Origin of the sequence: Paeniroseomonas aquatica (assembly GCF_030409335.1) — a bacterium.
GTDB lineage: Bacteria > Pseudomonadota > Alphaproteobacteria > Acetobacterales > Acetobacteraceae > Belnapia > Belnapia aquatica.
The window spans coordinates 1-41,465 of record NZ_JAUFPN010000190.1 but is presented as its reverse complement, the minus strand read 5'-3'; the positions used below and the strand labels follow the sequence as shown (position 1 = coordinate 41,465).

General features: G+C 73.6%; 44 protein-coding genes. 18 read left to right on the top strand and 26 right to left on the bottom strand.

Annotated features, from left to right (window positions below):
* From QWZ14_RS23030 to QWZ14_RS23015, 4 genes are all read left to right on the top strand, one after another.
* The coding region (locus QWZ14_RS23030) for a hypothetical protein (protein ID WP_456307266.1) at nt 1-339 on the top strand (339 nt) is incomplete at its 5' end.
* Nucleotides 336-1,139 (top strand): enoyl-CoA hydratase/isomerase family protein, encoded by an 804-nt coding sequence (locus QWZ14_RS23025; protein ID WP_290319283.1) that lies wholly within the window; start codon nt 336-338, stop codon nt 1,137-1,139. The genes QWZ14_RS23030 and QWZ14_RS23025, both read left to right, overlap by 4 nt.
* Nucleotides 1,140-1,211: 72 nt before the next feature.
* Nucleotides 1,212-1,997, top strand: a complete 786-nt coding sequence (locus tag QWZ14_RS23020) for a class II aldolase/adducin family protein (protein WP_290319282.1) — start codon at nt 1,212-1,214, stop codon at nt 1,995-1,997.
* Nucleotides 1,997-2,983 carry a D-2-hydroxyacid dehydrogenase gene (locus QWZ14_RS23015; protein ID WP_290319281.1) on the top strand — a complete coding sequence of 329 codons (987 nt, stop codon included), beginning with the start codon at nt 1,997-1,999 and terminating at the stop codon, nt 2,981-2,983. Before QWZ14_RS23020 ends, QWZ14_RS23015 begins: the two co-directional genes overlap by 1 nt.
* Nucleotides 2,984-2,992: 9 nt before the next feature.
* Here the strand turns inward: QWZ14_RS23015 and QWZ14_RS23010 are convergent, their stop codons facing one another.
* From QWZ14_RS23010 to QWZ14_RS23000, 3 genes are all read right to left on the bottom strand, one after another.
* Nucleotides 2,993-3,988, bottom strand: coding sequence for a Bug family tripartite tricarboxylate transporter substrate binding protein (locus QWZ14_RS23010; protein ID WP_290319280.1), 996 nt, complete (start codon nt 3,986-3,988; stop codon nt 2,993-2,995).
* 64 nt (nt 3,989-4,052) lie between these two features.
* Nucleotides 4,053-6,056: a DUF4139 domain-containing protein gene (locus QWZ14_RS23005; protein WP_290319279.1), complete on the bottom strand. Its 2,004-nt coding sequence runs from the start codon at nt 6,054-6,056 to the stop codon at nt 4,053-4,055.
* A 53-nt stretch (nt 6,057-6,109) separates the two neighbouring features.
* A complete protein-coding gene (locus tag QWZ14_RS23000; RefSeq protein WP_290319278.1) occupies nt 6,110-7,303 on the bottom strand; it encodes a YbfB/YjiJ family MFS transporter in 1,194 nt (397 codons plus the stop codon).
* A gap of 118 nt (nt 7,304-7,421) precedes the next feature.
* On the opposite strand from QWZ14_RS23000, the gene QWZ14_RS22995 reads away from it, so the two are divergent.
* A complete protein-coding gene (locus tag QWZ14_RS22995) occupies nt 7,422-8,606 on the top strand; it encodes a sensor histidine kinase (RefSeq protein WP_290319277.1) in 1,185 nt (394 codons plus the stop codon).
* A 22-nt stretch (nt 8,607-8,628) separates the two neighbouring features.
* Here QWZ14_RS22995 and cobA read toward each other — a convergent pair whose 3' ends face one another.
* Entirely contained in the window at nt 8,629-9,447 is an 819-nt protein-coding gene (cobA, locus tag QWZ14_RS22990; RefSeq protein ID WP_290319276.1) for a uroporphyrinogen-III C-methyltransferase, read from the bottom strand.
* Between the two features lie 120 nt (nt 9,448-9,567).
* Between cobA and QWZ14_RS32035 the strand changes: the two genes are divergently transcribed.
* The 4 genes from QWZ14_RS32035 to QWZ14_RS22975 are packed head-to-tail and all read left to right on the top strand — an operon-like array spanning nt 9,568 to nt 12,980.
* The gene (locus QWZ14_RS32035; protein WP_353959333.1) at nt 9,568-9,867 is read left to right on the top strand and encodes a DUF2849 domain-containing protein; all 300 of its coding nucleotides are present in this window, start codon (nt 9,568-9,570) and stop codon (nt 9,865-9,867) included.
* Between the two features lie 2 nt (nt 9,868-9,869).
* Complete coding sequence (locus QWZ14_RS22985) at nt 9,870-11,537, top strand: nitrite/sulfite reductase (RefSeq protein ID WP_353959332.1); 1,668 nt, start codon at nt 9,870-9,872, stop codon at nt 11,535-11,537.
* On the top strand, nt 11,524-12,021 hold the full coding sequence (locus QWZ14_RS22980) for a DUF934 domain-containing protein (RefSeq protein WP_290319275.1): 498 nt from the start codon (nt 11,524-11,526) through the stop codon (nt 12,019-12,021). Before QWZ14_RS22985 ends, QWZ14_RS22980 begins: the two co-directional genes overlap by 14 nt.
* Nucleotides 12,021-12,980 (top strand): Bug family tripartite tricarboxylate transporter substrate binding protein, encoded by a 960-nt coding sequence (locus QWZ14_RS22975; RefSeq protein WP_290319274.1) that lies wholly within the window; start codon nt 12,021-12,023, stop codon nt 12,978-12,980. Before QWZ14_RS22980 ends, QWZ14_RS22975 begins: the two co-directional genes overlap by 1 nt.
* Nucleotides 12,981-12,986: 6 nt before the next feature.
* On the opposite strand, the gene QWZ14_RS22970 is transcribed toward QWZ14_RS22975, so the two are convergent.
* The 3 genes from QWZ14_RS22970 to QWZ14_RS22960 all read right to left on the bottom strand — a co-directional run bounded on the left by QWZ14_RS22970 (nt 12,987) and on the right by QWZ14_RS22960 (nt 14,515).
* Nucleotides 12,987-13,499, bottom strand: coding sequence for a hypothetical protein (locus tag QWZ14_RS22970; protein ID WP_290319273.1), 513 nt, complete (start codon nt 13,497-13,499; stop codon nt 12,987-12,989).
* Between the two features lie 227 nt (nt 13,500-13,726).
* On the bottom strand, nt 13,727-14,161 hold the full coding sequence (locus QWZ14_RS22965; RefSeq protein ID WP_290319272.1) for a phage holin family protein: 435 nt from the start codon (nt 14,159-14,161) through the stop codon (nt 13,727-13,729).
* Between the two features lie 6 nt (nt 14,162-14,167).
* Nucleotides 14,168-14,515: a DUF883 family protein gene (locus QWZ14_RS22960; RefSeq protein WP_290319271.1), complete on the bottom strand. Its 348-nt coding sequence runs from the start codon at nt 14,513-14,515 to the stop codon at nt 14,168-14,170.
* Nucleotides 14,516-14,634: 119 nt separating this feature from the next.
* Here QWZ14_RS22960 and QWZ14_RS22955 point away from each other — a divergent pair, with 119 nt between their 5' ends.
* A complete protein-coding gene (locus tag QWZ14_RS22955; protein WP_290319270.1) occupies nt 14,635-15,705 on the top strand; it encodes an ABC transporter ATP-binding protein in 1,071 nt (356 codons plus the stop codon).
* A gap of 120 nt (nt 15,706-15,825) precedes the next feature.
* The gene (locus tag QWZ14_RS22950) at nt 15,826-16,557 is read left to right on the top strand and encodes a superoxide dismutase (protein ID WP_290319269.1); all 732 of its coding nucleotides are present in this window, start codon (nt 15,826-15,828) and stop codon (nt 16,555-16,557) included.
* Between the two features lie 12 nt (nt 16,558-16,569).
* On the opposite strand, the gene QWZ14_RS22945 is transcribed toward QWZ14_RS22950, so the two are convergent.
* Nucleotides 16,570-17,400 carry a PCC domain-containing protein gene (locus tag QWZ14_RS22945; protein WP_290319268.1) on the bottom strand — a complete coding sequence of 277 codons (831 nt, stop codon included), beginning with the start codon at nt 17,398-17,400 and terminating at the stop codon, nt 16,570-16,572.
* Entirely contained in the window at nt 17,400-19,016 is a 1,617-nt protein-coding gene (locus QWZ14_RS22940; RefSeq protein WP_290319267.1) for an acyl-CoA synthetase, read from the bottom strand. The genes QWZ14_RS22945 and QWZ14_RS22940 overlap by 1 nt, the downstream gene beginning before the upstream one ends.
* 126 nt (nt 19,017-19,142) lie before the next feature.
* Here QWZ14_RS22940 and QWZ14_RS22935 point away from each other — a divergent pair, with 126 nt between their 5' ends.
* Entirely contained in the window at nt 19,143-20,234 is a 1,092-nt protein-coding gene (locus tag QWZ14_RS22935; RefSeq protein WP_290319266.1) for an SDR family oxidoreductase, read from the top strand.
* Here the strand turns inward: QWZ14_RS22935 and QWZ14_RS22930 are convergent, their stop codons facing one another.
* From QWZ14_RS22930 to corA, 6 genes are all read right to left on the bottom strand, one after another.
* Entirely contained in the window at nt 20,235-21,644 is a 1,410-nt protein-coding gene (locus tag QWZ14_RS22930; protein WP_290319265.1) for an alkaline phosphatase family protein, read from the bottom strand.
* Between the two features lie 17 nt (nt 21,645-21,661).
* The gene (locus QWZ14_RS22925; RefSeq protein ID WP_290319264.1) at nt 21,662-21,880 is read right to left on the bottom strand and encodes a hypothetical protein; all 219 of its coding nucleotides are present in this window, start codon (nt 21,878-21,880) and stop codon (nt 21,662-21,664) included.
* A 43-nt stretch (nt 21,881-21,923) separates the two neighbouring features.
* Complete coding sequence (locus QWZ14_RS22920) at nt 21,924-22,889, bottom strand: acetamidase/formamidase family protein (RefSeq protein WP_290319263.1); 966 nt, start codon at nt 22,887-22,889, stop codon at nt 21,924-21,926.
* A gap of 67 nt (nt 22,890-22,956) precedes the next feature.
* Nucleotides 22,957-24,054 (bottom strand): catalase family protein, encoded by a 1,098-nt coding sequence (locus tag QWZ14_RS22915; protein WP_290319262.1) that lies wholly within the window; start codon nt 24,052-24,054, stop codon nt 22,957-22,959.
* A 62-nt stretch (nt 24,055-24,116) separates the two neighbouring features.
* Nucleotides 24,117-24,794 (bottom strand): hypothetical protein, encoded by a 678-nt coding sequence (locus QWZ14_RS22910; protein WP_290319260.1) that lies wholly within the window; start codon nt 24,792-24,794, stop codon nt 24,117-24,119.
* A gap of 23 nt (nt 24,795-24,817) precedes the next feature.
* Nucleotides 24,818-25,804, bottom strand: coding sequence for a magnesium/cobalt transporter CorA (gene corA / locus QWZ14_RS22905; protein ID WP_290319259.1), 987 nt, complete (start codon nt 25,802-25,804; stop codon nt 24,818-24,820).
* A gap of 147 nt (nt 25,805-25,951) precedes the next feature.
* Here corA and QWZ14_RS22900 point away from each other — a divergent pair, with 147 nt between their 5' ends.
* Both QWZ14_RS22900 and QWZ14_RS22895 read left to right on the top strand, forming a co-directional pair.
* Complete coding sequence (locus QWZ14_RS22900) at nt 25,952-26,917, top strand: Bug family tripartite tricarboxylate transporter substrate binding protein (protein ID WP_290319258.1); 966 nt, start codon at nt 25,952-25,954, stop codon at nt 26,915-26,917.
* Nucleotides 26,910-27,398: a nucleoside deaminase gene (locus QWZ14_RS22895; RefSeq protein ID WP_290319257.1), complete on the top strand. Its 489-nt coding sequence runs from the start codon at nt 26,910-26,912 to the stop codon at nt 27,396-27,398. The genes QWZ14_RS22900 and QWZ14_RS22895 overlap by 8 nt, the downstream gene beginning before the upstream one ends.
* Nucleotides 27,399-27,416: 18 nt before the next feature.
* On the opposite strand, the gene mtnC is transcribed toward QWZ14_RS22895, so the two are convergent.
* Genes mtnC through QWZ14_RS22875 form a run of 4 tightly spaced genes read right to left on the bottom strand, consistent with a single transcriptional unit; the run spans nt 27,417 to nt 29,559 of the window.
* On the bottom strand, nt 27,417-28,103 hold the full coding sequence (mtnC, locus tag QWZ14_RS22890) for an acireductone synthase (protein ID WP_290319256.1): 687 nt from the start codon (nt 28,101-28,103) through the stop codon (nt 27,417-27,419).
* A 16-nt stretch (nt 28,104-28,119) separates the two neighbouring features.
* Nucleotides 28,120-28,656, bottom strand: coding sequence for a 1,2-dihydroxy-3-keto-5-methylthiopentene dioxygenase (locus tag QWZ14_RS22885; RefSeq protein WP_290319255.1), 537 nt, complete (start codon nt 28,654-28,656; stop codon nt 28,120-28,122).
* Nucleotides 28,653-29,270 carry a methylthioribulose 1-phosphate dehydratase gene (locus tag QWZ14_RS22880; RefSeq protein WP_290319254.1) on the bottom strand — a complete coding sequence of 206 codons (618 nt, stop codon included), beginning with the start codon at nt 29,268-29,270 and terminating at the stop codon, nt 28,653-28,655. Before QWZ14_RS22880 ends, QWZ14_RS22885 begins: the two co-directional genes overlap by 4 nt.
* A gap of 16 nt (nt 29,271-29,286) precedes the next feature.
* Entirely contained in the window at nt 29,287-29,559 is a 273-nt protein-coding gene (locus QWZ14_RS22875; RefSeq protein WP_290319253.1) for a twin-arginine translocase TatA/TatE family subunit, read from the bottom strand.
* Between the two features lie 341 nt (nt 29,560-29,900).
* Between QWZ14_RS22875 and QWZ14_RS22870 the strand changes: the two genes are divergently transcribed.
* Nucleotides 29,901-30,902 carry a TerC family protein gene (locus QWZ14_RS22870; RefSeq protein WP_290319252.1) on the top strand — a complete coding sequence of 334 codons (1,002 nt, stop codon included), beginning with the start codon at nt 29,901-29,903 and terminating at the stop codon, nt 30,900-30,902.
* A gap of 22 nt (nt 30,903-30,924) precedes the next feature.
* Here the strand turns inward: QWZ14_RS22870 and QWZ14_RS22865 are convergent, their stop codons facing one another.
* The gene (locus QWZ14_RS22865) at nt 30,925-31,959 is read right to left on the bottom strand and encodes a Bug family tripartite tricarboxylate transporter substrate binding protein (protein WP_290319251.1); all 1,035 of its coding nucleotides are present in this window, start codon (nt 31,957-31,959) and stop codon (nt 30,925-30,927) included.
* Nucleotides 31,960-32,224: 265 nt separating this feature from the next.
* Here QWZ14_RS22865 and QWZ14_RS22860 point away from each other — a divergent pair, with 265 nt between their 5' ends.
* Entirely contained in the window at nt 32,225-34,225 is a 2,001-nt protein-coding gene (locus tag QWZ14_RS22860) for an HWE histidine kinase domain-containing protein (RefSeq protein WP_290319250.1), read from the top strand.
* Nucleotides 34,226-34,255: 30 nt separating this feature from the next.
* On the opposite strand, the gene phnE (QWZ14_RS22855) is transcribed toward QWZ14_RS22860, so the two are convergent.
* Genes phnE (QWZ14_RS22855) through phnD (QWZ14_RS22835) form a run of 5 tightly spaced genes read right to left on the bottom strand, consistent with a single transcriptional unit; the run spans nt 34,256 to nt 38,832 of the window.
* Nucleotides 34,256-35,086, bottom strand: a complete 831-nt coding sequence (phnE, locus tag QWZ14_RS22855; protein ID WP_290319249.1) for a phosphonate ABC transporter, permease protein PhnE — start codon at nt 35,084-35,086, stop codon at nt 34,256-34,258.
* The gene (gene phnE / locus QWZ14_RS22850) at nt 35,083-35,943 is read right to left on the bottom strand and encodes a phosphonate ABC transporter, permease protein PhnE (protein WP_290319284.1); all 861 of its coding nucleotides are present in this window, start codon (nt 35,941-35,943) and stop codon (nt 35,083-35,085) included. The genes phnE (QWZ14_RS22855) and phnE (QWZ14_RS22850) overlap by 4 nt, the downstream gene beginning before the upstream one ends.
* An 8-nt stretch (nt 35,944-35,951) precedes the next feature.
* Nucleotides 35,952-36,929 (bottom strand): phosphate/phosphite/phosphonate ABC transporter substrate-binding protein, encoded by a 978-nt coding sequence (phnD, locus tag QWZ14_RS22845; RefSeq protein ID WP_290319248.1) that lies wholly within the window; start codon nt 36,927-36,929, stop codon nt 35,952-35,954.
* A 29-nt stretch (nt 36,930-36,958) separates the two neighbouring features.
* Entirely contained in the window at nt 36,959-37,834 is an 876-nt protein-coding gene (phnC, locus tag QWZ14_RS22840; protein WP_290319247.1) for a phosphonate ABC transporter ATP-binding protein, read from the bottom strand.
* 11 nt (nt 37,835-37,845) lie between these two features.
* Entirely contained in the window at nt 37,846-38,832 is a 987-nt protein-coding gene (phnD, locus tag QWZ14_RS22835; protein WP_290319246.1) for a phosphate/phosphite/phosphonate ABC transporter substrate-binding protein, read from the bottom strand.
* 205 nt (nt 38,833-39,037) lie between these two features.
* Between phnD (QWZ14_RS22835) and QWZ14_RS22830 the strand changes: the two genes are divergently transcribed.
* Both QWZ14_RS22830 and QWZ14_RS22825 read left to right on the top strand, forming a co-directional pair.
* The gene (locus QWZ14_RS22830; protein ID WP_290319245.1) at nt 39,038-39,736 is read left to right on the top strand and encodes an isochorismatase family protein; all 699 of its coding nucleotides are present in this window, start codon (nt 39,038-39,040) and stop codon (nt 39,734-39,736) included.
* The gene (locus QWZ14_RS22825; RefSeq protein WP_290319244.1) at nt 39,733-40,731 is read left to right on the top strand and encodes an asparaginase; all 999 of its coding nucleotides are present in this window, start codon (nt 39,733-39,735) and stop codon (nt 40,729-40,731) included. The genes QWZ14_RS22830 and QWZ14_RS22825 overlap by 4 nt, the downstream gene beginning before the upstream one ends.
* Before the next feature lie 4 nt (nt 40,732-40,735).
* Here the strand turns inward: QWZ14_RS22825 and QWZ14_RS22820 are convergent.
* Nucleotides 40,736-41,465: SbcC/MukB-like Walker B domain-containing protein (locus QWZ14_RS22820; RefSeq protein ID WP_290319243.1), on the bottom strand; the 730-nt coding region annotated here is incomplete at its 5' end.

Sequence of the window (41,465 nt, the reverse complement as noted above, 5' to 3'; positions counted from 1 at the left end):
GCCCGGGCGGCGGTCGCCGCCGCGACCAGGGCGGCCGAGAGCGCGTTGGCCGCCTTCGCCATCGCCTGCGCCAAGCAGCGGGCCTCGGCCGCGGCGCTCCGCGGCGCCGCGCTGGCGGAGCGGCTGTTCGGCGCCGCCGGGCTGGCGCCCGACCTGCCGCTCGGGCCGCTGGTCCGCCGGCTGCGGTCCTGGCAGGCGGAATTCGGCGGCGAGGCGGCCTGGGCCGGCTGGATCGGGGCCGCCGCCCGGGCGGCCGGGCCGGAGGGGCTGTGGCCGTTGCTCACGGATGGAGGCAAGATGCCGGCCAGAGGAAGCACCCCCAAAGGAAACGCCCCATGACCGAGCCCACCAGCGAACTGCTGTTCGAGACCACCGGCGGCATCGCCACCATCACCCTGAATCGGCCGGACAGCGGCAACGCCTTCACCACCGAGATGCTGGGCCAGTGGGAACGCGCGCTGCGCGAATGCATCCTCGACGACGCCATCCGCGCCGTGGTGCTGACCGGCGCCGGGCGGATCTTCTGCTCGGGCGGCGACGTGAAGCGCATGGCCGCCAATACCGCCGGCGGGCAGCAGCCCTGGGACCGCGCCAAGTACCTGACCGACCACGTCCACCGCATCCCGCTGACGCTGATGGAGCTGGACAAGCCCTATATCGTCGCGGTCAACGGCGCCGCCACCGGCGCGGGCATGGACATGGCGCTGATGGGCGACCTGCGCTTCGCGGCCGAGAGCGCCCGCTTCGCCGAGACCTACATCAAGGTCGGCTTCGTCGCCGGCGACGGCGGCGCCTGGATGCTGCCGCGGCTGGTCGGCCGGCCGAAGGCGCTCGAGATGCTCTGGCTCGGCGACTTCGTCGGCGCGCCGGAGGCCGAGCGGATCGGCCTGGTGAACAAATGCGTCCCCGACGACCAGCTCATGGCGCATACCTATTCGGTGGCGGAACGCCTGGCCAATGGCCCGACGGTCGGCATCCGGCTGATGAAGCGGCTGGTGCAGCAGGGCGAGACCAGCAATTTCCGCGACGCGCTCTCGATGGCCGCGAGCTGCGCCGCGGTGGTCGGCGCGACCGAGGACCACCGCGAGGCCACCGCCGCCTTCGCCGAGAAGCGCAAGCCGCAGTTCAAGGGTCGCTGAAGGCATCTGGACAATCGACCGTCCAGGGTGCCCGATAGGCCCCAAGCCGCGTCCACCGGAAAGGAAACCGCCATGCTCGACAGCACCGAATACCGAATCCCCTCGATGCGCCACAAGGTCAGCCCGGCCGAGTGGCAGGCCCGCGTCGACCTCGCCGCCTGCTACCGGCTGGTGGCCCACTACGAGATGAACGACCTCATCGCCAACCACGTCTCGGTCCGGGTGCCCGGCGAGGATTCCTTCCTCATCAATGCCTACGGCATGCTCTACGAGGAGATCACCGCCTCCTCGCTCATCAAGATCGACTACGACGGCAACATCCTGCTGAAGCCGGAATTCCCGGGCCAGGACTACGGCGTGAACCGCGCCGGCTTCGTGATCCACTCGGCGATCCACAAGGCCAAGCACGAGATCGCCTGCGTCGCCCATACCCATACCTGGGCCGGCATGGCGGTCTCGACCCTGGAATGCGGCCTGCTGCCGAACACGCAAACCAGCATGCGCTTCGCCCATATCAGCTACCACGACTTCGGCGGCGTGGTGCTCGACCTCGAGATGCAGGACAAGCTGGTCGCCGACCTCGGCGACAACAACGCGATGATCCTGCGCAACCACGGCCTGCTCACCGTCGGCAACACCATCGCCGAGGCCTTCAACGCGCTGCACCGGCTGGAGCTGTCCTGCAAGACGCAGATCGCCGCCATGTCCTGCAACAGCCCGATGATCAAGGTGCCGGAGGAGGTGGTCGAGAAGACCTACCAGAACTACCAGCCGAAGACCCGCCGCCCCTTCGGCGTGCTCGACTGGCCGGCGCTGCTGCGCAAGCTGGACCGGATCGACCCCAGCTACCGCGATTGATGAAGCTCCTGCTGTCCGACGTCGCGGCGGTGCGGCACGGCGAGCGCATCCGCGCCGCCGTGCCCGCCGTGCAGCTCGTCCCCGTGCCGCCGGACGGGCCGCTGCCGGAGACCGCCGGCGCCGAGGTCGCCTTCGTCACCCGCGACCTCTTCGTCGGCGGCACCCGCTTCAACCTGACCGCCCGCTTCCGGCGCTTCCTCGACCTGCTGGCCGCCAGCCCCGACCTCCGCTGGGTGCAGACCTTCTCCGCCGGCACCGACATGGCGCCCTACCAGGCCATGCTCGCCCGCGGCCTGACCCTGACCAATTCCGCCGGCGCCAGCGCCGGTGCGGTGGCGACCACCGCCGTCACCGGCCTGCTGGCGCTGGCCCGCGGCCTGCCGCGCATCGCCGAGGCGCAGCGGCGCCGCGCCTGGGAGCCGCTCTATGCCGGCGCCGAGCCGCGCGACATCGACGGCCAGTCGGCGCTGATCCTCGGCACCGGCCCGATCGGTCAGGAGATCGCCCGGCTCTGCGGCGCCTTCGGGCTGCGCACCACCGGTATCCGCCGCGATGCCGCCGCCACCCCGCCGCCAGGCTTCGCCGCCACCGCACCCTTCGCCGCCCTGCCGGCGCTGCTGCCGCGGACCGACTGGCTGATTCTCGCCTGCCCGCTGACCGAGACGACGCGCGGCCTGATCGATGCCCGCGCCCTGGCCCTGCTGCCGCCCGGGCGCCATTTGGTGAACGTCGCCCGCGGCGGCATCGTGGTGGAGGACGACCTGCTCGCCGCGCTGCGCGCCGGCCATCTCGCCGGCGCCTTCCTCGATGTCTTCGCGCTGGAGCCGCTGCCGGCCGAGAGTCCCTTCTGGGATCTCCCCAACGTCATCGTCTCCCCGCACAGCGCGGCGGCGAGCGACGGGCTGCCGGAACGGGTCGCCGCCCAGTTCTGCGGCAACCTCGGCCGCTGGGCGCGCGGCGAACCGCTGCTGAACCTGGCCCGGTAGCCGGGGGTCTCAGCCGTCCGAGCGGATGTTGTTCGCCTTCACCACCTCGCCCCAGCGGGCATGGTCACGGGTCATCTGCGCGCCGAGCTCCTGTGCCGTGCCGCCGCCGGGCTCGTCGCCCTGGCTGGTGATCCGCTCGCGCACCGTCGCGTCGCGCAGCGCGGTGTTCAGCCCCTGGTTCAGCCGCTCGACGATGTCGGGCGCCAGGCCCGGCGGGCCGAACAGGCCGATCCAGGCGGTGAAGGTGAAATCGGCCAGCCCCATCTCGGCCGAGGTCGGCATGTCCGGGAAGGCCGGGATGCGCGCCGCCCCGGTGCCCATCAGGCCGCGGATCTGCCCGGCCCGGATGAAGGGCGCCATGACCGAGGCGCCGTCGAACATCGCGCTGAAGCGCCCGGCGATGAAGTCCTGCAGCGCCGGGCCGCTGCCCCGGTAGGGCACGTGCTCCAGCGGCGGGTTGCCCAGCCGGTTGCGCAGCAGCTCCATCGCCACATGCGTCAGGCTGCCGGCGCTGCCCGAGCCGTAGTCCGCGCCCTTCGGCTGGGCCCGCACCCAGGCGGCGAATTCCTGCGGCGTCCTGGCCGGCACCGAGGGGTGCAGGCCGAGCACCAGCGCCGACTGCAGCATCATCCCGACCGGCGTGAGCTTCAGCGGGTCGATGGTCATGCCGGCGAAGGTGTGCGGGTTGATGGTCAGCGGATTGGCATTGCCCGCCAGCAGCGTGGTCCCGTCCGGCCGCGCCCGCAGCACGGCGTCGGTGCCGAGGTTGCCGCCGGCGCCGCCGCGGTTCTCGATCACCACCGTCTGGCCCAGCGCCGCCGAGAGCCCCGGCTGCAGGATGCGGGCGGCGAAATCGGTCTGCCCGCCCGGCGGGAAGCCGACCACGAGGGTGATCGGCCGGTTGGCCAGCTGGCCCCGGGCGATGGAGGGGGCGGCGAGGCCGGCCCCGATCAGCCCGCCGATCGCCAGGCGGCGCGTGGCGCCCCGGCCCTGGTCATGCGTCATTCACTGCTCCTGCGGCTTGTCTCGCGCCTTCTACGCGGCGCGTGGCGGTTCGTTGCGCGGCGGTTCAGCCGGTCCGCGCCAGCACGGCCACGACCGCCCGCTGCCAGGCCTCCCAGGCCGCATCCGCGGCACCGCCGGCCCGCTCCGCCGCCAGGCTGGCCTGGTTGAGCCGGCGGCGTGCCTCCTCCCGCTCCGCGCCGGTGCGGTCCTCGGCCGCCGCCCGGGCGCGGCCGAGCGCCGCCTCGGCCGCGGCGTAGGAGCGGATGGCGCCGTGCGCCGCCTCCAGCAGCCGCCGCGCCTCCGCCATCCCGCCGACGATCCCGGCCAGGGTCTCGCGGCCCGGGGCCGCGGCCGGCAGGCCTTCCAGCACGCCGCGCAGGGTCTCGAGGCTGTCGGGCCCGCCGGGCAGGCGCCGCAGGTTCTGCTCGAGGTCGAGCTCGCGCCAGCGCAGCAGGATCGGGTCGCCCAGCCCGGCGTCGAACAGCGGCGCCTCCCGCCGGCCCTCGCGCTCGAAGCCGAAGCGCAGGGTCTGCGGGCCGCCCTCCAGCATCGCCTCGTGCCGCAGGCCGAAGTCGCCCTCGGCCGCGACCGCGAAGCGCGGCGTGGCGCCGGGCCGCCGCGGCAGGTCCACCACCAGCCGGCCCTTGCCGCCGCGCGGGTCGACCGCCAGCGCCACCTCCTCCTGCCGGAGGGTGCCGACCACCACCACGCCGCGGCGGAACTCGGCCTTCACCGGCCGCTCGCTGCTCGAGGATGCGGCGGAGAGCTGCACGTCGCGGTCGCGGGCGAAGGCCAGCAGGCGCTGGTCGCCGGGCGCCACCGCGCGGATCTCGGCATCGCCGAGGTAGGCCCCGGCCTCGGCGCCCTCGGCGCCGAAGACCGCCGCCAGCCCGTCGGGCAGGGTCCGGTCGCCGGCGTTGCGCAGCCGCACCGCGTTCAGCGGGTTGCGCGCGGCGAGATCCTGCACCCACCAGAGCCGCTCGGCCGGCAGCCTGGCATCGAGGAAGGGCAGGTTCGCCGTCTCGCCGCCGCGGATGGTGACCGGGCCGGGCAGGGTGAAGGCGACCCGCCCGGCCGCGCTGGCGGCGGTGGCCGCGGGCAGGTCCGCCAGCGGCTCGGCGGCGGGCGGCGCCGCCTCGGCCATCCGGAAGGCGCGCGGCGCCGGGGCCATGGCGGCGGCCATGGGCGCCGGCGGCGGTGGCGCGGGGCGGGCCCCGGCATCGGCCTCGACGCGAGGCTGATCGGCGGCGCGCACCGGCTGCCCCGGCCGGGTCACCCGGATCGGGGTATAGAGCGCCTGGCGATAGGCCGCCGGATTGCCGGAGACGAGGGAGAGCCGCACCCCCTCCCAATCCGTGCCGGAGCGGTTCTCGACCACCGCCCAGCCCTGCAGCCGGGCCTCGCCCTCGCCCGCGGGGATGACCAGCCGCCAGGACGGCTTCCACAGCGGCGCCCCGGTCACGGTGGCGAAGCCGACCTCGCGCGGCGCCGTCGCCCCGCCGAGGCGGATCTCGACCTGGCGTTCGTCGGCGGTGCGGGCGGCGGCCAGGGCCGCCGCCGCGCGGGCGATCCGCGCCGCCAGGGCGGCATCCGCGAGCTGCACCTGATCGCCTTCCCGCAGCAGCACCAGCCGGAGGCCCTGCGGGGTGATCAGCGAGACCCGCAGCCCGGCCTCGGCCTCCTCGGCATCGGCCAGCCGGCCGGCGGCGCCGCCGGCCTCGACCGGGTGGCCGCGCAGCGCCCGCAGCAGGGCCACGCGGTTCTCGAAATCGGCCGGGCGCAGCGGCAGGCCGCGGAAGGCCTCGGTCTCCAGGTCCTGGGCCGGCAGGCGCAGCCCTTCCACGGTGCCGCCGGCATCGCGCAGCACCAGCGTCTTCAGCACGTCGTCGATATCCTCGACCGGGGCGCGGAAGGTGATGCTGGCCTCCGGCGCCAGGGTGCCGCCGCGCTCGATCTGGACCAGCCCGGCATTCGAGAGGGTGACGGCGCGCACCGGCAATTCCTCCGCCGCAGCGGGGGCAAGGGCGGGCCAGGTGAGGCAGGTGGCAAGCAGCAGTGCGCGGCGCATGGCGGGTCTCCGGCCGGTGGGCGGCCCCGGTCTAGGCCCGCAAGCGCGCGGAATTATGGCTTGCCCGGCCGGGCCATCAGCAGCGTGGTGCCCAGCCCGGCCAGGGAGAAGCCGAGCCCCGCGGCGAAGACCGCGAAGTGGCTCTCCCCGGTCGCGGCGAAGACCGCGGCCAGGGCGAAGCCCACCACCGTCTGGGTCACCGCGAAGGCGGCGGTGCAGTGGATCCAGAGCCCCGCCGCCTGCGGCCCGGCGATCTCCCGCCCCACCGCCAGCGTCACCGCGCTCACCCCGACCGCGGCGAAGCCGGCGGCGGCGGCCATCGGCAGCACCAGCCCGGCCCAGGGCGGCAGCGCCAGCGCCAGCGCCGCCACCTGGATCAGCAGCCAGAGCCGCAGGGTCGCCCGGCCGCCCAGGCGGTCCACCGCCCGGCCGGAGAGGATGCCGCCCAGGATCCCCGCCAGGCCGAAGACCAGCCAGGTCGCCGCCCCGGTGCCGACGCCGAGACCCCGGCCGCGGGCCGCCAGATCCGCCAGGTAGACCATCGGCGGGACCATCCCGGCGCCGTGCAGCCCGTAGGTGAGGATCAGCAGCCGGGCCGGGCCGCGGATCGCCGCCGGCCGGGGCTCGGCCGCCGCGCCGGTCAGCACCATGCGCGGCCAGTGCGCATGCGCCAGCGCCCAGAGCAGCGCGACCAGCCCGGCCAGCCCCAGCCAGGTGGCCGACAGGCCCAGCGGCAGCAGCCCGGGCACGGCCATCGCCCCGGCGGCGATGCCGCCGCCGACCCCGGCGATGACGATGCCCCCCGCCGCCCCGCGCCGCCAGGGCGCCACGCTCGCCTGGGTGGCCGGCCCGGCCATGGCCATCAGGAAGCCGCCCGCCACCCCGGCCAGGGTCCGCCAGCCGAGGAACCACCAGAAGCCGCCGTTCCAGGCGCAGGCCGCCAGCGCCACCACCACCAGCCCCATGCCGAGGTCCAGCAGCCCGGGGACGCCCAGCCGCAGCGCCACCGGCCGCCCGGCCAGGGTGCCGATGAGGTAGCCGAGCAGCGCCGCGGCCCCGAGCGTCCCGGCCTGGCCGCCATCGACCCAGCCGGCGGTGACCATGGCGGGAAACAGCGGCACATAGGCGAAGCGGGCGAGGCCGTTGCCGGAGGCGGTGGCCGCCGCCCCGGCCAGGGCGGGCTTCAGGAAGGCCACCGGCCGGGGGGCGGGATGCGGCGGCGATGCCGCGGTCGGGTAAGGGGACACCCGGCCAGCCTAGGCGGGATTCCGCCGGCCGCGCCATCCATGCCGGCCCGCCGCGGCCCTCTGCGACCTACGCAACCTGTGCGCGGAACCCCGGCCCGGGCCCCCGCTTAGGACCGGCATGGACGATGACACCACGGAGCAGAGCCGCGCCCGCCTCCTGGCGCAGCAGACCGCGCTGGCGCGCTTCGGCGAGCTGGCGCTGCATTCGGATGATCTCGAGGAGATCCTGCACGATGCCTGCCGGCTGGTGGCCGAGGGGCTCGGGACCGATCTCGCCAAGGTGCTGGAGCGGCAGGACGGCAATATCCTCGTCGTCCGGGCCGGCGTCGGCTGGAAGCCCGGCGTGGTGGGGGAGGTGACCCTCAAGGGCAACGAGGGATCGTCCGAGGGCCATGCCCTGGCCACCGGCGACGCGGTGGTCTGCAACGACGTCGGGTGCGAGGACCGCTTCGCCATCCCGGCCTTCGTGCTCGAGCATGACGTGCGCTCCCTGGTCAACGTGGTGGTGCAGGGGGTGGACGGCCGGCCGCCCTACGGCGTGCTGGAGGTGGACAGCCGCGAGCAGCGGCAGTTCTCCGAGGATGACGTCAGCTTCCTGCGGACCTACGCCAACATGCTCTCCGCCGCGGTGGAGCGGCTGCGGGCCGACGAGGAGGTCCGCAACCGCGCCACGGACAACGAGCGCCTGCTGCGGGAATTGCAGCACCGGGTGAAGAACAACCTGCAGGTCATCGTCGGCCTAGTGCAGCTGCAGCTGCGCCGGGCCAGCCAGTCCGAGACGCGGGAGGCGCTGCGCGCGGTCAGCCAGCGGGTGGACGCGCTGCGGCTGCTGCACGACAAGCTCTACGTCAGCGGCGAGGTCGACCGGGTGGACCTCGGCGCCTACCTGGCCGAGGTCGCCGGCACCCTGCTGCGCTTCCACGAGGAGGACCGCACCCGCGTCCGGCTGGTGCTGGAGATCAAGGACGTCACCGTCTCGCCGGAGCAGGCGGCGCCGCTTGGCCTGATGGTGAACGAGTTCATCACCAACAGCCTGAAATACGCCTTCGACGGCAATCCGGCGGACGGCGGCATCCAGGGCACCATCGGCCTGCGGCTCGAGCCCGGCCGCGGCGGTGCGGCGCGGATAACCCTGTGGGACGACGGCAAGGGCCTGCCGCTGGAACGCTCGGGCGGCACCGGGATGCGCATGATCGACGGGCTGGCGCGCCAGCTGGCCACCCGCACCGAATGGAGCACGGGCATCGGCCGCGGCGCCCGGCTGAGCGTGCTGGTGCGCCCGGCCAAGCGCGAGCCGTCCTGACCCTCCTCCGCGGGGCGCCCGCTCAGGCGCTCCGGGACAGGGATGCGGCCTGGCCGACCGCCGGCAGCAGGGCCGCGGCCAGGCCGGCGACCTCGCCGATCACCACCAGCGCCGGGGTCGGCAGGCCGGCGCGGCGGGCCTCCAGCGTGCATTGGCCGAGGGTGGTCCGCAGCACCGCCTGACCCGGCAGCGAGGCCTGGGCCACCACCGCGACCGGCGTCGCCGGCGACCGGCCGGCAGCCAGCAGCCGGAGCGCGATCTCGTCCAGCTTCGAGGCGGCCATGAAGGCGGCGATGGTGCCGCCGCCCCGGCCGAGCGCCTGCCAGTCGATGCTCTCCGGCAGACTGCCGGTCTCGTCGTGGCCGGTGACGAAGGTGACGGTGCTGGCCAGGCCGCGATGGGTCAGCGGGATGCCGGCCGCCGCGGGGGCGGCGGTGCCGGCGCTGACGCCCGGGACCACCCGCCAGGGAATGCCGGCGGCGGCGAGCGCCTGCGCCTCCTCGCCGCCGCGGCCGAACAGGAAGGGATCGCCGCCCTTCAGCCGCACGACCCGCAGCCCGGCCCGGGCGCCGGCGATCAGCCGGGCGTTGATCTTCGGCTGCGGCAGCGGCGCCAGGCCCTTGCGCTTGCCGACCGGGACGATGGTCGCGCCGGGCCCGACCAGGCGCAGCATCGCCCGGCCCGGCAGCGCGTCGTGCAGCACCAGATCGGCCCGGGCGAGGGCCGAGGCGGCGCGCCGCGTCAGCAGCCCCGGGTCGCCCGGCCCGGCGCCGACCAGCCAGACCTCGCCCGGCGCGGGGGCATCGGCGGTCGCCAGGGCGGAGGCATAATCCACGTTCATGATAAGTATTTTCCGGAATGCGGATGGGGACGTGCTGGATGGTAATATGCCCTTGTTGGCGCGTGGTTCGATAGTTAAATACCGACCAGTCACCGTGCAACGCCAAGGAGGCCCCACGCGATGAGCAGCAAGGCGAAGTCCCGCCCGGCCACCTCTCCGGTGGTCTTCAGCGGCAATGGCCTGCGCGACGGCCGCGTCGCCTGGATGGGCACCGAGGGCCGCTGGGAGCCGCGGCTGGGCGCCGTCACCCCCTTCGCCCCCGAGGCGGCCGCCGAGGGCCTCGCCCTGGCCCAGCAGGGGGAGCGGCAGCAGCGCGTCGTCGGCGTCTATGCGGTCGAGCTCGGGGCCGACGGACTGCCGCTGAAATTCCGCGAGCGGCTGCGCCTCGGCGGCCCCAGCATCGACGCCGAGGCGGCCTGAGCATGAACGCGACCGTCATCCCGCCCTTCGCCCGCACCTATCGCTACGACGCGATCGACCGCGAATTCCTGGCCGAGCGCATCGCCGAGTTCCGCGGCCAGGTCGCCCGCCGCCTGGCCGGCGACCTTACCGAGGATGAGTTCAAGCCGCTGCGGCTGATGAACGGCCTCTACCTCCAGCTGCATGCCTACATGCTGCGCGTCGCCATCCCCTATGGCGTGCTGAACGCCCCGCAGCTGCGCCAGCTGGCGATGATCGCCCGGCGCTGGGACCGCGGCTTCGGCCATTTCACCACGCGCCAGAACATCCAGTTCAACTGGACGAAGCTGGAGGACGTGCCGGAGATGCTGGAGGCGTTGGCCGAGGTGGACATGCACGCCATCCAGACCAGCGGCAATTGCATCCGCAACGTCACCACCGACGAATACGCCGGCGCCTCCCCGGACGAGGTGGTGGACCCCCGCGTCTATGCCGAGATCCTGCGGCAGTGGTCGACCTTGCACCCGGAGTTCACCTGGCTGCCGCGCAAGTTCAAATTCGCCATCACCGGCAGCCCGAGCGACCGCGTCGCCTCGCTCGTGCACGACATCGGCGTGGCGGCGAAGCGCAACGCAGAGGGCGAGGTCGGCTTCGAGATCCATGTCGGCGGCGGCCTCGGCCGCACCCCGCTGATCGGCCGCAGGCTCTACGACTTCGTGCCGGAGGCGGAGTTCCTCGGCCGCATGGAGGCGATCCTCCGCGTCTACAACGCGCTCGGCGAACGCGACAACATCTATAAGGCGCGCATCAAGATCCTGGTGCGCGACCTGGGCGAGGAGTTCCGCGCCCTGGTCGACGCGGAATACGACCGGATGCCGCAGCAGGCCTACCGGCTGGACCCGGAGATCGTCGCCGCCATCGCCGCGCATTTCGCCCCGCCGCCCTTCGCCCGGCTGGAGGACCGCCCGCTGCCGCAGGACCCGGCTTTCGCCGCCTGGGCCCGGGCCAGCGTGCGGCCGCACAAGCAGCCCGGCTATGCCTCCGTCACCATCTCCCTGAAGCCGATCGGCGGCATCCCCGGCGATGCCAGCGCCAGCCAGATGGAAGCGGTGGCCGACCTCGCGGAGCGCCATTCCTTCGGCGAGATCCGGGTCAGCCACGTGCAGAACCTGGTGCTGCCGCATGTCCGCCAGGAGGACCTGCACGCGCTGTGGCAGGGCCTGGCCGCGCATGGGCTGGCGACGCCGAACATCGGGCTGATCAGCGACATCATCGCCTGCCCGGGGATGGACTACTGCGCGCTGGCGACCGCCCGCAGCATCCCGGTCGCCCAGCGCATCTCCGAGCGCTTCGCCGACCTCGACCGGCAGCACGACATCGGCGAGTGCTTCATCAACATCTCCGGCTGCATCAACGCCTGCGGCCATCACCACGTGGCGCATATCGGCATCCTCGGCGTCGATAAGCGCGGCGAGGAGGTCTATCAGGTGACGCTCGGCGGCTCCGCCACCAACGACGCCGCCATCGGCGAGCTGATCGGCCCGGCCTTCGGCTACGACGACATCGTCGATGCCATCGAGACCATCATCCGGACCCATATCGCGCATCGGGCGCCGGGCGAGCGCTTCGTCGACACCTACCGCCGCATCGGCGCCGCGCCCTTCAAGGAGGCCCTCTATGCCGTTGCTTGAGGATGGCCGGCTGCGCCCCGACCCCTGGGCCAGCGTCGACGATGACGTGCCGCTGCCCGATGGGCCGGTGATCCTCGGCCTGGAGCAGCTGCGGCGGGAGGCGCCGGCGCTGGCCCGGCGCAACGCGCCGATCGGGCTCGCCCTGCCGCCGGAGACCGCGCCGGCCGAGGTCGCGCCGCTGCTGGGCCTGCTGTCGCTGGTCGCGCTGCGGCTGCCGAAGGCGAAGGATGGCCGCGCCTTCACCCAGGCGCGGGCCTTGCGCGAATACCACGGCTTCACCGGCGAGATCCGTGCCACCGGCCATGTCATCCCCGACCACTACGCCATGCTGCTGCGCTGCGGCGTCTCCACCGTGGAGGTGCCCGAGGGCGCCGACCCGGCGGTCTGGGACGCCTGCCGCCGCGTCGTCGACATCGGCTACCAGGCCGCCCTCTCCGCCGATGCGCCGCTGTCCCTGCTGCGCCGCCGCCTGAGGGTCGCGTGATGCGCCGCCGCACCGCCCTGCTGCTGGCCACCTCGGCCTTGGCCCATCCTGCCCGCGCCCAGGCGCCCTGGCCGGCCGAGCGCAGCATCCGCATCATCGTGCCGGTCGCCGCCGGCGGCAGCCAGGACATCGTCGCCCGGCTGCTGGCGCGGCACCTGACCGAGGCGCTGGGCCAGGCCGTGGTGGTGGAGAACCAGCCCGGCGCCGGCAGCAACATCGGCTACGAGGCGGCGTCGCGGGCGAGGCCCGACGGCTATACCCTGCTCGCCGGCTCCGACAGCCTGTCGATCAACCGGACGCTGTTCCCCGGCCTCGGCTTCGACCCGGTCGAGGGCTTCGCCCCGGTGGCCCGCGCGGTGCGGGTGCCGCAGATTCTGGTGGTGCGGGCCGACAGCGGCGCGCGGCGGCTGGACGACATCCTCGCCGCCGCGCGGCGGGGCCCCTTCGCGGTGGGCACGCCGGGCAACGGCAGCCTGGCGCATCTGCTGGGCGAGCAGATCCAGGCCGCGGCCGAGGTGCGCTGGACTCATGTGCCCTACCGCGGCGGCGCGCTGGCGGTGAACGACCTGCTCGGCGGCACGCTGCAGGGCGTGCTGATCAACATCGGCGCGGTGACCGAGCATGTCCGCGCCGGGCGGCTGCGCGGCATCTTCGTCTCCTCCGCGGCGCGCGCGCAGGGCCTGCCGGAGGTGCCGACCCTGGCCGAGGCCGGCATGACCGGCGCGGAGGCGGTGGGCTGGCACGGCATCGTCGCGCCGCGCGGCACCGACCCGGCGATCGTCGCCCGGCTGAACGCCGCCATCGCCCAGGTGCAGGCCAGGCCGGAGGTGGCCGAACGGCTCGCCGCCCTGGGGCTGGAGCCGGTGCACGAGACGCCCGAGGCGCTGGCGGCGCTGATCCGCGCCGATGCCGACCGCTGGGCCGGGACCATCCGCCGCGCCCGGATCGAGCCGGACTAGCAGGCCTCAGGGCCCGGTCTCGCGGAAGGACAGCGACATCATGGCCACCGCCGGCTCGAAGCAGGGCCGCATGCCCCGGGGGAATTCGATCCAGAGCGTGCCGATCACCGCCGCCCCGGCGGTCAGCAGGCTGCGCCGGTAGAAGATGCGGCCGGCCATGTAGCCCGAGAGCACGAACCAGTTCTCCCGGCTCTGCTGGTAGGTGATGACCCCGCCGCTGTTCTCGGTGACGTCGCGCCGCGCCTCGGCGAAGAGATCCGGCAGGCTCTGGCGCAGCCCGTTGCGGAAGGCGGTCACCACCGCCGTCGCCTGGCCGTCGGCGGTGGCGAAGCGGGTGGTGTCGCCGCTGGCGGGAATGCTGTCGGGGTCGAGCCGGAAGCTCGACGGATAGGTCATGCCAAGGCCGAAGCGGGGATTCCGCCAAGCCATCGGATGCGCCCGCTCCACCGGGCCGCAGGCCGGGTCGCGCTCGGCCACCGGCAGCAGCAGCCCGGCGAGCAGGGGACGCCGGCCGAGCATCGCCGGAGCGGGGTCAGGCTTCAGCCACCGGTCTCCGGCGGTCCGGGCGGCAGGCGGTCGCGCCGCTGTCCCTGGGTTTCCGTCGCCTCGGTCATGGCTGCGTCTCCCTGCCGGTTCGGACGGTGCCGCTGCCGGCCTGCGGTCCGGGCCGGAACGCGGAAACGCCGGCCGGGGTCGCCGGCCGGCGTCGTGTCGCCGCGGCTGCCGGGTCCGACCCGGCGCGAAGGCTAGCGCTTGGCGATGAAGCCGACCACCGCGGCGGTCACCGCGGCGCCCAGCAAGCCCTTCTTCACCGACCGGCTGCGCAGCAGGGGCGCCAGCATCATGGCCCGCGAGGCGGTGTCGCCGACTTGGCGAAGCGCATCGTCGCGCACCCGCTGGGCCTCGACCTGGATCGGGTCCTCGGCATGCCGCGCGGCCAGCCAGCCCAGCAGCCCGGCCACCACCAGGTCCACCGCGGCGATGATCAGCGCGGCGCCGGCGCCGCCCTGGTCGCGGGCCAGCCAGATCAGCGCCGCCACGTGCAGCATGATCAGCAGCATCAGTCCGAAGACCGCGGCCCCGGCCCCGAGCGCCGCCTGGATGGCGACGCCGCGGCCGGTCCGCTTCCACCGTAGCGTCTCGGCCTGCGCCGCGAGGCGCAGCAGGCTGATCAGCCGCATGGCGGCTTAGCGCCGGTCGCGCGGATAGACGTAGGTATTGCCGCCCATCAGCCGGCCGATCAGGTAGCCGCCGAGCGCGGCAATGCCGACCGCGATCAGCGGCCGCTCCTTAACCGTGTCGGACAGCGCATCGGCGCGCTCCTCGACCGCGTCGCGGGCGCGGACGGCATAGCCCTGCACCTGGTCGGCGGCCTCGGCCAGGGCCGGGGTGACGCGCTCCTGCATCAGGCGCTCGACCTGGGCACGGAGCTTCGCCAGCTCCTCGCTGGCATCCGTCGTCACCCGGTCGGTGGAAGCCGCGGCCTGGTCCTTCAGCTTGCGGGCGTCGTTGGAAAGGTCGTTGGCTGCGCTCATCGTATCGCTCCTGAGGCGGTGGAATCTCGGCCCTGGAACGCCGCCTGCCGGCCGAAGGTTCCGCCTTCCGTTGACAGCCGCATGACAGGCGACGATGCCTGCGCGGCCCAGGAGAATCGATGGACACACCCCTGATTGAATTCGAGGCGGTGGCCAAGACCAAAGCCGGCCTCGCCGGGATCGGCTTCGCGCTGGCGCGCGGCGAGACCCTGGCCCTGCTCGGCCCGGCGGGGGCCGGCAAGACCATGCTGCTGCGCCTGCTGGCGGGGCAGGAGCGCCCGGACCGCGGGCGGCTGCTGCTGGCCGGCCGCGACCTCGCGCCGCTGTCGCCGCCGCGCCGCGGCATCGCCGTCTTCGAGCCCGGACTGCCCGCCCGCTCGACCGTGCAGGAGGCGGTGTCGCAGCCCCTGGCCAGCTACGACGTGCCGGGGCGGGACCGCCCGGCCCGGGTCGCCCGCGCCCTGACCCTGCTCGGCCTCGACGGCTTCGAGGGCCGGCCGCTGGCGGCGCTGGCGCCGCTGCCGCGGCTGCGGGTGGCGCTCGCCCGCGCCCTGGCGCCGGAGCAGCCGGTGCTGCTGCTGGACGACCCGCTGGCCGGGCTCGACCCGCCGGCCCGGCGGGCGCTCGGCTTCGAGCTGCGCCGGCTGGTCCGCCGGCTCGGCCTGACGGTGCTGCTGGCGACCCGGGACGGCGAGGAGGCGATGGCGCTGGCCGACCGCGTCGCCGTGCTGGAGGAGGGCGGCATCGCCCAGCTCGACACCCCGCGCCGGCTCTACGAGGAGCCCGCCACCGCCTTCGTCGCCAGCCTGGCCGGGGAGAACAACCGGCTGCCCGGCACCGTGGAATGGCGGGAGGAGGAGGAATGCGGCGTCCGCCTCGCCTGCGGGCCGCTGGTCGAGGCGCGGGTCGCCGATGCCGGGGGGCCGGGCAGCCGCTGCATCGTCACCATCCGGCCGGAGAAGGTCGCGGTCGCCGCCCTGCCGGCCGAGGAGATGGGGGAGGGGGCGCTGCCGGCGGCGCTGCGCGACCTGATCTTCCTCGGCGACCACGTGCGGCTGCTGCTGGAGCTGGGCGAAGGCGGGATGCTGGTGGCGAAGCGCCCGGTGGGCAGCCGGGTGCCGGTGCCGGGCGGGCCGGCCTCGGTCGCCTGGGACCCCTATGCCGCCTTCGCCTTCCGGGCGCTGCGCTAGCGCCGGGCCGGGCGGACGGGGTCGTTGACCGCCGCGCCGCGCCGCCCGAGGCTGCCGAGGTTCTTGGTTCGCGGCCGGCACGCACCATGTGCAGTCCGCAACGACGGGGAGACCGCCTGCATGTCCATGATGCTCGACCGCCGCAAGCTCCTGCTGGGCAGCGCCGCCCTGGCCGGGCTCGCCGCCCTGCCGCGGGCCTTCGCCCAGCCGGCATCCCCTCCGGCGGGCCCCTTCACCCTGCCGCCGCTGCCCTACGCGGCCAATGCCAACGAGCCGCATATCGACGCGCAGACCATGGAGATCCATCACGGCCGGCACCACGCCGCCTATGTGAACAACCTCAACGCCGTGGCGAAGGACCATGGCCAGATCGCCAGCCTGCCGCTGGAGCAGATCCTGGCCAAGCTGTCCGAGATGCCCGAGGCGGTGCGTACCGCCATCCGCAACAACGGCGGCGGCCATGCCAACCACACGATGTTCTGGCAGGTGATGGGCGGCAAGGGCGGCGCCCCCGGCGGCGAGCTGGCCTCGGCCATCACCCGCGACCTCGGCGGCTTCGACAAGCTGAAGGCCGACTTCAACGGCGCCGGGGCGCGCGTCTTCGGCTCGGGCTGGGTCTTCGTCACGGTGGATGCCGCGGGCAAGCTGGCGCTGGTCAGCAAGCCGAACCAGGACACCCCGCTGATGGACGGCGCCCGGGTGCTGTTCGGCAACGACGTCTGGGAGCATGCCTACTACCTGAAGTACCAGAACCGCCGGCCGGACTACCTCGCCGCCTGGTGGAACGTGGTCAACTGGGACAAGGTCGCCGCCCGCTTCGCCGCGGCCAAGTCCGGGCTGCTGGCGATCTGACGCCGGCCGGCGTCAGGGAAGCGCCTCCAGCACGCCCTCGAAGGTGATGCAGACGGGGTTCCGGCCGGGCAGCAGCACGCCCTCGTGCACCCGGCCGGCCATGTCGGCGAGGGCGACGGCGACCCGGGCGCCGTCCGGCCCGATGCGCCCCTCCGTCACCAGCAGCTCCGTGGCGTAGTCCGGCACGGAGCGCCCATCCGCGAAGCGGGCGCCGACCAGGCTGCCCAGGCTGCCGCGCAGGATGGCGCGGGCGAAGCCGTGCTGGCGGCACAGCGCGGCGAGGGCGTCGCACAGATCCTCGTTCGGCCGGATCCGCAGGGCGACGACGCGGATCTGGCCAGCGCCGGGAGGCGCCGCCACCGGACCGAACAGCGGGAAATTGGTCTCGGCATCGGCGGCGACGGCGAAGCCGAGGCCCTCGAGCCCCCAGGCGCGGGCGGCGACCGGCGCCGCGATCCGGGTCTCCTCCGGCAGCACATGGCCGCCGCGCCGGCCGGCGGCCTCCTGCCAGCTGGCATGGGCATGCAGCCAGGGCTCGCCCGCCCGCTCGCCGAAGGTGACGCAGCCCCGTTCCAGCCGGGCCCCGCCGGCGGGCAGCTGCGCCGCGCTGTACCAGGCGGCATGGCTGGCATCCGGTGACGGCGCCGGCATCACGTAGGCGAAGGGGCCGAAGCCGCCGCCGGCCAGCTCCAGCACCGCGCTGGCGAAGCCCGCCGCCCGCAGCGGCCGCGCCACCGCCTCGAGCAGGGTGAGCCCCGGCTCCAGGGTGAAGGCCAGCGGCCGGGCGGTGCCCGGCAGGCCGACCGTCCGCGGCTGCAGCGCGGGGCCGGGCTGGCGCAGCATCAGGCCGGGTCCAGCGGCAGGATGCCGCGGGCCGCCATCTCCTCGCGCACCAGCTTCTTGGTGATCTTGCCGTAGCCCGAGCGCGGCAGCGCCTCCCAGAAGACCACCCGCCGCGGCAGCTTGTAGCGGGCGACGCGGGCGGCGAGCCAGGCGAGCATCTCGGCCTCACCCGGCGCCTCGCCCCGCGGCACCAGGACCGCCACGCCGGCCTCGCCCCATTGCCGGTCGGGCACGCCGACCACGGCGACCTCGGCGATGGCGGGGTGCTGCAGGATCACCTCCTCCACCTCCCGCGGATACACGTTGGAGCCGCCCGAGATGTACATGTCGGAGGCCCGGCCGGTGATGAAGAGGAAGCCCTCGGCATCCATGTGGCCGAGGTCGCCGGTGCGGAACCAGCCGTGGCGGAAGGCCTTTGCGTTCGCTTCCGGGTTGTCGTGGTAGCCGGCGAAGACGGCGGGGCCGGAGACGCAGATCTCGCCCTGGGTGCCGGGCGGCAGCTCCTCCCCGGCCTCGTCCTGGATCTGGATCTCCATGCCGGTCCGGGCGAAGCCGCAGCTGCCGGGGCGGGCGGCCGGCCCATCCTCCAGCGTGTGCAGCGCGGCCGGCAGGACGGTGATGTTGCCGGTGACCTCGCCGAGGCCGAAATACTGCACGATCACCTTGCCCAGCCGGGCCAGCGCCCGCTTCTGGTCCTCCCGGTACATCGGCGCCCCCGCATAGATCACGTGCCGCAGCGAGGAATGGTCGACCTGCGCCGCCGCCGGATGCTCGACCAGCATGGTCAGGATGGTCGGCACGGTGAACATGTTGCTGACGCGATGCGCCTCCACCAGCCGCCAGGCCTCGGCCACGTCGAAGCGCTCGCCCGGCAGCAGCACCGAGCGGGCGCCGCGCGCCACCTGGGCGAGGAAGTGGATCCCCGCCCCGTGCGACAGCGGCGCCACCACCAGGGAGGCATCCGCCTCGGTCGTGCCCGGCATCAGGTCGCAGAGGTGGTTGGTGACGACGAAGCCCATCTGGCCATGCGTCAGCACCGCCGCCTTGGGCCGGCCGGTGGTGCCGGAGGTGAAGAAGAACCAGCAGGGGTCGTCGCGCTCGACCGTCGCGGTGGGGCAGGGCAGGCCGGCCCCGGCGGCGATCAGGCCGGCGTGGGTCGTGGTGCCAAAACCCGCCTCGCCCAGGCTGGCCAGGAAGATCCCGGGCAGCGCCGCCGCCACCGCCGCGGCATGGTCGGGGAAGACCGACTGGCAGAGGAAGGCGCGGGCGCCGGAGGCCCGGGCCAGCCAGGCCACCTCCTCCGGCACCAGCCGGAAGTTGGTCGGCACCCAGACGGCGCCGAGCCGGAAGGCGGCGAACATGGTCTCGATGATCTCGTTGCCGTTCCGCGCATGGACCAGGATGCGGTCGCCCTTGCCGAGGCCCTGGGCCGCCAGCGCCGCGGCGAGGGCGGTGACCCGCGTCTCCAGCGCCTGCCAGGACCATTGCCGCTCGCCCCAGACCAGGGCCGGGTGGTCGGGGAAGCGCCGGGCCGCCTGGGTCAGGAAATGGGCGAGGTTCATCACCCGGCGGGATACCGGCAGGCTCCCCACGGACGTGGTTGCAGGCTGGGTCATCGGGTCTCCTCCCGTATTGCCGGGCAGCCTAGCGCCGCCGCGCGCCGGGTGACACGCCATGGCGCGGGAACCCGGCCCGGGGGGTGGGCGATTGGCTTCGCAGCCCCCCGAAAACCCGAGGTCCCCATGCCGCATCTTCGGCTCAAGCCGTTGTCCCAGCAGACCATTGTCATCACCGGCGCCAGTTCCGGCATCGGCCTCGCCACCGCCCGGCTGGCCAGCGAGGCCGGCGCCCGCGTCTTCCTCATCGCCCGCAACGAGGCGGCGCTGAAGACCATCGTCGAGGAGCTGCGCGGCCGCGGCGGCCAGGCCGACTATGCCGTGGCCGACGTCGGCGACCAGGCGGCGCTGGAACAGGCTGCCGCCCAGGCGAAGGCGGTCTTCGGCAGCTTCGATTCCTGGGTCAACGACGCCGGCGTCTCGGTCTACGGCGAGCTGGAGCAGACCTCGATCGAGGACCAGCGGAAGCTGTTCGACACCAATTACTGGGGCGTGGTCCATGGCAGCCTGATCGCCGCCCGCGCGCTGCGCAGCCGCGGCGGCGCCATCATCAACCTCGGCAGCGTCCTGTCGGACCGGGCCATCCTGCTGCAGGGCACCTATTCCGCGACCAAGCATGCGGTGAAGGCCTTCACCGACACGCTGCGGATGGAGCTGGAATCCTCCGGCGCCCCGGTCAGCGTGACGCTGATCAAGCCCTCCGGCATCGAGACCGCCTTCCAGGAACATGCCCGCAACCTGACGGATTCGCCGGGCACCCGCGTGCCGCCGCCGGCCTACGACCCGCGGCTGGTGGCGCGCGCCATCCTGCATGCCTGCGCCCATCGCAAGCGGGACATCGTCATCGGCTTCGGCGGCCATGTCATCGCCCTGCTCGGGGCGATCGCCCCGCGCGGCACCGACCTGCTGATGCAGGCGATCGGCCGCAGCGCCCAGACCACCGGCAAGGCGCCGAAGCCCAGCCGGGCCGACAACCTGGCGCGGCCGCGCGAGGACGGCACCGAGCAGAGCCTGACGCAGCCGGTCTCCCCGGTGCGGAAGACCAGCCTCTTCCTCGAGGCGCAGCTGCATCCGGTCGCCACCGCCGCGGCGGTGGCCGGGCTGGGGGCGCTGGTGCTGGGCAGCCTGGCGGCGCGCCGGCTGGGCCAGGGGCGGATCCGCCTGACCGGGCCGCTGCACCTCGACCCGCGGCCGGCGCTCCGCCGCCGCTTCGGCTGATCAGGCCTGCAGCAGGGCGTCCGGGTAGCGCCGGCCGCCCTGCCGCGACAGCTCCAGCCGGAAGCCGCCCGGCAGGGCCAGGCGCTCCGGCACGGGCGGGGCATCCGCCCCGGCGTCCCAGCCCGCGCTGAGGACCCGCCCCTCCATCCCGGCCGGCGGCAGGCCGAGCAGGTGCAGCAGCGTCGGCGCCAGGTCGGCGAGGTCGCAGGCGCCCCGGGCCACGGCGGCGCGGCGGAAGGGCCCGCCCTCGGCGACCAGCAGCGTCGCCAGCTCGCGCCGGTGCAGCCCGCCGTGCATGCCGCCGCCCTCCGGCACGTCCGGCGCATCGAAGGGGGCATGGCCCGGCAGGCCATGCTGGTCCGGGCCTTCGGCGCCGGCGAAGCAGAGCACGAGGTCGGCGCTGCGGGGATGCGCGGCATCCAGCGCGGCCAGCCCCGGCGCGCCGGGCAGCAGCGCAGGGTCGCGCGCCAGCAGCGGCCCCGCCCAGGGCCGGGTGGCGAGGAAGGCGGCCAGTGGCCGGGCCAGCGCGGCCTCCCGCAGCCAGAGGCCCGGCGCGGCGGCCGGGGCCACCACCACCTCCACCCCCGGGGCCAGCCCGGCGGCGGCGGCGAAGCCGCCGCGGCGCAGCTCGGCCGCCAGGTCGAGCTTCAGGCTGCCGCTGACATGGCCATGGTCCGACAGCACGAACAGGGCGATCCCGGCGCGGTCCGGCTGGGCATCGCGCCAGTCCTGCACCGCGCCCACGGCGCGATCTGCCGCCGCCAGCGCCAGCCGCGTCTCCGGCGCATCGAGGCCGCGGTAGTGGAAGCTGATGTCCGGCTCCGGGCACCAGAGCAGGGCGACGTCGGGCCGCAGCTCCGGCAGCACCACCCGGGTCAGCGCCTGCACCGCGTGCTCGAGCCGGGGGATGTTGGGGATGGCGGCCGGCGGCGCCGGCCCCAGGCGCTCCGCGAGCAGCCGGGCCGCGTCGCCCTCGGTATCGGCCGCGTTCCAGCGGAAGCCGCCCAGCGCCTCCGCCCGGGGATGCGCCAGGAAGGTCTGGCCGGGCGAGCCGGCCGAGACCACCGCCAGGCTTCGCCCGGCTGTCGCCAGGATCTCGCCGAGGCCGGGCCGCTGCAGCGGCGAGGCGGCGCCCGCCGCCAGCAGCCGCAGGTCGGCCACGCTGCCGGTCCTGATCAGCCGGTCGGGGGCGGCCCGGGCATCGAAGATGGTATTGGCGGTCAGCCCATGCGCCGCCGGGCGGCAGCCGGTGACCAGCGAGGCGGTGGCAACCCGGGTCTCGCTGGGGAAGACGCTGCGGGCATGGGCGAAGCGGGTGCCGGCGGCGGCGAGCGCGGCCAGCCGCGGCATCCGCTCCGGCGTCACGAGGTCGGGGCGGAGCCCGTCGAGCAGGATGAGGATGGCGCGCATGGCGCCATCCTAGGGCTTCAGAAGACGCCGAACAGTTTCATTCCGAAGACCATGAGCAGCAGCCCGACGCCGAAGACGATGACGATCACGTCGCCGAGGCCCATTCGCCAATTCCCGCTGGGCACCCAGCGCGGCGCATAGGCATAGGCGGGGTCGGCGGATTTGCGACGTTCCGCCTGCTCGCGGAAGCCTTGGGCTTCCGCGCGGCTGCGGGCATCTCCGAGGTCGTCGGGCATGCGAGCCTCCCTGGTGGCGCCACCACGGTGCGCCTGCGGGCTCCTAGAAGAACAGCCCCTTCTTCAGCAGCCCGTGCACGCCCTTCTCGCCGTTCACCGTCTGGGTCACGTGGAAGTCCACCGCGAGGCTGCAGAGCTGGTAGGCATCGGCGGCGGTGACGTTGGCGCGGCCGACGATGAAGGCGATCATCTCGCGCAGCGCGGTCTTCATCGCCACGTCGAGGTCCTCGTGCATGCCCATGCTGATGTAGTGCGTCGGCGTCTCGGCGCGGGGGTATTTCAGGATCGGGTCGCGGGCCCCGCCGCCCTTCTCGAGGCCGAGGCGGAAGTGGCCGGTCAGGCAGATCTCGAGTGCGTTGATGCAGACCTCGCCGTCGCCCTGCACGCCATGGCCGTCACCGGCGGAGAATTGCGCGCCGGGGACGAAGACCGGCAGGAACAGCGTGGCGCCGGCGCAGAGCTCCTTGTTGTCGAGGTTGCCGCCATGGGCGCGCGGCTCCTTGGTGGAGATGGTGCCCCATTCCTCCGGCCCGGCGACGCCCATGACCCCGAAGAAGGGCGAGAGCGGGAGGGTGATGCCGGGGCCGACCGGCACCTGGCAGGTCATCGCCTCGCGGTCGACCGGGATGTGCAGCACCCGCTTGTAGGGGAAGTCCTCCGGCAGGGTGCCCAGCAGCGGGCGGAAGCCGCAGAAACCCCAGTCGCAGCCGAGGTCGATGCGCTCGATGTCGACGCGCAGGCAGTCGCCCGGCTCGGCGCCCTTCACCGCGACCGGGCCGGTGAGGATATGCGGCCCGAAGCGCGGCGGGTTGGCGGCGTGGATGGCCGCCAGCCGCGGCGGGATCGCCAGGCCGCTGTCCTTGCCCGGCATCACGTCGGCCGCGCCCGAGACGCATTCGAGGATCACGAGGTCGCCGGGGTCGACGGTCCTGACCGGGGCGAAATTCGCGTCGAACCCGCCCCAGCGGATGTTCTCGAGCGTCGGCTCGATGTGGTGCGTCGCGGCCAAGCTGGCGTCCTCCCTCAGGCTGCGGCCATGGTGCCGCAGCCCCGCCACGAGGCAAAGCCCGTGCCGGTCACCCCGGCAGGGTGCCCGGCTCCAGCCGCGCCGGCTCGTGCATCGGGCAGCCGTTGTGCTTGCCGCGGAACTCGGCCGACATGGCGTAGGCGGGCTTCCGCGCCCGCATGATGCCGCCGACCGGCCGGTGCGCCGCGAGGCCGTGCCAGGGGCTGAAGGCCATGCCGTCGTCGACCGCCCGCGACCGTGCCTCGGACCAGGCCGGCTGCGGCGGCACGGCGATCCGCGCCACCGCGACATAGGGGCTGCGGTCCTCGGGCCAGGCGACCGAGGCATCCTCGATCGGCATGGCCGTGACATCGGTGCAGAGCTGCACCCGCAGCTCCCATTCCCCGCCATGGGTGGCGAAGTAGTCCACCAGCGCGTCGCGCAGGCCGTTGGGCTTGCCGCTGACCGAGACCTTCTTCCCCACCAGCGCGACCAGCCCGGCCGAGACCGGCGCCACCGAGAGCTTGGCGATGTAGGGGCCGTGCAGCAGCGGCACCTGGGTATAGAAGGTCTCGCCCAGCACATGGGTCAGCGGCTGGCCGCCCATGGTGGTCAGCAGCGGGCTTTTCCCGCCGAAGGTCTCGACCACCGCCTCGGCCCCGCGCAGCACGGCCGAGAGGGCCTTCTTCAGGCCCTGGGCCTTGTCCGTGGTCCTGGCCAGCAGCTTGAGGTTGCCGAGGAAGGCCTTGGGATCGGGCGCGGCGAAGGCCGGGGCATTGGCCATGACGAAGTCCTGCGTCGCCGCCCCCTCGGCGCCTGGCAGCCGCTCGCCCTCGACGCCGATCAGCTTCAGGCCGAGGCCGCGCGGGGCGGAGACGCCGTCGTCCAGCAGGTCGCCCGGCGTGGTCGAGAAGCGCAGCACCACGGGATAGCTGGCGACCCTGGCGAAGACCCCCTGGGCGAGTTCCGGCGGCAGGTTGTCGAGCACGGTCAGCTCGCCCTGCAGCAGCCCGTGGCTTTTCGCATGGACGCTGCGCAGCGCATGGCCGCCGTCCTCGAGGGTGGTCTCGCTGATGCCGCGCAGGGTCTCGATCAGCGCGGCGATGGTCTCGGTCTCGTCGGGGCCCCGGGCTTCGAGGCCGGGCTGGTAGATCACGGGTGCGGGCATGGGCGAGCCTTCCGGGCTGAGGAATCGTCCCGCCGAAACGCGCCGCCCGGATCCGGTGGCGGCTACCGCACAGGGTCGTGAACCAGCAGTCCCGGCTTCGCTCCGGGCCGCACCGCCGCCCGCAGCCGCTTCTGGTCGGCGGGGCAGGCGCGGGACAGCCGCTCGTATTCGGCCGGGCTGTCGATCTCGCGGTGCGCGCTGTCCCGGGCGGCCCGCATGCCCGCCAGCGCCGGCTCTATCGCTTGGCGCAGCCCCTGCTGCAGGCTGGCCATGGCCTCGTCCAGCGTCGCGCCGCGCCCCTCGGCCCGGGCGCCCCAGCGCTCCGCCGCGGCCTTCGCCTGGGCCGCCGCCTGGCGCAGGCTGCGCCGGTTGACCGCCACGTGGCGCCGCTCATGGGCCGAGACCTCGCGCCAGAGGCAGCTGCCCTTCGGGATCTCCCGCGCCACGCGGACCACGTGCTCGGTCTGGGCCAGCTCCAGCGAGACCGTCGCCGGCCTGGCGCAGACCCCCCCCTCGGTGCTGCGGTAGCGGGTCTCGATCTCGCTCTGCCACTCGACGCGGGAGGTGGTGAGGCCGAGGTGGTGCAGGGTCGCGCTGCGCGGCAGGCCGGTCTCGCGGTGCAGCCCGTCGATGGTCAGCGCATGGCTGAAGACCGGCTCGGGATCGGTGACCGTCAGCCGCAGCTGCGGCGGGTCGGGCGGGCAGGGCGGCGTCTCCGCCAGGGCCGGCGCGGCCGCCACCAGCAGCAGCGCGAGGCGGAGGATCAGAGCCAGCCCTTGCGCTTGAAGTAGAGGATCGGCAGTACCGCCGAGATGATCATGAGCCCGAGCGCCATCGGATAGCCGAATTTCCAGCCCAGCTCCGGCATGGTGGCGAAGTTCATGCCGTAGATGCTGGCGAGCAGGGTCGGCGGCATCAGCGCCACGCTGGCCACGGTGAAGGTCTTGATGATGGCGTTCTGCTCGACGTTGATGATGCCGAGCACCGCGTCCAGCAGGAAGTTGGCCTTGCTGTTGAGGAAGCTCGCGTGCTCGACCAGGGAGCGCACGTCGCGCATCAGGGTCTTGATGAGGCCCTGGTTCTCCTTGCGCACCGCCGTCGCCTTCTCGGCGCCGACGAAGGTCAGGATGCGCGACAGGCCGAGCAGCGTCTCGCTCGCCCGCGTCGTCACCTCGCCCACCTGGCCGAGGGTGATCAGCGCCTCCTTCAGGTCGGCATCCTTGGTGGTCGCCTTCACCTTGGCCCGCGCCGTGCGGAAGGCGGCCTGGCTGGCGCGGTCCATGTCGGCGGCGATGCGCTCGAGGATATCCGCCAGCCGGTCCACCACCTGCTCGAACAGGTGCAGCATCACCCCGTCCGGCGTGGTCAGCAGCTGCACCGGCGTCCGCTGGCAGCGGGCGGAGAAGACCGCGAAGGCCTTGGGCGTCGCGTAGCGCACCGTGACCAGGGTCGCGTTGCCGAGGACGAAGGTGATGGCGGTCGAGCCCAGCTCCCCGCCGTCGACGCCGTAGAGGAAGGGCGCGGTCAGGAAGAGGGTGTCGTCCTCCTTGTAGAGGCGCGAGGAGCTCTCGATCTCCTGCATCTCCTCGCGGGTCGGGATCTCGAGGCGGAGGGCGGCCTGGACGTCGCGCTCCTCCTCCTGGGTCGGGGTCAGCAGGTCGATCCAGATCGCCTTGCTGAGGCTGGCGGTCGCCTGCGCGCCTTCCCGCACGACGAGATGGCCGGTCTCGACGGTATAGGTGGTCAACATCCTGGGTCCCCCGGCCGTTCGGGCCTCCGGCTTCTAGCCGTGCTGCCGGCACAAGTCACGCGGGCCAAGGGGGGCCGTCCCCAGGCTGGCGCGCGGCTTGCTCCCGGCCGGTGGATGTTCAGGGGGTTGGCCATGATGCGACGCTGGATGCCTCTATTCGGGGCAATGCTCTGCCTCAGCCTCGGGCAGGCGGTCGTTCCGGCGGCAGCGCAAGGCTGGCCCGCCCGGCCGATCCGGATCGTGGTGACCTTCCCGCCCGGCGGCTCCTCGGACATCGTCGCCCGGGTGCTGGCGGAGGCGATGTCGCCGCGGCTCGGCCAGCGGGTGGTGGTGGACAACCGCCCCGGCGCCGGCGGGACGCTGGCCGCGGCGCATGTCAGCCAGCAGCCGGCGGATGGCTACACGCTCATGCTGTCGAATACCGCGCCGATCGTGAACTCGCCGCCGCTTTACACCAACCCGGGCTACGACCCGGTGAAGTCCTTCACCCATGTCGCCTATCTCGGCGCCACCACCATGGTGGTGGTGACCAACCTCTCGGTCCCGGCGGCCGACCTCAAGGGGCTGATGGCCTGGATGCGGGCGCAGCCGCAGCCGGTGACCTACGGCACCTCCGGCGCCGGCTCGGTCGGGCATGTGGTGGGCAGCATGTTCGCCGCCCAGACCGGCATCCCGCTGAACCACGCGCCCTATCGCGGCTCGACCCCGATGCAGGCGGATCTGCTCGGCGGGTCGATCCTGCTGTCCTTCGACACCCTGCCGGAGAACGTGGAGAACATCCGCGCCGGGCGGCTGCGCGCCTATGCGGTGACGGCCCCGGCCCGCGCGCCCTCCGTCCCCGAGGTGCCGACCACGGCGGAGGCCGGGCTGCCGGCATTGCTGGCGGCCAATTGGCTGGGCCTCTCGGCGCCGGCCGGGCTGCCGCCGGCGGTGGTCGCGCGGCTGCACGCCGAGGTCGCCGCGGCGCTGCAGACCACCGCCGTCCAGGAGCGGCTGGCCACCGTCGGCATCGTCCCCGGCGAGATGACCCAGCCTGAATTCGCTGGCTTCGTCACCGGGCAGGTCGACACGATGGGGGCCGCCGTCCGTGCCATGGGGATCAGGAATGACTGACGAGGACTTCCTCCGCCGCGCCATCGCCCTCTCGGCCGAGGCCGCCGCCACCCCGGGCTGCGAGCCCTTCGGCGCGGTGGTGGTGCGGGACGGGGTCATCGTCGGCGAGGGCTTCAACCGCTCCCGCGCCAAGGCGGACCCGACCTCGCACGGCGAGACCGAGGCGATGCGGGATGCCTGCGCCCGGCTCGGCACGCTGGAGCTGGCCGGCTGCACCGTCTTCACCTCCTGCGAGCCCTGCGCGCTCTGCGTCGCGGCGATGCAGATCACCGGCATCGGCCGCGTGGTCTATGCGGCGGCGCTGGCCGACAGCGCCCGGGTGCTGGCCGCGGTGCCGGCCGACAGGCGCCGCAAGGGCGACGTCGCGGCGCTGCGGCGGGAGGCGGGCCTGCCGATCGGCCAGGGGCGGATCCCGGCGCGCCAGGCCCTGGTGGCCGAGGCGGTCACGGTGCTGGAGGGCTGGGCGAAGGCGCCGGGCTGAGGGTCCCCGGGCGGCGCCTCAGCCCGGCAGGCCGAACCGCCGGGCGACGCCGGGGAAGTCCGGCTCGGCCGGATGCCGGCCGCAGGCCAGGGTGCCATCGGCGGCGCGCACCAGCTGGCAGCAGCCAAGCCCGGCGGCGGCGGCGGCATCCAGCTCCTCCGCCACGTCCGAGAGGAACAGGATATCGGCCGGCGGCAGCGCCAGCGCGGCGGCGATGGCGGCATAGCTCGCCGCCTCCCGCTTGCCGCCGACCGCGGTGTCGAAGAAGCCCTCGAACAGCGGGGTCAGGTCGCCGGCCTCGGAATGGCCGAAGAGCAGCTTCTGCGCCCCGACCGAGCCGGAGGAATAGACCGCCAGCCGCAGCCCGCCCGCCGCCCAGGCGCGCAGGCAGGCCGGCACGTCGGGCCAGAGCTGGCCCTTGAGCCGGCCGTCCTCGTAGCCCTGCCGCCAGATCAGCCCCTGCAGCGCCTTGAGCGGCGTGGCCTTGCTGTCCTCGGCCATCCAGCGGCGCAGCGTCGCCGCGGGCGGCTGCCCGGGCGCCGCGGCGCCGACCTCGGCCAGGATCGCCGCCACCGCGGGCTCGGTGCCGTGCCGGGCGAGGAAGCCGTCCAGCGCCCCGGCGGCGAAGGGGAAGAGCCGGTCCTTGACGAAGGCGATGGCGGTGGTGGTGCCCTCGATGTCGGTCAGGACCGCGCGCGGGGCCACCCCGTCCGGCACCCGGTCAGGCCGCGACCGGGAAGCGCTGCGCCATGTCCGTGCCGGTGAACTGCGCCACCCAGCCGGAGGGGTCGGTGAAGACCCGGAGCGCGCAGAAGTCCGGCGCCTCCCCGGCGTCGAACCAGTGCGGGGTATTGGCCGGGACGCTGATCAGGTCGCCCTGCTCGCAGCGGGCGTCCCAGACCTTGCCGTCCACATGCATGACGAAGTGGCCGGCGCCGCGCACGAAGAAGCGGATCTCGTCCTCGGTATGGACATGCTCGTTGAGGAATTTCTCGCGCATGGCGGCGGCCTGGGGATGGTCCGGCGTCAGGCTGATGACGTCGGCGCTGCCGGCGCCGGTCGCGCCCATCAGCGCATCGAGGTGCGGCCGGTAGGCGGCGAGGATCTCCTCGTTCGAGGCCCCCGGCGGGACGGAGACGCCCTCCCAGCGCTCGAAGCGCACGCCGATGCCGCCGAGGTGGCCGGCGATCGCCGCCGCATCCTCGGTCCGCACCATTTCCTGGCCGCTCGCGGCCTCCCAGATCGTCAGACGGCTCATGGCCCAAGCCTCCTTGCTTCCAGCTCGCAGCGGAGCATGAATTCCACCGCCTCCAGCCGCAGCAGCGCCTGCGGCATGTCGGCGCCCCATACATAGATCCCGTGGCCGCGCAGCAAATAGCCCGGCGGCGCCGGACCCGCCTCCCAGCGGGCCTCGATGCGAGCCTGCAGCCGCCCGATGTCCTGGTCGTTGTCGAAGACCGGCAGCGCCACCGCGGCCTCGTGCGTCGGCAGGCCGGGGAAGGCCTTCAGCAGCTCGTAGCCGGCGAGGGTGATGGTCTCCCCCGCCAGCCGGGAGAGCACGGTGGCCGGCACCGAATGGCCGTGCAGCACGGCCCCGGCGCCGGGGTGGCGGCGATAGATGCCGCAATGCAGGCCGGTCTCGGCGGAGGGACGGTCCCCGGCGCGCCGGGCGGCACCGTCCAGTCCGACCTGGATCACCCCCTCCGGCCCGAGGAAGCCCTTGTGGCCGCCGGAGCGGGTGATGGCCACGCGGTCCCCCGCGAGGCGGACCGAGATGTTCCCCGCCGTGGCCGGCACCCAGCCGAAGCGATCCAGGCGCCGCCCGGCGGCGGCGATGGCCGCCGCCGCCCGGGCGAACTCATCCTCGGGCATGGCGGTGCGGCGTGGCTCAGGCGGCGGGACGGCTGGTGGTCGTCGTGGTATGCGGCTGCGCCGTGGTCGTGGTCGTGGCCGGGCCCTGGATGGTGCCGGCCGGGCCGGTGCCCGGGGCCGGCGGCGCGCTGTCGGCCAGCGAGGCGTCGTCTTCCTCCTTCATGTTCTTCTTGAAGGATTTGATGCCGGTGGCGAGGTCACCCATGAGGTTGCTGATCTTGCCGCTGCCAAACAGCAGCAGAATGACCAGCAGCACGATGAGCCAGTGCCAGATGCTGAAGGAACCCATGTGACGCCCCGATGAACTGTGTTTTCCGCCGCGCGGCGGCCTGACGCCGTTGCGCGCTGCGAGGATTGAGCCGGGCCGGACACTAATGCCCTGGCCCCTGCCACGCAAATCCGCAGATGGCCCACCGGGGCGGCCGGGACAACGGCCTTGACACCGGTTTTCACCGAGGCCACCTCCGGGGCGATCCGGGCCCCTCTGGCGGCCCGGCGGCTGGCGGCCCTTGGCGACGGGGGATGCCGGCGGCCGGGCCTGCGATGTCGGATCGCGTGCAACGCGCGCGATCGGGCCCCCTGGATGCATCCCACCGCCAGCCCGGCCGCGCCAGAGAGGAGCTTCCGGCCATGGCGCCGTCGATCTGGTTCTGGACTGCCTTCAACCTGGCCGTGCTCGGCCTGCTGCTGCTCGACCTCGGGGTCTTCTCGAGGAAGACCCCGGATGGCGAGCCCGCCCCGGTGCCGGTGCGCACCGCGCTGCTGAAATCCGCCGCCTACGTGGCCCTCGCGCTCGGCTTCTGCGCCTGGATCTGGACCGGCTACGGGCCGGAGGCGGAGCGCCAGACCCGGGCGCTCGAATTCCTGACCGGCTATGTCATCGAATGGTCGCTGTCGGTCGACAACATCTTCGTCTTCGTCCTGATCTTCGCCAAATTCGGGGTGCCGCCGCAGTACCAGCACCGGGTGCTGTTCTGGGGCATCCTCGGCGCGCTGGCGATGCGGGCGGCGATGATCCTGCTGGGCACCAGCCTGCTGCGCGAGTTCGACTGGCTGATGGTGGTCTTCGGCCTGTTCCTGGTCTTCAGCGGCTGGAAGATGCTGCGATCGGTGAATGCGCCGGAGGGCGACCCGCGCGACAACCCGGTGCTGCGCTTCCTCGAGCGCCGCCTGCCGGTGACCGAGGGCTACCGCGGCAACGCCTTCACCGTCCGGGAAGCCGGCCGCCGCATGCTGACGCCGCTGGCGCTGGTGCTGATCCTGGTCGAGCTGACCGACCTGGTCTTCGCGCTGGACAGCATCCCCGCGATCTTCGCCGTCACCACCGACCCCTTCATCGTCTATACCGCCAATGTCTTCGCCATCCTCGGCCTCAGGGCGATGTACTTCGCCCTGTCGGGCATCATCCACCGGTTCCGCTACCTGAAGCACGGGCTGTCCATCGTGCTGATGGTCGTCGGCGCCAAGATGCTGGCGAACTACTGGGCGGGCGGCAAGGCGGTGCCGGTGGAATGGGCGCTGGCGCTGACCGCCGCCATCATCGGCGGCTCCATCGCCCTCAGCCTGTGGAAGACCCGCGGGGAGGCCAGGGTGGAGGCCCAGGTGGAGACCCGGCGGGAGGCCGCCGGTTGAGGCCTGCCCGCGCCCGGGTGGCTCAGGCCTCGGCCTGGATGCCCAGCCGGGCGATCAGCCCGCCCCAGCGGGCGGCCTCCTCCGCCATGTGGCGGCGGAGCCCCTCGGGGTCGCTGGCCACCACCTCGAAGCCGGCGGTCTCCAGCAGGCGCCGGGTCTCGGGCGCCGCCAGCGCCCGCTGCGCCTCGGCCGCCAGCCGCGCCAGCCGCCCGGCCGGCATGCCGGCCGGGGCGATGAGCCCGTTCCAGGCATAGCTCGCGGCACCGGGAATGCCGGCCTCGGCCAGGGTCGGCACCTCGGGCGCCTGGGGGATGCGCGCCTCGGCGGTGACCGCCAGCGCCCGCACCTGCCCGGCCCGGAGCTGCGGCAGGACGCCGGCGGCGATCAGCACCATGGCGTCGATCCGCCCGGCGATCAGGTCGAGCACCGCCGGCGGGAAGCCGCGGTAGGGCACGTGCAGCATGGCCTCGGTCGCCGGCGCCCCGCCGCGGGCCAGCAGGTCGAGCATGGCGAGGTGGCCGCCGGAGCCGGAACCGACCGAGCCGAAGGACAGCCGGCCGGGGCTGGCCCGGACCAGGGCGAGGAATTCCGCCAGGTCCTGCGCCGGCACCGAGGGATGCACCACCAGGAGCTGGGCGCCCCGCACCAGCAGGGAGACCGGCGCCAGGTCGCGCACCGGATCGTAGGGCAGGCCGGGGAAGAGCGCCGGCGCGGTGGAGAGCGGCCCGTTGATGGAGACGCCGATGGTATGCCCGTCGGTCGCCTTGGCCACCGCGTCGGTGCCGATGTTGCCGCCCGCCCCGGGGCGGTTCTCCACCACGCAGGGCTGGCCGAGCACCTGGCCGAGATGCTGGGCGATGGCCCGGCCGGTGCTGTCCGGGGTGGAGCCGGCCGGGAAGGGCACGATCAGCCGCAGCGGCCGGTCCGGCCAGGGCTGGGCCTGGGGAGGCTGGGGCTGGGGCTGGGCCTGGGCCTGGGCCTGGGCGGCGGGCGGCGCCAGCGCCGTGGCGGCGGCGAGCGGCGCCGCCAGCAGGGCGCGGCGCGGGATGGGCGGCATGCGGGGCTTCCTCCGGCGGGACTTGCCCTGCTTCCAGCACGGCGCGGGCCCGGGCGTAAAGCGCGACGATCCTGGCAAGGGAGGCCCACCAGACGTTAATCTGTTTGTGACGTTACTGCCCAGGGACAGGTGGTCCGGCCTGCGGCCCGGTTGGAGCGACCATCACGATGGCAATGCGCCTGCGTCTCTCCGGCAGCGGCCCGCCCAGTGCCGCGGGGGCATCCGGCGGTCGGTGCCCGGCGCCCGGCCGGGCCGGCCCGCCGCGATGGTGAGCGCCGTCCGGCTGCACCAGGCGGTGCTCGCGGCCGCCCTGCTGGTGCCCGCCCTGGTCTTCGGCGCCGCGGCCTGGTGGAACCGCGCGGACGTCCTCCGCGGCGGCACCGATGCGGTCGAGCGCACCACCTCGGTCATGCACGAGCATGTCGCCAAGGTCTTCGAGACCGCCGACCTGATCCTGGACCGCGCCGAGGACCACCTGCGCGGCCTGCCCCCGGGGGCGGCCCCCGGGCCCGGGACCAGCGAGTTCCTGAGCCAGATGAAGGCACCGCTCGACCACATCGTCTCGATCTGGGTCAGCGACGCGAGCGGCCAGGTCCTGGCCGGCAGCCAGGCCTGGGACCGCAGCGTGTCGATCGCCGACCGCGAATTCTTCCGGGTCCACCGGGACCAGCCCGACCTCGGCACCCATGTCAGCGGCGTCTTCAGCGGCCGGGCCACCACGGTGGCGTCCTTCGCCATCAGCCGGCGCCGGTCGGATGCGGCGGGCGGCTTCGCCGGGGTGATCCACGTGTCCTTCAGCCCGGCCTATTTCAGCGGCTTCTTCGCCGAGGCCGCGCCGCCCTTCGCCCATTCCGCCGGGCTGTTCCGGGCCGACGGGGCCATCCTGGCGAAGGAGCCGGGGGCCGCCGCCGGGATCGACTGGCTCGGCCCGGAGAGCCCGGTGCTGCGGCGCATCGCCCAGCAGCCGGCGCGCGGCCAGCTCGAGGACGTCTCGAGCCTGGACGGGCAGGACCGGATCTACGCCTATCGCAAGGTCGGGAAGTGGCCGGTCTACGTCGCCTTCGGCACCAATACCCAGTCCCTGCTCGGCCGCTGGCGGGCCAATCTGGTCGCCTTCGGCGTGGTCGCCGGGGCCGCGGCGCTGACCCTGCTGGCGGTCGCCTGGCTGGCCCTGCGACAGGCCCGGGCGGCGGAGGCGGCGGAGGCGGCCCTGCGCCGCGAGGCGGCGGCCCGGGCGGCGGCCGAGGCGCGCCAGGCCGCCGAGGCCCGGTTCCGCGCGGTCTTCGAAAGCCGCGCCGTGGGCATGTCCGTCTTCGACCTGAACGCCGGCACGACGCTGATCGCCAACGACCGGCTGCTGGAGATGACCGGCAGCACCCGGGCGCTGTTCGCCGCCGGCCGGTGGGACTGGCGCAAGGTGACCCCGCCGGAGCAGCTGAGACGGGACGAGGTCGCGGTCGCCCAGGCGCTGCGCCAGGGCTGGTGGGATCCCTACGAGAAGGAATACCTGCTGCCCGACGGCGGCCGGCTGCCGGTCCGCATCTCCTCGGCCCCCATGCCGGGCGAGCCGGGGCTGGTGGTGGTGCTGGTGCAGGACATCTCGGAACAGCGGGCGGCGGAGCTGCGCCGCGACCTGCTGATGCGGGAGGTGGACCACCGCGCCAAGAACGCCCTGGCCACTGCGCGGGCGGCCCTGCGGCTGACCCAGGCCGCCACCCTGGAAGCCTTCGTGCGGGAGGTGGATGGCCGGATCGGCGCCCTGGCCCAGGCGCTGCTGCTGCTCTCGACCACGCAATGGACCGGGGTCGACCTCCGGATGCTGGTCGAGGGGGAGCTGAAGCCCTTCCTCGGCCAGGCCCGCCGCCCGGGGGAGCCGACCGCCGTCCTCTCCGGGCCGCCGGCGATGATCGCCGCCACCGCGGTGCAGCCCCTGGCCATGGCGGTGCACGAGCTGGCGACGAACGCGACCAAGTACGGCGCCCTGTCGGGCCGCGACGGGCGGCTGACGCTGACCTGGACGACCGGCGGGGGACGCTTGCGGCTGGTCTGGCAGGAGCGCGGCGGGCCGCCCGTGGTGGCGCCTTCGGTCGGCGGCTTCGGCACCAGGGTGCTGCGGGCGACGGTGACGCACCAGCTCGGCGGCGCGCTGTCCCTGGACTGGGACCCGGCCGGGCTGACCTGCATGATCGACCTGCCGATGAGCCGCGTCCTGGCCGGCGACGCCCCGGCGGATCCCGTGCTCAGCAGGATCGCCGAGCTGTCGTGACCGCCCTCAGCCCCGCCCCCAGCCCCGCCTTCAGCCCCCGCCCGTCAGCCGCCGCCGCAGCCGGGCCGAGAGGAAGTCGATCGCCGCGACCGTCACCACCATCAGCAGGATGATGAAGGCGACCTCGTCCCAGTGCCGCACCCGGATGCGCTCCGAGATCTGCAGCCCGATCCCGCCCGCGCCGACCACGCCGAGGATGGCGGCCGAGCGGGTGTTGCTCTCGAAGAAATAGAGCGCCTGGGCCAGCATCACCGGCAGCACCTGCGGCAGCACGCCGAAGCGGAGGCGCGCGAGGCGGCTACCGCCGGCGGCGGTGACGCCCTCCTGCTGCCGCCGCTCGGCATTCTCGATCGCCTCGGCATTCAGCTTGGCCAGCACCGCGATATCGGCGGTGGCAATCGCCAGCACCCCGGCCAGCGGCCCGAGCCCCACGGCGCGGACGAAGGCCAGCGCCCAGATGAGCTGGTCGATGCCGCGGAAGCCGTCGAAGACCCGGCGCAGGGAGAAGCGGAACAGCAGGTTGGTCATCACGTTGCCGGCGCCGAGGAAGCCGAGCGGCACCGCGATCACCGCGGCGACGAAGGTGCCGAGGAAGGCCATGGCGACGCTCTCGGCCAGGCCCTGGAGGATATCGACCCACAGCTCCCCCGGGGAGGGTGGCACCATCAGCCGCAGGATGGTGGCAAGGCCCGAGAGCCCGTTCCACAGCCGCTGCGGGGTGAAGCCGAAATGCTGCAGCGCCCAGCCGAGCCAGAGGGCGAAGGCCAGCCAGCCGGCGATGCGCAGGGCGCGCGTGCGGCCGCTGCTGCCGAAGGCGGCCGGCATCCGGGCCCGCCAGGCGGCGATCTCCGCGGTGGTCATTGCATCACCCCGATCACCCGGTGGCGCAGCCGCTCCGACAGCAGGTCGATGGCCACGACCGCGAGGATGATGAGCAGCAGGATGGCGCTGATCTCCTCATAGTAGTTGAAGGATATGACGTTGTAGAGCTCCTCGCCGATGCCGCCGGCGCCGACGAAGCCGATGACGCTGGCCGAGCGCAGGTTCACCTCGAAGCGCAGCAGCGCATAGGAGAGCAGGTTGGGCGCGACCTGCGGCAGGATGGCGAAGCGGCAGGCCTGCGCCCAGGTGCCGCCCGCCGAGCGCACCCCGGCCCAGGCGCCGAGCCCGGTGTTCTCGATGGATTCGGCAAAGAGCTTGCCGCAGGCCCCGGCGGTGTGCAGCGCGATGGCCAGCACCCCGGCCAGCGCGCCGACGCCGAAGGCCCAGACCAGGATCAGCGCGAAGACGATCTCGGGCACCGTCCGCATCGCCTCCAGCAGGCGGCGCGAGAGCTGGTAGGCGACCATCCCGGCGCCGAGGTTGCGCGCCGCCGGGAAGGCCAGCAGCAGCCCGGCGCCGGCGCCGAGCAGGGTCGCCAGCGCCGCCATGTTGGCGGTCTCGAGCAGCAGCCAGGACCAGCTGTCGAGCCGGTAGAACCAGAAGGCCAGGCTGCCTTCGGCCTCGACTCCCGAGAACAGCGTGGCCCAGCGCAGGCTGGGCAGGATGCGCTGGAAATACTCGCCGATGCGCGGGATGCCGGCCAGCAGGGTCGCCGGCCGCACCTCGCTCACCCAGGCCGAGAGCAGCAGGCAGGCGGCGAGGATCGCAAGGCCGGCCAGCGTCGCGTGGCGCTTCTGGCGGAGGGCGGTCTGGTAGGCGGCTTCGCCGCGAAGGATCGTTGTGCTCAGTTGCGCCTGCGGCGTTCCGCCGCCTCCTGCCGTCGCATGTCGATCATGAATTGGTAGTCGGCGGCCGTGACCTCGCGGTAGCCGGCGCCGCCGCCGCGCTCGATCTGCCGGTAGATCTCCGGATGCGCCTTCGGCAGCGCCAGGTGGAACAGCCGCATGTCCTCCTTGAAGGCCTCGGGCAATTCCTTCCGCACCGTCTGCGGGCCGTTGATGATCGGGTCCGAGCGCCAGATGACGCGGAGCTGCTTCATCTCGACCAGCCCCTTCTCGACCATCGCCCGCAGTGCGCCGCGGGTGAAGCCCTCGCTCTCCTCGCCCTGGCCGGAAGCCCAGGTGACCGCGGCGTCGTACTGCTTCTGCAGCACGGCGACGACCGCCTGCTCATGCCCGCCGGCGAAGCCGGTGCGGCCGAAGAAGGTCTCGGGGCTGATGCCCTGCTTCCGCAGCGAGAAGCGCGGGATGAGGAAGCCCGAGGCCGAGTTGGGGTCGGACCAGGCCATGGCCTTGCCGCGCATGCCCTCGATGCCGGTGATGCCGCTGTCGGCGCGGACCAGCATGACGGCGACGTAGCTGATGGAGCCGTCGCTCTCCTCGGTGGTCACCAGCGGCTCGACCCCGCCGTTGGTATCGAGCCAGGCGCCGGCATAGGCCGAGGGGGACATGTTGGCGATATCGAGCTGCTTCGCCCCGAAGGCCTGGATGACGCCGGCATAGTCGCTGGCGGGAAACAGCCGGGCCGGCAGCTTGAAGGTCGCCTCCAGCAGGTCGCGGTAGGGACCGAAGCGGCCGAGCCGGTCGGATTCATTCTCGCCGCCGAGCAGGCCGATGCGGAGCTGGCGCATCGACTGGCCCCAGTCGCGCGGCCCGGCCGCGGGGAAGGCCACCGCGGCATCGAGGCTGCGGCGCGGGGCAGCCTGGGCGAAGGCGGGCAGCGGCAGGGCCAGCAAGCCCGCAAGCATGCGACGTGTGAACATAAGGCGGCTCCGTCCCGGATGGGCGGGGACTATGCCATCGCCAGCCGCGCCGGGGCAGCATCCGCCCGCAGCCGGGCGGCGGCCTCGGCGGCGAATTCCTCCTCCGAGATGCCGTAGATGGCGCGCACCCGTTCGGCGGTCAGCGCTGCCGGCGTGCCGTCGAAGACCACCTTGCCGGCCTGCATGGCGACGATGCGGTCGCAGTACTCGCGGGCGGTGTCGAGGTGGTGCAGGTTCACCAGCACGGTCAGCCCATCCTGGCGGTTCACGTCGCGCAGCGCATCCATCACCACCTGGGCATTGCGCGGGTCGAGCGAGGCGATGGGCTCATCCGCCAGGATCAGCCGCGGCTGCTGCATCAGGGCGCGGCAGATGGCGACGCGCTGCTGCTGCCCGCCCGAGAGGGTCTCGGCCCGCTGCAGCGCGGTATCGGCCAGGCCGAAGCGGTCGAGCGCGGCCAGCGCCATGGCCCGCTCCGCCGCGGTGAAGCGGGCGCCGACCAGCACCATGAAGGAGCGCCAGCCGCGCTGGTAGGCCAGCCGGCCGATCAGCACGTTGGTCAGCACGTCCAGCCGCTGCACCAGGTTGAACTGCTGGAAGACCATGGCGCAGTCGCGCCGCCAGTCCCGCAAGGCCCGGCCGTCGAGCGCGGTCACGTCCCGCCCGCCCGAGAGGATGCGGCCGGAGCTCGGCGCCTCCAGCCGGTTGATCAGCCGCAGCAGCGTCGATTTGCCCGCACCCGAGCGGCCGATGATGCCGACCATCTGGCCGTCCGGCACCTCGAGGTTCACGTGGTCCACCGCGAGGGTGGTCCCGAACTGCCGCGTCAGCCCCTGCAATTCCAGCATCCGGTTCCCGCTCATCCAGGCGGGGACATGCTCAGCCCAGGCAGGCGCCGCGTCCACCGGTTTCGTCCTCAAGACCGGCGGCGGCGTTCGTTGGCCTCTTCCCGGCGCATGTCGACCAGGAACTGGAACTGGGCATGGCTGACCGAGCGGTAGCCGGTGCCGCCGCCCTTCTCGATCTGCTCGTAGACCGTCGGGTGGGTCTTGGGCAGGGCGAGGTGGAAGGCGGTCATGTCCTCCTTGAAGGCGGCCGGCAGCGCGCTGCGGACGGTCAGCGGGCCGTTGATGATCGGCTCCGAGGTCCAGATGATCCTGAGGTCGGACATCTTCAGCATGCCCTTGTCGACCATGGCGCGGAGATTGCCGCGGCTGTAGCCCTCGGCCACCTCGCCCTGGCCGCTGGCCCAGGTCATGGCACCGTCGTACTGCTTCTGCAGCACGGCGATGACGCCCTGCTCATGCCCGCCGGCGAAGCCGACCCGGTTGAAGTACTGGCCCGATTCCAGCCCGATGCCGGCCTTCCGCAGCGCGAAGCGGGGGATCAGGTAGCCGCTGGTGCTGTTCGGGTCGGCCCAGGCGAGGGACTTGCCGCGCATCTGCTCGAGGCTGGTGATGCCGCTGTCGGCGCGGACCACCATGACCGAGACATAGGAGATGGAGCCGTCCTTTTCCTCCGGCACCACTAGCGGCTCGACGCCGCTGTTGGTGTCGAGCCAGGCACCGGCATAGGCGGAAGGGCCGAGCCCTGACATCTCGATCTGCCCGGCGCTGAAGGCCTGGAGCACGCCACCGTAATCCGCGGCGGGGTAGAGCCGCACCGGGACCTTGAAGGTCTCCTCCAGCAGCTTCTGGTAGGCACCGTAGCGCCCCAGCCGGTCGGTCTCGTTCTCCCCGCCCATCAGGCCGATCCGCAGCACCGGGATCTGCGCCTTCCAGGGCCGCTCCCCGGCGGCCGGCATGGCCGTCGCGGCATCCTGGGTGCGACGCTGGGCGAAGCCGGCGACCGGCAGCAGGGCGGCCCCGGCGATGAGGCCGGCGAAGTGGCGGCGGGTCAGCATGGCTCTCTCCCGAGATCGGTTGAGCGGGCTCTAGCAGCGGGATGTGACGGGTGGATGAGAGGATGATGACATCCGGATGGCAGCTGTTGCCGAAGCGGGTTGCCGGGGTTTCGCCGGCGGCCTACCTTCCCGGCTCACGGCCGCCAGAGCCGGTTCGGGACCGACGCGCAGCCCCAGGCCATCACCCCCGCGGAAAGGCCCCCGCATGCATCCCTTCGCCATCCCGGAGTCCATCGCCGCCCGCGTCGCCGGCCGCTGCGGCACACCGCATCCCTTCGCCCGGCTCGATGCCCGGCGCACCGCACTGGTCGTCATCGACATGCAGAACGGCTTCATGCGCGCCGATGTCGCCCATGCGCTCTGCCCCATGGCCGAGCATGTGGTGTCGGCAATCAACCGCCTCGCCTCCGGCCTGCGCGCCGCCGGCGGCGCGGTCTACTGGATCCAGAACACCTTCGACGCCCGCTGCGAGACCGAGTGGTCCGTCATGCAGGCGATGGCGACGCCCGAGGCCCGCGCCCGCCGCGCCGCATCCATGAGCGAGGGGACCGTCGGCCACGCGCTCTGGCCGCTGCTCGACGTGCGGATCGGCGACGAGGTGGTGCGCAAGTACCGCTACAGCGCCTTCATCGAGGGCGGCTCCGACCTGCCGGCGCGGCTCAGGGCGCGCGGGCTGGACACCGTGCTCATCGTCGGCACCGTCACCAATGTCTGCTGCGAGAGCAGCGCCCGCGACGCGATGATGCTGAACTTCCGCACCGTGATGGTGCCGGATGGCTGCGCCGCGGTGACCGATGCCGAGCACACGGCATCCCTGCTGGCCTTCTACCTGCAATTCGGCGATGTCCTCACGGTCGATGAATGCATCGCCGGCTTCGCCCCCGAGGAGCGTGTCGCGGCATGAGCAAAAAGAAAGTTGCCTTCATCGGCACCGGCGGGACCATCGCCTCGATCGGCGTCGGGCCGCTCGATACGGTGAACTACGGCGCCAACGGCCGGATGATGCAGGCCGACGCCATCCTCGAGAGATTCCCCGAGGTGCAGCTGGTCGCCGACGTGGTCGCGGTGCCCTACCGCAACGTGCCCTCGCCGCAGATCGCCTGGACGGAATGGCAGCAGCTCGTCCTCCTCTGCGACAAGGTGGTGGCCGAGGACCCCGCCATCGCCGGCATCGTCATCGGCCATGGCACCGCCTCGCTGGAGGAGACCGCCTTCTTCCTCTCGCTCACCGCCAAGGTGCCGGTGCCGATCGTGGTGGTCGGCTCGCAGCGCCCGGCCTCGGCGCTCTCGACCGATGCCGGGCTGAACCTGGTGAATGCGGTGCGGGTGGCCGCCAGCGAGGAGGCCCGCGGCCTCGGCGCGCTGGTGCTGCTGAACGACGAAATCCAGGCGGCCCGCGAAGTCACCAAGACCTCGACCGGGCGGATGCAGACCTTCCGCTCGGCGGATTTCGGCGTGCTCGGCCATGCCGACGGCGACCGGCTCGCCTGGTACCGCCGGCCGCTGCGCAGGCTGGCGCCGGATACCGAATTCGACATCCGCGGGCTGGCCGAACTGCCGCGGGTCGACGTCGCCTACAGCTACGCCGGCGCCGACGGCACCGCGGTGCGGGCCTTCACCGCCGCCGGGGCGAAGGGCATCGTCGTCGCCGGCTTCGCCCCGGGCTTCGTCACCCCGGGCGATGCCGCGGCGCTGGCCGAAGCCCGCGCCGCCGGGGTGGTGGTGGTGCAGTCGACCCGCGCCGGCAGCGGCCGGGTCTTCCCGACCACCAAGCTGGGCGAGGCCGGCTTCATCCCGGCCGACAACCTGACGCCGCAGAAGGCCCGCATCCTGCTCGCCCTGGCGCTGACCGTCTCCAGCGACCCGGCCGAGATCACCCGGATCTTCGCGACCTACTGAAGCCCTAGCCCAGCCGGAACGCCGCGGTGCTGCCGCGGCGTCCGGGCGTGACCTCCAGCCGGGCGGGGATGCGCTCCCGCAGCTCCCCGACATGGCTGATGACCCCGACCAGCCGGTCGCCGGCCTGGAGCCCCTCCAGCACGCCGATGGCGGTATCCAGCGTCTCGGCATCCAGCGTGCCGAAGCCCTCGTCGACGAAGAGTGCGTCGAGCTGCCGCGCCCCGGCATGGGCGGCGACGGTCTCGGCCAGCCCCAGCGCCAGGGCGAGCGAGGCGCAGAAGCCCTCGCCGCCCGAGAGCGTCGCGGCCGGGCGGGGCTGGGCGTTCCAGCGGTCTAGCACCTCGATGTCCAGGCCGGCGGCGGCGTTCTTCCGCTCCCGCTCCTCGCGGCGGCGGATGGCGTAGCGGCCGTCGAGCATCCCGGCGAGGTGGCGGTTGGCCGCCTCCAGCGCCTGGTCCAGCAGGCCGGAGAGGACATAGCCCTCGAAATTCATCCCCGACCGGGTGCCGCGCCCCTCGGCCAGCTCCGACAGGTCCTGCCGCAGGCCCAGCGCCTGCTCGGCCTCGGTAAGGGCGGCGGTGGCGGCGGCGAGCTCGGCCAGCAGCGCGTCATGCTGGGCGAGCGCGGTGCGGGCGCTGCTGGCCGCCTCGGCCGCGGCCTCCCGGCGGCCGGTGGCTGTGGCGAGGGCGGCGGCCAGGGCCGCCAGGTCGGGCGGTGCCAGCCCGGCGGCGGCG

Coding starts and splice junctions, on each gene's coding strand:
- corA (WP_290319259.1), bottom strand. CDS start 25,804: ATGTTGACCACCTATACCGTCGAGACCGGCCATCTCGTCGTGCGGGAA.
- phnE (WP_290319249.1), bottom strand. CDS start 35,086: ATGACCACCGCGGAGATCGCCGCCTGGCGGGCCCGGATGCCGGCCGCC.
- QWZ14_RS22970 (WP_290319273.1), bottom strand. CDS start 13,499: ATGCTCGGCCGGCGTCCCCTGCTCGCCGGGCTGCTGCTGCCGGTGGCC.
- phnD (WP_290319248.1), bottom strand. CDS start 36,929: ATGTTCACACGTCGCATGCTTGCGGGCTTGCTGGCCCTGCCGCTGCCC.
- QWZ14_RS23010 (WP_290319280.1), bottom strand. CDS start 3,988: ATGACGCATGACCAGGGCCGGGGCGCCACGCGCCGCCTGGCGATCGGC.
- QWZ14_RS22865 (WP_290319251.1), bottom strand. CDS start 31,959: ATGCCGCCCATCCCGCGCCGCGCCCTGCTGGCGGCGCCGCTCGCCGCC.
- QWZ14_RS22955 (WP_290319270.1), top strand. CDS start 14,635: ATGGACACACCCCTGATTGAATTCGAGGCGGTGGCCAAGACCAAAGCC.
- phnD (WP_290319246.1), bottom strand. CDS start 38,832: ATGCTGACCCGCCGCCACTTCGCCGGCCTCATCGCCGGGGCCGCCCTG.
- QWZ14_RS22915 (WP_290319262.1), bottom strand. CDS start 24,054: ATGCCCGCACCCGTGATCTACCAGCCCGGCCTCGAAGCCCGGGGCCCC.
- QWZ14_RS23005 (WP_290319279.1), bottom strand. CDS start 6,056: ATGCGCCGCGCACTGCTGCTTGCCACCTGCCTCACCTGGCCCGCCCTT.
- QWZ14_RS22930 (WP_290319265.1), bottom strand. CDS start 21,644: ATGCGCGCCATCCTCATCCTGCTCGACGGGCTCCGCCCCGACCTCGTG.
- QWZ14_RS22880 (WP_290319254.1), bottom strand. CDS start 29,270: ATGCCCGAGGATGAGTTCGCCCGGGCGGCGGCGGCCATCGCCGCCGCC.
- QWZ14_RS22895 (WP_290319257.1), top strand. CDS start 26,910: ATGACTGACGAGGACTTCCTCCGCCGCGCCATCGCCCTCTCGGCCGAG.
- QWZ14_RS23020 (WP_290319282.1), top strand. CDS start 1,212: ATGCTCGACAGCACCGAATACCGAATCCCCTCGATGCGCCACAAGGTC.
- QWZ14_RS22945 (WP_290319268.1), bottom strand. CDS start 17,400: ATGCTGCGCCAGCCCGGCCCCGCGCTGCAGCCGCGGACGGTCGGCCTG.
- QWZ14_RS22885 (WP_290319255.1), bottom strand. CDS start 28,656: ATGAGCCGTCTGACGATCTGGGAGGCCGCGAGCGGCCAGGAAATGGTG.
- QWZ14_RS22975 (WP_290319274.1), top strand. CDS start 12,021: ATGCGCCGCCGCACCGCCCTGCTGCTGGCCACCTCGGCCTTGGCCCAT.
- QWZ14_RS22960 (WP_290319271.1), bottom strand. CDS start 14,515: ATGAGCGCAGCCAACGACCTTTCCAACGACGCCCGCAAGCTGAAGGAC.
- QWZ14_RS22860 (WP_290319250.1), top strand. CDS start 32,225: ATGGTGAGCGCCGTCCGGCTGCACCAGGCGGTGCTCGCGGCCGCCCTG.
- QWZ14_RS32035 (WP_353959333.1), top strand. CDS start 9,568: ATGAGCAGCAAGGCGAAGTCCCGCCCGGCCACCTCTCCGGTGGTCTTC.
- QWZ14_RS22870 (WP_290319252.1), top strand. CDS start 29,901: ATGGCGCCGTCGATCTGGTTCTGGACTGCCTTCAACCTGGCCGTGCTC.
- QWZ14_RS22925 (WP_290319264.1), bottom strand. CDS start 21,880: ATGCCCGACGACCTCGGAGATGCCCGCAGCCGCGCGGAAGCCCAAGGC.
- QWZ14_RS22980 (WP_290319275.1), top strand. CDS start 11,524: ATGCCGTTGCTTGAGGATGGCCGGCTGCGCCCCGACCCCTGGGCCAGC.
- QWZ14_RS23015 (WP_290319281.1), top strand. CDS start 1,997: ATGAAGCTCCTGCTGTCCGACGTCGCGGCGGTGCGGCACGGCGAGCGC.
- QWZ14_RS22950 (WP_290319269.1), top strand. CDS start 15,826: ATGTCCATGATGCTCGACCGCCGCAAGCTCCTGCTGGGCAGCGCCGCC.
- QWZ14_RS22875 (WP_290319253.1), bottom strand. CDS start 29,559: ATGGGTTCCTTCAGCATCTGGCACTGGCTCATCGTGCTGCTGGTCATT.
- QWZ14_RS22965 (WP_290319272.1), bottom strand. CDS start 14,161: ATGCGGCTGATCAGCCTGCTGCGCCTCGCGGCGCAGGCCGAGACGCTA.
- QWZ14_RS23025 (WP_290319283.1), top strand. CDS start 336: ATGACCGAGCCCACCAGCGAACTGCTGTTCGAGACCACCGGCGGCATC.
- QWZ14_RS22900 (WP_290319258.1), top strand. CDS start 25,952: ATGCCTCTATTCGGGGCAATGCTCTGCCTCAGCCTCGGGCAGGCGGTC.
- QWZ14_RS22995 (WP_290319277.1), top strand. CDS start 7,422: ATGGACGATGACACCACGGAGCAGAGCCGCGCCCGCCTCCTGGCGCAG.
- QWZ14_RS22940 (WP_290319267.1), bottom strand. CDS start 19,016: ATGACCCAGCCTGCAACCACGTCCGTGGGGAGCCTGCCGGTATCCCGC.
- QWZ14_RS22830 (WP_290319245.1), top strand. CDS start 39,038: ATGCATCCCTTCGCCATCCCGGAGTCCATCGCCGCCCGCGTCGCCGGC.
- QWZ14_RS22935 (WP_290319266.1), top strand. CDS start 19,143: ATGCCGCATCTTCGGCTCAAGCCGTTGTCCCAGCAGACCATTGTCATC.
- cobA (WP_290319276.1), bottom strand. CDS start 9,447: ATGAACGTGGATTATGCCTCCGCCCTGGCGACCGCCGATGCCCCCGCG.
- QWZ14_RS22985 (WP_353959332.1), top strand. CDS start 9,870: ATGAACGCGACCGTCATCCCGCCCTTCGCCCGCACCTATCGCTACGAC.
- QWZ14_RS22825 (WP_290319244.1), top strand. CDS start 39,733: ATGAGCAAAAAGAAAGTTGCCTTCATCGGCACCGGCGGGACCATCGCC.